This window comes from Dickeya sp. MK7, from assembly GCF_000406305.1.
Lineage (GTDB): Bacteria > Pseudomonadota > Gammaproteobacteria > Enterobacterales > Enterobacteriaceae > Dickeya > Dickeya fangzhongdai.
In genome coordinates this window covers 3,557,408-3,615,078 of sequence record NZ_CM001984.1, presented here as the reverse complement: position 1 = coordinate 3,615,078, position 57,671 = coordinate 3,557,408, and the positions used below count along the sequence as shown (strand labels likewise).

The following is a 57,671-nucleotide window of genomic DNA, read 5'->3' as shown; positions in this document are numbered from 1 at the left end:
GCAGAGCTGGATAGTTTTTTCATTCATCCTTTCTACTCTCCGGAAATGTGCCAACCCTGAAAATCCATACGAGGGGAGTTATTACCGGGATTTTTCGTCTTCAGTGATGCGATTTGTTCGATCAGGACCGTTCCGGGCCTGAGGAGAGTGTTATTGTGTATGAAATTATAATAACCCTATTAATAGTACTCTTAGGGATTTCTTCTGCAAGGAGCCGCAAATTCCAGGAAAAAGCTAACGCGGAACAAAAAAAGCAGGACTTCCTGAACATGGTGTTCTTTGCCGCCGAATACAGCCCATCATCCATTATGATCGCTAATGAAAGCTGTGAAATCGTGTACGTGAACCGGCAGTTCACCGTGATGTCGGGTTATGAAGCGGAAGAGGTGATTGGGCGCAAGACGAATATATTAAGTTCCGGCATGACCAACGCCAGCGTGTATGAGGAACTGTGGTCCACCCTGAATAAAGGCGAGATTTGGAACGGCGAGTTTATTAATCGTAAGAAAAACGGACAGTTATATTGGGAAAAAGCCAGCATTGTTAAAATATATAATAAAGCCAGCGATGCGGTTCAGTATGTCAGCATAAAAATGGATATCACTGAGCGCAAGACTCAGGAACACCATGACAACTCCTACAACCGCGCGCTGGAATTGCTGTCGAGCGGCGCGCCGCTGAAGGACATTCTGGATGCGATCATCTTCAGCGTAGAGGAGAAAAACCCCGGGAGAATTGTCTGCTCCGTTCTGCTGGTCGACAAGGAGAAGAAGTGCCTGACCCTTGGCTCGGCTCCCAGCCTGCCCGGTTTTTACAAGAACGCTATCCATAATGTAAAAATTGCCGATGGCGCCGCCTCGTTTGGTTCGGCCGCCTACTCCGGCAAGCGCGTGATTGCGGAAGATATTTCCACCCATCCCCATTGGGCGTTGTATAAAGGCCTGGCGTTGTATGCCGGCTTGCGTTCCTGCTGGTCTGAACCTATTTTCGGGCAGAATAAGGAAATTCTTGGGGTGCTGAGCGTGTATCACCGCAAGGTTTATTCTCCGACAGAGGACGAAATCGCTTCGATCGAGAAATCAGCGCAACTGGTGGCGGTGGCGATCGAGCGTTATCGGGCGATTGATATGCTGCGTCGCAGTGAAGAGCATTATCGACAACTGGCGCACTACGACTCCCTGACTTCGTTGGCCAACGGGCTGACTTTTGCCGAGCAAATGGAGCAGGCTATCCAGCTGTCTCGCCAGACCCATCGCAAGATCGCGTTAATGTTCCTCGATTTGGATAAGTTCAAGCAGATTAATGATACCTTCGGTCATGCGACCGGGGATTTGCTGTTGAAGGAAGCCGCGGCGCGTATGCGAGGCGCAGTGCGTGAAACAGACACGGTGTACCGCCGCAGCGGCGATGAATTTATTATCCTGCTGCAGGGGATCAAAGAGGTCGAGAACACGTTGTATGTCGCGGACAAGATACACCATGCCCTCAATGAACCGTTTTATATTGAGGGCAAGAAGCTGGATATTTCATGCAGCATCGGGATTGCGCTGTATCCGGAACACGGTACGGATTCGCTGACGCTGGCTATCAATGCCGACGCGGCGATGTATCAGGCGAAGGCTCTGGGACGAAGCCAGACCCAGATCTATCATGACTTGAACACCCACCAGTAAACGCCGATTCGCGTTATCTTTCCCGCAGCGCTTCCGCCCGAGCTTGCCGAATCGGTTTCAACAGATAGCTGAGCAACGTTTTCCTGCCGGTAATGATATTCACATTGGCGGCCATGCCGGGAAGAATCAGCAGCGGCTTGTCGATACTCCCCAGATAGTTTTTCTCCGTACGCAACCGAACAAGATAAAAGCTGTTACCGGCCTGATCGGTCACCATATCCTGGCTGATCTGATCGATATACCCCTTTAGCCCGCCAAATGTGGTGTCGTCATACGCAGTGAACGTCATCATTGCTTCCTGTCCAGGGCGCAAAAACGCCATATCCTGCAGCCTGACCCGCGCTTCGATCAGCAGCTTGTCATCCAGCGGCGTGATTTCCACCAGCGTACGGCCGGGAGAAATCTGCCCGGTAGTGGCATCGACCAGAATGTATCTGATAATGCCCCGCACGGGAGACACCACCAGCGACAGCTTATCCGCCTTGTTTTCACCGGCGTCAGACGTGTTCGTGTTGGAAGACTGGACATGCTCCAACCGCATCAGGGGCTCGCCGACATTGACGATCTGCCCTTCGCGGATATACATGTCGCTGAGTTCGCCCGTTTCCTGCGCCTGAACCCGATAGCGCTGCGACTGGCTGACCGTTTTCCCTGTCGCATGCACCACCTCATCAATTTCGGCAACCGCCGCCCAACCGACCAGAAAGACCGCAAAAGCCAGCATGATCCAGATCGATAGCCGGATGATGCGGGGCGTATCTTCCACCAGCGCCTGACCCACGTCCGGCAGCGCCTGAGGATCCTGCGGGTGATGGCTGGAGAAATACGCGTTAAGATGTTGCATGAACTTAGCGAGACGCATTGATCTGCCCCTTCTTTAATGCATCCAGCACAATGGCTTTGGGACCATCGGCGATAATGCGTCCTTTGTCCACGATCACCAGCCTATCGACCAGCGTCAACATGGAAACCCGGTGTGTCACCAGCAGCAGCGTCTTGTTGACGAGACAGGTTTGCAGAGCCTGTTTAAACCGGTCTTCGCTGCTGTTGTCCATGGCGCTGGTAGGTTCGTCCATCACCAGAATCGGCGGATCAAGCAGCAGCGCGCGTGCAATAGCTACCGCCTGCCGCTGGCCGCCTGACAGTTGCATACCCCGTTCGCCCACCTGCAGGTTATAACCGTCCGGGTGCAACCGGGCGAAATCATTCACGCCGGCGATATCCGCCACGCGCAGCATCGCGTCGTCTTCTACATAGCGGGCGCCGCAAATCAGGTTGTCCCGCAGCGTACCGCTGAACAGTTGGATATCCTGCGGCACATAGCCGATGTGGTGACGCACATCGGCGATATCGAGCTGACGGGCATCCACGCCGTCGATCAGCAGGTTGCCGTTGGTCGGTTGATAGAGGTTGGCGATCAGCTTTTCCAGCGAACTTTTACCAGAGCCGGTACGACCGATAATGCCGACTTTTTCGCCGGGTCGGATCGACAGATTGATATCAATCAGGGCGCGATTCTTCTGTTCCGGATAACGGAAGGTGACATCACGAAACTCGATGCTGCCCTGAATGCTTTCCCGTTTCAGAGGGTAGGGCTGTTCGCCTCGCTCCTGCGGTAATTCCATCAGACGTTGGGTTTCCTCCAGCGTCAGACGCGCCTGCTGATAACGGGTAAACAGTTCGGACAGCGGCCCCAGCGTCATCAGCGCCCGGCTGTTTAGCAGATAACAGGCGAACAGCGTGCCCAGGGTTAGTTGGTTGTCCAGCAGCAGATATACCCCTGAGACAATCACCACTATACCGGCGAGATGCTGACATGATTGCGTCAGATGAGTGGCGATGGCCGATAACGTTTTCACCCGCGAGTCCAGCCGGCTGATGTCGCCGCTGATTTGTTCCCACTGGCGCTGGCGTTCGCCTTCCGCATTATTAATTTTGACGGCATCCAGCCCTCCCAGCGTTTCGGTCAGCAGCGCTTGTCGTTCGTCTGTCAGACGCCGGGAATGAACCAGCGCCGCCGTGATCGGCTTTTGCAACAGTCCGTTGATCAGCAGGACCAGCGGCAGCGTCAGCAATGGTATCCAGACCAGCGGGCCACCCAGCATACCGAGCAGAATCAGCATCAGCAGCGTGAACGGAAAGTCGATCAGCGTTCCCAGCGTCAGCGACGATAACGTATCGCGCAAGGCCTGAAATTCCCGTACCCGGTGCGCCACCGCGCCGGTCCGGGCCGGAAAGGCCGACAGCATCATGCCGGTCAGGCGTTCAAACAAGGTGGCGGAAAGGATAAGGTCGGTCTTTTTCCCGGCGATATCGACGCAAATGCTGCGTAATACCCGCAGGATAAGGTCAAAGAGTAAGGCAATGCCGACGCCGGAGGCCAGCACCCACAAGGTGGTTGTGGTTTGATTGGGGATTACCCGATCGTAGACCTGCATGACGAACAGCGGGACAAACAGCGCGATGATATTAATCAGCAGGCTGGCGACCACGGCATCCAGATGCAGACTGCGCGATAGCTTCAGCGTGTCCCGAAACCAGGCTTTGCTTCGCGGCAGCAAGGCTGTCGGAGCGGCTTCGAAGCGATGAGCCGACTGGGCGAACATCACCAGCCCCAGATAGTTTTGCTGCAACGTATTGTGGTCGACCGTAATTTCGCCGCCTTCGGTTTCACCTGTCATCAGGCGGGCGTTGCCGTCTGCCGTCCAGCCCAACAGGATGGCGGCGCGCCCTTCGCGCAGTAACAGCATGGCGGGCAGCGACATCGCCGGAATGGCGTTCAGCGAGCGTTTGAGTATCCGGGCCCGTAAACCGGCGCGAGCCGCGGCGCGCGGCAACAAACTGGCGGGCAAACGCAGGTCTTCAAGCGGTAGCCCTGCGGTCAGCGTAGCGCGGCTGGTCGGCTTTCCCTGCAGCCGACACAGAACCAGCAGGCTGTCGAGCAAAGGGTCGTCGTGGCGGATGCGGGGATCCTGATGTTGCGGGGAATGATGATAATCCTCGCCGCCCGGTGGCTGCTCATGGTGTGTATTCATGTCGCTGCGCGTTCCTTAGCCATCGTGACCGCCTGCAGGCAATGCGATCACAGATAAAAAATAGAAAAAAGTGAGCAATATGGCCTGATTTTGTTGTTTTTTCAGGTTTTGACTGGCAAGCATTATTCATGGCGAACCTTGCCGGACGCAACCTTTCATTTCAAGGCCGCCTGTCGGAGTCATGCCGGGTTTGAGGCCGTCCCGTCGATCCGCTCTGGCTGGAAATCATTCATGGCGGTCAATATAACTGACATTTTGATACGACATAATACGTTTGGTAATCAGTAAGCGGATAATGCTCTGCACGCGATTCAACCGGTCGTAAAACGCGGAGCTCGGGCAGAGAATCACGTGGATAGCTTGCCCGGCGGTGGTGAAAATGCCATGCTGGTGGGTGGCCTGACGTGATGTGCCGATGAGGGATCGCGAGCTTGTTCAGGCCCCGTCGTGCGGTAGGTAGTATGCCCGTGCGGCGGCACTGATTCCACCCGACAGATGGCAGGCGGTGCGTCAACGTGTCATTCGGATCGGATGGAGAAGATGGGTTTCGATGCCGGCACTCCCTGGCAGAAGCGTGCGTGCGCGTTGAGACGTGCTAGCGTGGTCGTCCTCTGCTGGTAGCCGGACGTGCGATTATCGTGCGCGGTAACATCTGAAATCCTAATCAGGAGTAGAGAGCCGCCTTGCCGGGTGAGTTCTCTTTTGCAAATAAAAAAGGGCTTGGTATGTTTTATATTTTGCGTGACAGCAACGGCCATCTCATCAGGGTAGAGGAATCGCCGTTTCCCGAAATGAACGGCGAACTGCCGGATGGTTCTGTTGAAGCAATGGCGTGGCTGAATAATCAGCAGGCTATTCTGGCTAACATCGAGCGACTGCGCAGCAGCGATCTGGAAATGGTGCGTGTACTGGAAGATCTGATTCAGGTGTTGATCACCAAAGGTCAGATTAACATCACGGATTTCCCGGCGGCTGCACAGCTTAAACTCATCAACCGGGCACAGGCGCGTGAAGCGTTGGGTGATCTGGATTCGCTAATCCGCGAAGATGAGGACAAAATATTCTGATGTTGAGAAGTACTGACAAAACGGCTTGCCAGTTAACTTGCAAGCCGTTTTTTATTGGCTCGGCAGAGTGTTACCTATGAGCGCCGGTTGGCGGCGATCAACGCAGCTTGATGAGCAAGGCGACTGAATAATGATGAAAGACGAAAAAAGTATGGATTTCGGCGCGCTGGTGTCGGAAACACGTAATCCGGCGTCCATGAATCTGGATCAACTGTCTACGCTGGAGATGGTGTCATTGTTCAATCAGGAAGATCACCGGGTGCCGGAGGCGATCCGTGACGTTTTGCCGGCGATAGCTCAGGCGGTGGATGCCGCTGCTGGCTGCCTGAAGACCGGCGGACGAATTATTTACCAGGGGGCCGGCACCAGCGGCCGTCTTGGCGTACTGGATGCGTCGGAATGTCCGCCTACCTTTGGCGTGCCGCATGGCCTGGTAGTGGGATTGATTGCCGGCGGCCCCGGAGCCTTGCTGAAGGCGGTTGAAGGCGCTGAAGATGATCCGGCGTTAGGCGAAGCGGATTTGATCGCGCTGACGCTAACCGCTCAGGATATGGTTATCGGCCTTGCTGCGTCGGGGCGAACCCCCTATGTGATTGGCGGCTTGCGCTATGCGCGTGCGTTGGGCTGTCGTACCGCCGCCATTTCCTGCAACCCGCATTCGCCGATTGCGCAGGCTGCGGAGATAGCCATTTCTCCGTTGGTGGGACCGGAAGTGTTGACCGGCTCCACCCGGCTGAAATCCGGCACGGCGCAAAAACTGGTGCTGAACATGATTTCCACCGGCGCGATGGTGCGTTTGGGCAAGGTGTATCAAAACCTGATGGTGGATGTAAAAGCCACCAACGTGAAACTGGTGGATCGCGCCTGCCGTATCCTGATGGACGCCACCGGCGTTGATCGGGATACCGCGCAGCGCTGTCTGACGCAGACCGATTATGAGGTTAAACCGGCGATAGTGATGGTGGTGACCGGCTGCGACGCGCAACAGGCCAGACAGCGGCTGGCTGAGAAAGACGGCTATCTGCGCGATGCGCTGGGCGTGGAGAAGGCCTAATGCCATCGCCTCTGATTCGAACCACCGGAGCACGCGCATGTTGAATTCATCGCCGACGGCCATGCGCGTTGTGTTCTTCGATCTGGACGGCACATTGCATCGTCAGGATCTGTTCGGCAGTTTTCTGTGGTTCTTGATCCGCCATTTACCGTTGAATTTGTTGCTGGTTGTTCCTTTGTTGCCTTTGCTGGCGGCAGGATTGACCATCAATGGTCGCGCCGCTCGCTGGCCGGTTAGTCTGTTGCTGTGGGCGATCACGGCGGGACGGCGTGAAGCGCGGCTGCGACAGCTGGAGCAGGCGTTTGTGGTCTGGTTCCGCCGGCGGGTCACTGCTTTTCCTCTGGTTCACCAGCGTCTGGAAGGCTATCTGGCCGACAGCCGGTCGCAGGTCTGGCTGGTGACCGGTTCGCCGCAGCGGCTGGTCGAACAAGTCTACCGCGATGCGTCGTTTCTGCCTCAGGTCCAGTTGATCGGCAGCCAGATGACGCGGCGCTGGGGCGGTTGGGTGTTGAGCCTGCGTTGTCTGGGGCACGAAAAAGTCGTGCAGATGGAGCGCCGACTGGGGGCGCCGCTTGAGCTTTACAGCGGCTACAGCGACAGCCAACAGGATAATCCGCTACTCTTTTTCTGTGCGCATCGCTGGCGCGTGACGCCGGCCGGCCATCTGCAGCAACTGGAATGACTCGCCGCCGCTGGCATGTATAATGCGCGCCGCACGTGATGAGGGCGGAAGCCAAGAGGAATGATGAGTAATCCAATGGATGATGAATTCTGGATGCGTCATGCACTGACGCTGGCGCAACGGGCCTGGGACGAAGGCGAGGTGCCGGTCGGCGCCGTGCTGGTGCAGGGAGATAAGATCATCGGCGAAGGCTGGAATCGCCCGATTAGCCGGCACGATCCCACCGCCCATGCAGAGATCATGGCGTTACAGCAGGGCGGACAGGCGCTGCAAAACTACCGCCTGTTGGATACCACGCTGTACATCACGCTGGAGCCATGCGTGATGTGCGCCGGCGCCATGATTCACAGCCGCATCAACCGGCTGGTATATGGCGCGGCTGACGCCAAGACCGGCGCGGCCGGTTCACTGGTGGATATCCTGCGCCATCCGGGCATGAACCATCATATCGCCATTACCGACGGGGTCCTGGCGGATGAGTGTTCTGACCTACTGAGCCGTTTTTTCCGTATGCGCCGTCAGCAGCAGCGTGACGCGCGCTCCGCCGAACGGGACTCGTCCGACTGAGCGGCCGTGCGTCAGCGGGAAGGATTGGCGGTTAACTGTTCCGGCGGTACGGCGGGATAAGCGCTGGCGGCCAGTTGCTGTTGCAACGCCCGGCTTTCTTTCTCCGAAAGATACCCGACCAGACTAACCATGTAGCGCCGGATGTTTTCCACGTAGTTGTAAGCCTCCTGACCGCGGGCGTAACCGTTGGCGGTCTGGGCGTAGTAGCGTTTCTGGCTCAGCATCGGCAGGCGTATTTTGACGTCGGCCCAACTGTCAGGATTCCCTTTCTGTTTTTCCGTCAGTTTGCGGGCATCCATCATATGGGCGTAGCCCATGTTATAGGCGGCCAGCGCAAACCAGATGCGTTCATCCGTCGGGATGGTGGCCGGCACCTGCTGCATCATCTGATTCAGGTATCTGGCGCCGCCGCGAATACTTTCTTCCGGGTTGAGTCGATCCGCCACATCCAGGCTTTCTGCGGTATTGCGGGTCAGCATCATCAAACCGCGCACTCCGGTCGGCGAGGTTGCCAGCGGATTCCAGTGCGACTCCTGATACGAAATGGCCGCCAGCAGTTTCCAGTCGATTTCTCTGGCGTATTTCTCGAACAGCGGACGCAGGCCCGGCAGGGTATTGTCGATGGCGCTGAGGAAGGTGGTGGTATCCACATAGTCGAACTCGCCGACATGCCCGAGGTACTTCTCTTCCAGACGGGCGAGGGTGCCGTCTTCCATCATCTGGCTGAAGAAGTCGAGCAGCGCGGCGGAGAGGCTATCGTCATGGTTTTGCCGCATATACCAGGTGACCGGCTCTTCGTCGCTGAGGTCGAACGACACCGCTAGCTGTGGGTGAATACGCTGCATCAGGCCGATGTTTATTGAGTCGGCGATGGTGTAATCCAGTTTTCCTTCCGCCACCTGTTTTAGCAGGTCCAGCTCGGACAGGTCGGTGGCGACCTCCCAATTCAGCTGCGGGTATTTACCGGCTTTGAAATCGCGCAACGTAGCGGCGTGCGCCGAGCCGGACAACACGGTCAGCTTGCCCTGCAATTTGTCCAGCGCGCCGGGGCGAGCCGTACCCATGCGATAGACCAGTTGCTGCGACACCGAATAATAGGAAGGGCCGGCCCGGAAACGGCTCAGGCGCTCCCGGTTGTAAATCAGACCGGCGGCCAGCAGGTCGGCATTGTCGTTATCCAGATCGCTAAATAAGTCGTCGACGTTTTGGCGCACCGATACCACCAGCCGCACGCCGAGGTAGTCGGCGAACCGTTTGGCCAGTTCGTAGTCCAGTCCGGTGGGGGAACCGTTGCTGAGCGTATAGGTCAGCGGAGAGGTCACGGTGCTGATGCGCAGCTCGCCACGTGAAAGGATTTGCCTTAGCTGAACATCCTGGTGACTGCGCCAGGGAATATTTGGCCACAGTGCCAGCGTCAACAGCAAAGCGATCACCCCGATGAAAACATAATTTATCGTTAAACGCTTCAATGAGTTGTCTCTCGGCGGCCGGTTGGCCTGTCTGTCTGTAACGGCAGTTTCTTATGCATCTGTCCCAGAGTCGGGGGGCATTTTGCTTAACAAACCGCCAGTGTGCAACTTTTATTAGTTTGCCTACTGTTTGACCGCAAGGTGCTCTCAATGTTTAACAATCGCTACGCAAACGGTTTCGTCGCGCGCCACTATTCTCTATAATAGCGCGCGTTTCCCCCCTGTAGCGCCCTGACGCACTGTCTCCGGTGCCTCGAAGACGAGAGAAATTTAGATGATGGAAATACTGCGTGGTTCACCCGCCTTATCGGCTTTTCGTATCAATAAACTGTTGGCCCGGTGCAAGGAGTATCACCTGCCCGTCAGCGACATTTATGCCGAATACGTCCACTTCGCCGATGTGAACGCTCCGCTAAACCATGAAGAACAGTCACGACTGAGCCGACTGCTGAAATACGGCCCTTCTCTCGCAGAGCACGAGCCGACCGGGCGGCTGATTCTGGTGACCCCGCGTCCGGGCACCATTTCTCCCTGGTCTTCCAAGGCGACCGACATCGCGCACAATTGCGGTTTGCAGAAAATCCGTCGTCTGGAGCGCGGTCTGGCGTTTTACATCCACGCGCCGACGCTCAGCGATGCGCAGTGGCGGGAACTGGCCGCGCTGCTCCATGACCGCATGATGGAAAGCGTGTTTGACGACCTGCAACAGGCCAATCTGCTGTTTTCCCAGCATCAGCCGGCTCCGCTGAAACGGGTGGAAATTCTGCTGCAGGGCCGCCCCGCGCTGGAGGAGGCCAACCTGCGTCTGGGTCTGGCGCTGGCCGACGACGAAATGGATTATCTGCTGGATGCTTTTACCAAACTGGGACGCAATCCGACAGATATCGAACTCTACATGTTCGCGCAGGCGAATTCCGAGCACTGCCGTCACAAAATCTTTAATGCCGATTGGATCATCAATGGCGAGACGCAGCCGAAGTCACTGTTCAAGATGATCAAAAACACCTTTGAGCATACGCCGGACTATGTGCTGTCTGCTTATAAGGATAACGCGGCGGTGATGGAAGGGTCGGCTGTCGGCCGTTTCTTCCCTGATCCGCAGGGCGCTTACGGCTACCATCAGGAAGACGCGCATATCCTGATGAAAGTGGAAACGCACAACCACCCGACCGCCATTTCACCGTGGCCGGGCGCGGCGACCGGTTCCGGCGGCGAAATCCGCGATGAAGGCGCCACCGGGCGGGGGGCAAAACCGAAAGCCGGTCTGGTGGGATTCTCAGTATCCAACCTGCGCATTCCGGGCTTTATCCAGCCGTGGGAGCAGGATTTCGGCAAGCCAGACCGTATCGTCAGCGCGCTGGACATCATGACCGACGGTCCGCTGGGCGGCGCGGCGTTCAATAACGAATTCGGCCGTCCGGCGCTGACCGGTTATTTCCGTACTTATGAAGAAGCGGTGGACAGCCATAACGGCGTTGAAGTGCGTGGTTATCACAAGCCGATCATGCTGGCGGGCGGCATCGGCAACATTCGCGCCGATCATGTGAAGAAAGGCGAAATCAGCATCGGCGCCAAGCTGATCGTGCTGGGCGGCCCGGCGATGAACATCGGTCTGGGCGGCGGCGCGGCGTCTTCTATGACCTCCGGCCAGTCTGACGCGGATCTGGATTTCGCCTCGGTACAGCGCGATAACCCGGAAATGGAGCGTCGCTGCCAGGAAGTGATCGACCGCTGCTGGCAGCTCGGCGAACAAAACCCCATTCTGTTTATCCATGACGTCGGCGCCGGCGGTTTGTCCAACGCTATGCCGGAACTGGTTAGCGACGGTGGTCGCGGCGGCCGTTTTGAACTGCGCGATATCCTGAATGACGAACCGGGCATGAGCCCGCTGGAAGTCTGGTGTAACGAGTCGCAGGAGCGTTATGTGCTGGCGGTAGCGCCGGAACAACTGGCGCAGTTTGATGAAATCTGCCGTCGTGAGCGCGCGCCTTATGCGGTCATTGGCGAAGCCACGGAAGAACAGCATCTGACGCTCGGCGATCGCCATTTCAACAACAAGCCGATCGATATGCCGCTGGACGTGCTGCTGGGCAAAACGCCGAAAATGCTGCGTGATGTTGAGCGCAAAGACGTGGAAGGCACGCCGTTGAATCGCGAAGGTATTTATCTGGCGGACGCGGTTGAACGTGTGCTGCACTTGCCGACGGTGGCCGAGAAAACCTTCCTGATCACCATCGGCGACCGTACGGTAACCGGGATGGTGGCGCGCGACCAGATGGTCGGGCCGTGGCAGGTGCCGGTGGCGGACTGTGCCGTGACTACTGCCAGTCTGGATAGTTATTACGGTGAAGCCATGTCCATCGGCGAACGTGCGCCGGTGGCGCTGCGTAATTTCGCCGCTTCGGCGCGGCTGGCGGTCGGGGAAGCGTTAACCAACATTGCAGCGACGCATATCGGCGACCTGAAACGGGTGAAACTGTCCGCCAACTGGATGGCGGCGGCCGGGCATCCGGGCGAGGACGCTGGTCTGTATGAAGCCGTGAAGGCGGTAGGTGAAGAGCTGTGTCCGGCGTTGGGGCTGACCATTCCGGTGGGCAAAGACTCCATGTCGATGAAAACCCGCTGGCAGGAAAACGGCGAAGACAAATCGGTAACGGCGCCGCTGTCGCTGGTCATTTCCGCCTTTGCCCGTGTGGAAGACGTACGTCATACCGTCACGCCGCAGTTGCGTACCGACAAAGATAACGTACTGCTGATGATCGATCTGGGCGCCGGGCATCACGCGCTGGGCGCTACGGCGCTGGCGCAGGTTTATCGCCAACTGGGTCGTAAAACCGCGGATGTGCGTAATCCGGCCCAACTGGCGGGCTTCTTCAATGCGATGCAGGCGCTGGTGGCGAATCAGGCTCTGCTGGCTTACCACGACCGTTCAGACGGCGGCCTGCTGGTCACGCTGGCGGAGATGGCGTTTGCCGGGCATTGCGGCGTCAAAGCCGACATCGGTTCCATGGGCGAAGATGCGCTGGCGGTGCTGTTCAACGAAGAACTGGGCGCGGTTATCCAGATCGAAGCTTCCCGCCGTGCTGAAGTGGAACAGGTACTGGCTGAGCATGGTCTGGCGGATTGCGTGCATTATCTGGGACAGGCGGAAGTCGGCAACCACTTCATCATTCATAGCGGTAACGATGTGGTGTATCACGAAAGCCGCACTACGCTGCGCAACTGGTGGGCTGAAACTACCTGGCAAATGCAGCGTCTGCGTGATAACCCGCAGTGCGCCGATCAGGAACATCACGCCAAATCCGATGACAACGATCCGGGGCTGAACGTGGCGCTGACCTTCGATCTGCGCGAGGACATTGCCGCGCCGTTCATCAGTCGTCAGGCGCGCCCGAAGGTGGCGGTACTGCGCGAGCAGGGCGTCAACTCTCATGTGGAAATGGCCGCGGCGTTCCATCGCGCCGGGTTTGACGCCATTGATATTCATATGAGCGATCTGCTGGCCGGTCGCCGTGACCTGCAGGACTTCCAGGCGCTGGTCGCCTGTGGCGGTTTCTCTTACGGCGATGTGCTGGGCGCCGGTGAGGGCTGGGCGAAATCAATCCTGTTCAACGATCGGGTGCGTGATGAATTCGCCGCTTTCTTCCTGCGTCCGCAAACGCTGGCGCTGGGCGTATGTAACGGCTGTCAGATGATGTCCAACCTGCGTGAACTGATTCCGGGGGCGGAGCACTGGCCGCGTTTTGTGCGCAACAAGTCAGACCGTTTTGAAGCGCGTTTCAGCCTGGTGGAAGTGACCAGCAGCCCATCGCTGTTCCTGCAGGATATGGCCGGTTCCCGTATGCCGATCGCCGTATCTCACGGCGAAGGCCGCGTAGAAGTGCGTGACGACGGTCATCTGGCTGCGCTGGAACAGCATCAACTGGTGGCGTTGCGTTTCGTTAACAACTACGGTCAGGTTACGGAAGATTACCCGGTTAACCCGAACGGTTCGCCGAACGGCATCACCGCGGTAACCAGCGTCAGCGGCCGTGCTACGGTGATGATGCCGCATCCGGAGCGCGTGTTCCGTACGGTCAGCAACTCCTGGCACCCGGAAGAATGGGGCGAGGACAGCCCGTGGATGCGTATGTTCCGTAACGCACGCCGTCAGTTGGGGTGATGCGATAAAGTAATGCATTGATAATAAAGGGACTTCGGTCCCTTTATTTTTTGTCTCAAATCAGCGACAACGCCGTATTAGCCTGTCGCTAAAAGGTGACATTTATCTATTTGATTTTTAATGGTTGTTTTTGTTACCTATCAGGATGTCTTTTTTTAGCGACAAAAAGCTAAATTTCCGCCGGGTTGAAGGGCCTGCCGGATCGTTGCTGCGATAATTTTGAGTATGGTTATTTTATTTTTATTTGTATTTCAGTGTCTTGTTTTATTTTATTGATAATTGGCACGGTAAGTGCATAATAGCGTCGCTGCTCATTCAACTGGTTATGATGGCATGGTGAACGTCATATTCATGCTCATAACACCCGGAATGATGCCAAAAGATAAGGTGCCTATCGTCCAGCTTTATTGATAACTGCCTTCGGGCTTTATCGCACATCGGGCGACACGTTGAGTGAGGCACCGCCTATTCAGAGACCCGGTCAGACAGTTACTGTGTGACCGGGTTTCGCTTTTTGGGGCCGCCGCTTTTGATCTGTTCGACACTATTTTGCGAGCCGACTCATGCTTTGCGGCCGGATTTTGCATTGCTGCACGGCATGATTGCGTGCGATTTTCCGCGATCCTGACGGTCTGCTTTTGAGGTGATGCGGATAACGCGTACAATGACGCGTTATTGCGAGCGATATATCAGGCGGACTGTTCTGGCAGGTAACGATATGATTTCGTTGAAACGTTGGCGTTTTTTTCCACGCTCTTTGCGGCAGTTGGTCATTATGGCGTTCCTGCTGGTTTTGTTGCCGCTGTTGGTGCTGGCTTATCAAGCCTACGAGAGTCTGGATCACCTCAGCGAACAGGCCGCCGGAATCAATAACACCACACTGGCCGATGCCCGGCGTAGCGAAGCCATGACCAGCACCGCCGTCAGCATGGAGCGCAGCTACCGCCAGTTTTGCGTGCTGGGGGATCAAACCCTATCGCAACTGTATCAAAACCAGCGCAAGCAGTATTCCCAGATGCTTGACGCCCATGCGCCGATTCTGCCTGACCCTTCCTATTATCAAAATCTGCGGCAATACCTGACGCAACTGACGGATATCCGTTGTCAGAATAACGGTCCGGCGGCGGCATCCGCCACGGTGCTGGATAATTTCTCCCGCACGAATGCCCAGATGGTGCAGGCAACCCGCGAAGTGATTTTCTCGCGCGGGCAGCAGTTGCAACAAGACATTGCCGAGCGAGGCCGTTTTTTCGGCTGGCAGGCGCTGGTGTTGTTCCTGGTCAGCGTGCTGCTGGTGATGCTGTTTACCCGGATGATTATCGGGCCGGTGAAAGGCGTCGAGCGCATGATCAACCGGCTGGGAGAAGGCCGTCCGTTGGGCCGAATCGCCAGTTTCAGAGGGCCGACGGAAATTCGTTCTCTGGCGCAGCGAATCATCTGGCTGAGCGAGCGGCTGTCCTGGCTGGAAGCGCAACGTCACGAGTTTTTGCGCCACTTGTCCCATGAGTTGAAAACGCCGCTGGCGAGCCTGCGTGAAGGTGCCGCGTTGCTGGCGGACGAAGTGGTCGGCACGCTGACGGCTGACCAGAAAGAGGTGGTGGCGATTCTCGATAACAGCAGCCGCCATCTGCAGCAACTGATTGAACAACTGCTCGACTATAACCGAAAACTGGCGGATGCGCCGGCCGGGCTGGAGCAGGTGGATATCGACGATATCATCAATATGGTCGTATCTGCTCACAGCCTGCCGGCGCGTGGCAAACTGATGCAAACGCATATTGAACTGGATGCGAAGGCGTGCCGGGCGGAAACCACGCTGTTGATGCGGGTGGTGGATAATCTCTATTCCAATGCGGTGCACTACGGGCTGGAATCCGGTAACATTTGGATCCGCAGCCGTCAGGTCGAGGGCCGGGTTCAGATCGATGTCGCCAACAGCGGCACTCCGATTCCTGAATCGGATAAAAGCATGATATTCGAGCCTTTTTATCAGGGAACTCACCAGCGCAAGGGCGCAGTAAAAGGGAGTGGCCTGGGATTGAGTATTGCGCAGGATTGCATCCGCCGTATGCAAGGGGAGCTGAATCTGGTCACGGTGGATTACGCCGATGTCTGTTTCCGTATTGAATTACCATTGAACACTGAGAATTAACCATGATTGCACGGTTGTTAAGCCTCCTGTCGTTACGAGGTCCGGTGATGTTGTTGTCCGGCCCGGAGGCGGTTGCCGCGCTGAAAAAGCTGCTGATCCTGCCGTGGCTATTTTTGATGGCTGTTTTACTGGCTGGCTGCGCTCAGGATAACGACAATACCCCCGCCGAGCGGCGAGGGACAGAGATAGTCAGTCCGCCTAAAGAGCAGGTGGCGGATTACCGCACCATGTCCTGTGGGCGGTTGTGGCAACTCCATAACACCGATGCGATGAACAACGCGTTGTACTGGTTACGCGTGATGGATTGCGCTTCACGCATGACGCCGGCGCAGGCCCGGCAGCAGACGCTGTTGGTGGGAGAGAATGACTGGAGCGGTTTGTTCCGTCAGGCCATCTTGCTGGATAATGCCGAAACCACGGTGCAGGAGCGCCGCCAGATTATTGAACAACTGAACCGTCATCGGCTGAATGTGCCGCTGACGTTGCTGCCGCTGTTTCAGGTCTGGCTGGATAAACAGAACCTGATGTTGACCCTGGCCGATGAGCGCCAGCGCTTCCAGCGCACACAGGAAAACAGCGACAAACAGCTGGAAGTTATGCATGAACAGCAGAATCAGTTGCAATCCCAGTTGGAAGCCACGACGCGTAAACTGGAAAATTTGACCGATATCGAACGTCAGCTCTCATCGCGTAAGCCGGTTCAGGGCGATTTGCCGGATGGCGAAGGGCGTCGGGCGGTAAAAAGCGGTGAAAGCGAAACGCCGCCCGCTGTGGTGAAAAAAGGAATGAAAAGCGAATGACCACCCGAAAATCCGCCAGCCTGCTGTTAGTGGATGATGATCCCAGCCTATTGAAATTGCTGGGAATGCGCCTGACCAGCGAAGGGTTTACCGTCACCACGGCAACCAGCGGTCAGGACGCGTTGCGGTTGTTGCTGCGGGAAAAAATCGATCTGGTGATCAGTGACTTGCGCATGGATGAAATGGATGGGTTGGCCTTGTTTGCCGAAATCCAGAAAAATCAGCCGGGAATGCCGGTGATTATCCTGACTGCGCACGGTTCTATCCCTGAAGCGGTGGCGGCAACGCAGCAGGGCGTATTCAGCTTTTTGACCAAGCCGGTTGATCGCGACGCGTTATACAAAGCGATTGATGATGCGCTTAAGCTGTCGCCGCCGGCAAGCGATGAGAGCTGGCGCGCAGCGGTAGTGACGCGCAGTCCGATTATGTTGCGCCTGCTTGAACAGGCCAAAATGGTGGCGCAGTCGGATGTCAGCGTATTGATTAACGGTCAGAGCGGCACCGGGAAAGAGGTGCTGGCGCAGGCGATTCACGCCGCCAGCCCCCGGGCGGGAAGGCCGTTTATCGCCATCAACTGCGGCGCATTGCCGGAACCTTTGCTGGAATCCGAATTATTCGGTCATGCCCGCGGGGCCTTTACCGGCGCAGTCAGCCAGCGCGAGGGGTTATTCCAGGCGGCGGAAGGCGGTACGCTGTTTCTGGATGAAATCGGCGACATGCCGCTCGCGTTGCAGGTGAAGCTGTTGCGCGTATTGCAGGAGCGTAAGATCAGGCCGCTGGGCAGTAACCGGGATATAGACATCAATGTGCGGATTATTTCCGCCACCCATCGTGATTTACCCAAAGCGATGGAGAAAGGGGAGTTTCGTGAGGATCTTTACTATCGCCTCAATGTGGTGAATCTCAAACTGCCTGCGTTGAATGAGCGAGCTGAAGATATTCCGCTGTTGGCCAACCACTTGCTGCGCGAAGCGGCGGCACGACACAAACCCTTTGTACGCAGTTTTTCGACGGACGCCATGAAACGCCTGATGGCGGCCAGTTGGCCGGGCAACGTGCGGCAACTGGTCAATGTGATTGAGCAATGCGTCGCGCTGACCAGTGCGCCGGTAATTGGCGATGCGCTGGTGGAACAGGCGCTGGAAGGGGAAAATACGGCGCTGCCTACGTTTGCCGAAGCGCGTAATCAGTTTGAGCTCAATTACCTGCGCAAATTACTGCAGATCGCCAAAGGTAACGTGACGCAGGCGGCGCGCATGGCGGGGCGAAACCGTACGGAATTTTATAAATTGCTGGCGCGGCACGAACTGGACGCCAACGATTTTAAAGAATAGTGTTAAGTTATTGTGAATTGCATGGCCGATCATGATTTCGCCGTGCTGGCTCTGGCCGCTACATAGTGATGATTAGGATTTCACCATGAAAAAAATTGATGCGATTATTAAACCATTCAAACTGGATGATGTACGCGAAGCGTTAGCCGAGGTTGGCATCACCGGGATGACGGTCACGGAAGTAAAAGGATTCGGACGCCAGAAGGGCCATACGGAGCTGTATCGCGGCGCCGAATACATGGTGGATTTTCTGCCGAAAGTGAAAATTGAGATCGTGGTGTCCGACGATATCGTTGATACCTGTGTGGAAACCATCATGAGCACCGCGCAGACCGGCAAGATCGGCGACGGCAAGATCTTTGTCTTTGATGTGGCTCGTGTAATCCGTATCCGCACCGGCGAAGAGGACGAAGCCGCCATCTGACAGCGGTCATGTTTTTCGTGTTTCGGAAAGACAAACAGCCAGCCGCTAGCGGCTGGCTGTTTTGTTGTCAGCCTTAAACCACCTCCTGGGGGAGGTGGTGATTGTGGCATCAGACTGGCAATCCGTCAGGGGAGTGTCGGCGTCCAGTCGCCCAGTACTTTGCTCTGGGTGTACTCTTTCGCCTGTGCGTCGGTCAGTTGCCGACGGTCTTTGCTCACCGCCGCTCCCGCACCATAGGATTTGTACTCGAAGAAACGGGAATCTTCCGGATTGAACCAGATGGTATTGCCGTCCTTGTCCTTGCCGGACATCTTGTCCCAACCATAAATATGGTTATCCATACTGGTGTTCAGGAAAACGGTCTGACCAATAGCGTTCGGATCCGCGTAACGACCATCAGAGAACGTTGTTGTCGGATGCCAGGGGCGACCCAGCCCGTAGCTTTTTGCCGGTACCGAATCGCTTTCCCGAATCACGCGGCTGTTGGTGATCACCAGACCATACTTCTGATTGATGTTGGTGCTGGGCGCAGTCAGGTAACCGGAGATACCGCCGCTTTTCACATCAGCGCGATAACGGGAAACCAGATCGCAGTTGTCGAACAGCGCGGTGCCGTCGCCAAAGATAAAGTCAACTGTGCCGCTGATACGGCAATCGGAGAAGAAGCTGCGGCCGCCGGAAACATACAGCGTGTCCTGATAGCCGATCAGGCTGACGTCTTTGAAGTAGGCGCGGTCGCCGCTTTTGTTGACGTACAGCGCTACCGCCTGCGTATCCTTGATTTTACTGCTGTCGCTGTCGCTTTTGGCCTGATTGGCCGGGAAATCAAAGTCGTTGCGAATGGTCAGCGATTGGGCGCTGAAATCCTTGGCGCTGATGGTGATGGTGCTGCTGCCTGCCGTTCCCCATTTGCTGCCGTCCGACTTCAGGGTGCCCGCCGCCGTAGCGGCGGCAATGACGGCACCGCTACGGCTTTCGCCTTTCAGGTGCAGGTTACTGCGGGTAATCGTCAGGCGTTCGTTATAGACGCCGTTCTTGATCAGAATGACGAACGGCGTACTGCCCGCCGGGGCGCTGGCAATCGCGTCGGCAATGGTTTTGAACGTTTTGCCGTCGCTGGCGGATTTTGACACCACAGCGTTGTAGGTTGTCGCTGCCTGTGCCTGATGTACGCTGGCGGCGATAATCAGCGACAGCGCGAGGGTTCCTGAGATCGTTTTTAACATACACATATTCCTTTAGTGGTGGATGACAGAGGTCCAGGTGCTTCATGCACGAGTAACGTCCTATAAAACCTATTTCACAGCATTACCTACCAGTCGGTTGCAGCTTGCCCGCCAGTTCCCGCAGCGAAGGCGTGGCGCTGATCTGGTCGGCGACTATCGTCGCGACCGCCTGCGCGCCTTTCTGCTGGAAGTGGGTGGTGTCGGGCTGAGTCAGGCTGCCTGCCTGGTCGCGGTAATAGGGGTAACGTTCCGGGTCTACCGCTAGCCAGTATTGCTGCCATTGCTGGCCGTCGCCCTGATTGGCCAACGCCAGCGTCGCGGTTTCCACATCCAGCAACGGCACTTTGTTCTTGCTGGCCGTATCGCGGATGGTCTGCGTGTAATCGCCGATAAAGGCATAACCGCCGGCTTTGTTCTGTTTTGTCAGGTGGCTGTGGACCGCCGGTGTCCCGTTCTTTCCTTCGGCGTTTTTGACGCGCGCCGTCGGGGTCAGCAATACCGGTATCATCCGATGCGCCCGCGCGTAACGAATGTAGCGTTCCAGCGAGATCTGGAAAGACATATCCGGTTTGCCCTGCGGGTATTGCGGCCTGCCGTCGGCGCTGTTGGGGTAAGTACAGAGGTTGGCGACATCCGCCGCGCCGCGAACCGCTTTCTGGCTATCGCAGTTCTGATCGTTGTGCCCCATACCGATAAACAAATAATCGCCCGGCCGCATGAAAGGCTCCATCTGGCGGAACCAGCCTTCGTAGTAGAAATCGCGTGAGCTGCGTCCGGAGCGGGCGCCATTCACGACGGCGATCTGACTGCCGGGGCGGAACTGCTGTTCAAATACCTGTCCCCATCCCATCCGGGGGAAGCGTGCTTTTTCATAGGTTGCCGCGGTTGAATCGCTGACGATGAAAATTCGGGTACGCGCCCGCTCAAGCGCTTTGCGATGCTGACTGGCGCTGGTCAGGTCCAATGGCTCGTAACTGCCGGAGGCATTCAGCCCGATAATCGGACGAAACGCGATGTCAGTCAGCACGGTGTGGCCGGCCTGACCGCTGTCATTGTGGTAATTGCGGGCATGATTGATGACCTGCAAAACCTGGGTAAAAGCCGGGGTTTGCGTATCCGGATAGGTTAACGGGTCGAACTGGGCGGGAACGGCGATACCGGCCTGCTTCAGCGCATCGTCGAAACCGGCATGGAATTCGCGGTAGGCGGTTTCCCAGGATGCGGCCGACAATGCCGGCAAGGCAGTGGCATCGATCAGTTGCTGCGGGCCAATATAGCCCGCTGACGCGGCAACGTCAGACAGAATGCGGTCGGTCAGCGGATTGATATTAATGTGATTTTCATGACCATCACGTAATTGTGGAACCAGCGCGCTCAGGCAGACGGCGCGAAGCTGGTTGCTGGTAAGACAGTTTTGCCCGCCAGCTTCGATGGCGGACAGGCGCAGAGGCGTAACCAGCGAAGATACGTCGGCATAAAATCGCCCCTGAATGTCGGTTTTTACTTTGCGCTCTACGCCGCGCTGGTCTTTGATCAGCAGCGTGGCGGGAAACCGTATGTCGCGGTAGGCCACTCTGCCGCTAATCAGGGTGTTGGGCGCCAGGGTAGCGACATTGAGTGTCGGGTTCGAGGGGGTAACAGATGTTTCCGGAGCGGTGCTTTCAGCCTGCGCAAAAGAGATGGGCAGACAAAGCAGGGAACCGAGAAAAAGGGTACGTTTCCAGGTAATTATTAGCATGATGATGACCTCTTCTCCCTGCGATTGATGCAAAAAACGGCCACTTTTTCAAGTGGCCGCTGTTGCCGGCAGAGAAATTACAGTTTGCCGTAGCCTGCGTTGCTGTTGATGCTGCTAGCCAGGCTGCTCGTCATGGTCTGAGCCGAATATTTGTACGGCAGAGTCGGTTTGTAAGCGGTGAGGCCGCAGGTATCCAGGTTCGTGGTTGACGAACCGTTAACCAGCGAGCCTTTATCGGAGAATACCTTGCTGTTGAAGGCTTTCACGATGCTGCATTCCGGGTTTTTGCCATCGATGCTCTTCAGGTTGGAGAGCGTGAAGGAGTTGGCTTCAGACAGGATGCTGCCGCTGGTGCCGAGACCGAAGCTGTACAGATACGGGTAGACGCTGTGCTTCACGTCGCCCAGATACACGTTGTTGTAAGCGTGGATGCTACCAAAGCGGACACGCGGAGTACGCTCGGTAACGCGGTCGAACACGTTGTTGTGGAAGGTCACGCGCAGTTTGCCGGAGTCCTGTGAGCCATTGCTGTCGCTGTGGCCGATCAGGATGGTTTTGTCGTGCAGTTCGAAGCGGCTGTAAGAAATGGTGACGAAGTCGGACCCTTTCTTGATATCCAGCGCGCCGTCGTGCTGGACGTATTTCTCACCGTTTTTGGTGGTGTATTTGTCATCGGTGAAGCTGCCGTCGCTGATGGTGACATGGTCAACCCAGACGTGGTCTGAGTTATCAATCACCGCGGCGTCCCACTCGGCGTTCCAACCATCCCCTGTTTCGTAATGCGGCGCCACATCCACCGGCGTTTCGAGATACAGGTTACGCAGGATAACGTTGCTGACGCCTTTCACTACCAGCGAACCGTTGGTGAACTTGCCGTTGCTGCCGATACCGATGATGGTGGTATTGGACGGAATGCTGATCTGGCTGCGGGCCTTCTGATCGTCAAAGCTGGTGTAGGCTTTGCCGCCGCTGATATCAATCGCCCCTGTTACCTGGATGATCTTGGGATCGGTATCCGTACCGTTCAGCGCCGCTTTGAATTCGCTGATGCTTTTTACTGCATAGATTTTGGCTGAGGTTGCTTTGGCGCCGCCGGTGGTGCCGTTGCTCTGCGTTGCCCAGCCGGTTGAGGCCGCTTCTGTCGCTTTAGTGGTTTGCAGGCTGGCTGCGTGGGCTGCGGAAGTCATCATCGCGGTGGCGATAATGGCTGCCAGTAGGCTTTTGGTTCCTGCAGAAGACACACGAGTGTTGTTCATAGACCGTTTCCTTGCGCTGTAGGCGCTAATCCAATTGCATTGTTGAAAATTAAAAAGTGTTTGTGAAAAAAATGAAATGCCATTTTGTCCTTTGGCAAGGCGGATTTTTAAGCGTTTTTGATTGTTTGTTTTGTGATCAAAATCTCGTTTTTTTTATGAGGGTGATTAATTTTATCTAAAGTGTGATCGAGACCGGTAACTTTTCATAATGGATGTTGAATTAAATTTTCTTTTAAATTCAGTGATATGGTCCGGTGTTTTTATCTGGAATAACTAAAATAGTTAACAATTGATTCGATTTTTATTAAATAGAATTTTATTAATCTGAGGTTCTTACTAATGCCGGTTTATCCCTGTCTTTCATGGGAAACCCGGTCGGCTGCTGGATGGCGCGCCTGCGGCAAGGCTGGATTAGCCAGAACTGTATTGGGACGATCTTTGGAGAAAACAGCAGCGATATGAGTGATGGGGATGTGGGGAAAGTAAAAGGCCACTCTTGCAGTGGCCTTGTGCGATGGAGCGGAAAATTACAGTTTGCCGTAACCCGCGTTGCTGCTGATGCTGTTTGCCAGGCTGGTGGTAATGGTCTGGGCTGAATATTTGTACGGGATCTTGGCGGTATATGAACTGAAGCCAAAGCCGCAACCATTCAGATTGTACGAAGCGCCGTTGATGATCGAACCCTTATCAGAGAAGATCTTACCGTTAAACGCTTTGACCACGCTGCATTCCTTGTCGCGTCCGCTGATCTTCTTAAGGTTATCAATGGTAAACGCGTTGGACTCAGACAGCAGGCTACCGCTGGTGCCGATACCGAAGCTGTACTGATAGCGGTAGGCTTTGTGGTTGACGTCGCCAACGTAAACGTTGTTGTAAGCGTGGACGCTACCGAAGCGTACGCGCGGGGTACGTTCGCCGACCCGGTCAAACAGGTTGTTGTGGAAGGTCACGCGCAGTTTGCCGGAATCCTGCGAACCATTGTTGTCGCTGTGGCCGATCAGGATGGTTTTGTCGTGCAGTTCGAAGCGGCTGTTGGAAACGGTCACATAGTCGGAGCCGCGTTTGATATCCAGTGCGCCATCGTGCTGGACATATTTTTCGCCGTTTTTGGTGGTGTATTTGTCATCGGTGAAGCTGCCGTCGCTGATGGTAACATGGTCAACCCAGACGTGGTCTGTGCTGTCAATCACCACTGCGTCCCATTCTGCGTTCCAGCCATCCCCTTCTTCGTAATGCGGCGCTACGTCTACCGGCGTTTCGATATACAGGTTACGCAGGATAACGTTGCTGACGCCTTTCACCACCAGCGAGCCGTTGGTGAATTTGCCTTTGCTGTCGATACCGATGATGGTGGTATTGGACGGAATGCTGATCTGGCTGCGGGCTTTTTGATCGTCAAAGCTGGTGTAGGCTTTGCCGCCGCTGATATCAATTGCCCCTGTTACCTGGATGATCTTGGGCGACGAATCGGTTCCGTTCAGCGCCGCTTTGAATTCGCTGATGTTTTTCACCGCGTAGATTTTGGATGATGACGCTTTGGCGCCGCCGGTAGTGCCGCCGCTCTGCGTCGCCCAACCGGTTGAGGCCGTTTCTGTCGCCTTGGCGGTTTGCAGGCTGGCAGCGGAAGCCACGGAAACCATCATGGTGGTGGCGATAATCGCCGCCAGCGCGCTTTTGGTTCCCAGGGCTGAACGTCCTGTTGTTTTCTGTGTTGAACGTGAGTTGTTCATGACAATTTTCCTTTTCCTTGTGTGCTCAGGGAGCGATCCAATGGTGTCTATTTGTTACTCGTGTGTCTAAAAACGAAATACCATTTCACCTTTTGTCTTGGCGAATGTTTATGCGCTTTTGGTGTCTATTTTGTGAGCTACATCACGACGATGGTAATAGTATTTATTAATAAAAAATAACCTATTGACTGCATTTGTAACTTTGTGTTACGTGAGTTTGTTTTTGTTTTTAATTAAAATCAATGAATTATGTTTTTAATCTCAATGCTTTGGGTGATTATAGTTAATTTATATTGATGATTTGGTCGGCGGCGTGAGCACGAAATTGGCATGAAGAAAGGGCAGGCGGATGAAGCCAGGGGGGACAAGTAAAAACGGCCGCCCGTGGGGCAGCCGTGGTGAACAAAAGAACGGGAATTACAGCTTGCCTGAACCGGCGTTGTCCGTAATGGATTGCGCCAGTTCGGTGGTCATCGGCTGAACGGCGTAAACGTAAGGAATCGCGCTGGTGTAGGCGCTGAAACCGCAACCGGACAGATCGGCGGCGCTGCCATTCAGGACGGAACCATTGTCGGAGAAAATGGAGCCGTTGAATTTCTTCACAACCTTGCACGCTTTGCTGGCGCTCAGGTTGGCGATGGTGAAGCTGTTGCCTTCGGACAGCACGCTGCCGCTGGTGCCGATACCAAAGCTGTACAGGTAACGGTACACCGGATCTTTTACGTCGCCTTTGAAGACGTTGTTGAAGCTGTGGACGCTACCGTAGCGTACGCGCGGCGCGCGCTCGGTTACGCGGTTGAACACGTTGTTAAACAGCGTGACGTGCAGCTTGCCTTTATCCTGAGCGGAGTTGGTGTCGCTGTGACCAATCAGCATGGTCTTGTCGTGCTGATCGAACAGGCTGTTGGAGATGGTAACGTAGTCGGAACCGCGTTTGATATCCAGCGCGCCATCGTGCTGGACGTAAGTTTCGCCGTCTTTGGTGGTGTACATGTCATCAGTAAAGCTGCCGTCACTGATGGTGACGTGGTCGACCCACACGTGGTGAGCGCCGTTGGTGATGTTCATGCCATCCCATTCGGCATTCCAACCGTCGCCTTTTTCGTAATGCGGTTCTACGTCAATTGGCGTCTGGATGTAGACGTTACGGATGATGACGTTATTGGTGCCGTCGGTACCATCGATAATCAGAGAACCGTTGATGAATTTGGCGTCGGCGCCAATCCCGATCACGGTGGTGTTAGCCGGAATGTTGATCTGGCTGCGGGCTTTCTGGTCAGCAAAATCTTTGTAGGGCGTACCGCCGCTGATATCGACCGTGCCTTTGATCTGGATGATTTTTGCGACGGCGCCGGCGCTGAGTGCGCTGGTGAATTCGCTGATATTGGTAACGACGTAGATATTATCGCTGGTTGCGGCGGCGCCGCCGGTGGTGGAACCGTTTTGCGACGCCCAGCCAGCGGCGGGAGCGGATTCCAGCGCTTTGCTGTTAACCAGTTCGGCGGCGGAAACGCCAGAGGTCATCGCGCCGGCGATCAGTGCAGCCAGCAGACATGTTGAGGAGCGGGTAAAAGAACGTCCTGAAGCTTTGTTCATCGTATTTTCCTTGACTAGAATCCTGTGTTGATTGTTAAAAATAATTTCCATATACATCGATGGGTTATTTTTATTTATTGCCCCCCAATGGCAGCCTGTTAGGCGTCTCATCACCTATTAATAATATTTAATTATCAATGTTGAAGTGTCGGCGATGCTGCCACTTAAGGGCCGCCAATGAATACGATCTATTTATTTGTTTTTCAATATCTGTTGATAATGAAATGGTGTTTTAAATGTAACATTGTGTTTTTTATTTCTTATTTATAAAGACAGGCTTAACTATTTTTCCGTTCGGGAATAAAAAGCGAGCAGAGGGGCGGGAGCGTTGTTTTTCCTGGCCGGTTTTTATTTGTCAGCATGACGCGATGGTAAATGAAACGATTACGAAACAGCAGCGGTTAACCCGCCAGGTTATTTCTGCCCCGGTATTTGTTTTTGGGAAATAAATGGAAAATAGAACAGGCCGAATTACCGGCCTGCTGGTGTGAATGAATATAACCTTTTACCGGTTATATCACCTTGTGCGGACCAAAGCATTCGTAATGAATCTGCGATTCGGTAATCCCCAATTCCAGCAACTGCCGGGCGGCAAATTGCATAAAGGCGACCGGGCCGCATAAATAACAGTGCAGGTTTGTCACCGGCAGTGGTTCCGGAAGATCATTCAGCGCCATCAGTCCGTGAAAAACCTGCGCGGGAGGTGCTGCTTGCGATGATGCTTCCCGATACCAGACATAGGATTGCAACTGCGGCAGCGTCGCGGCAATGTCGGCGACTTCATCGGCAAAGGCATGTACCTCTGTATTTTCAGCCGCGTGCAACCAGAAGATATCCGCCTGATGCTGCTGATTTTTCAGACTATGCAACATGCTGAGCATCGGCGTTTGACCGACACCGGCGGAAATCAGCGCCACCGGCGTCTTTGGCGCGACCTCAAGATAGAAATCGCCGTGCGGGGTCGCCAGCTCAATCACATCGCCTTCACGGGCGACATCGTGCAAATAGCCCGATACGCTGCCCATCGTTTCTCGCTTGACCGCAATACGGTAATAGCGCCCGTTGGGTTCATTCGTTAGTGAGTACTGACGAATCTCCTGATATTCAAAACGTTTATCGCGGATGTATACCGCCAGATACTGGCCGGGACGGAATGCGGCGACCGGGCCGCCATCCACCGGTTCCAGCGTAAAGCTGGTGATCAGGCTGCTCTGCGGCTGTTTCGCCACGATACGAAACGGTCGTGTGCCATGCCAGCCGCCGTGTTGTCCGGCGCTGTGCTGATAAATGTCGCTTTCCCGCTGAATAAACACATCCGCCAGCACGCCGTAGGCCTTGCCCCAGGCATCCAGCACCGCCTGACCGGGCTGGAACATTTCTTCCAGCGTTGCCAACAAGTGAGCGCCCACTATCTGGTACTGTTCCGGCCGGATATTGAAGCTGGCATGCTTTTGGGCGATGCGCTCTACCGCAGGCAACAGCGCCGGCAGGTTTTCGATATGTGTCGCGTAGGCGCAAATGGCATTAAACAGTGCTTCACGCTGATCGCCATTGCGCTGATTACTCATATTGAAGATATCTTTCAGTTCCGGATTATGGCGGAACATCCGCTGGTAAAAGTGAGCGGTCAGCGCCGGGCCGGTTTCGGCCAGCAGGGGAATGGTGGATTTGATGGTGGCGATGGTTTGTTGATCCAGCATGGTGAACCTCATTGTTGTCTTTAAGTTGTATTTAAAATGAATCTTATTGAAAAGGGCGTTGCCTGTAAATCCCCTGTGGTGGTCAGGCGTTGGGTCGAGGTAACGAGCAAGGGCAAAGGCGCATGAAAAAAATGCAGGTTGCGGATGAGAAAAAGTCAGCCAGAATGGCGAATCCCGGAAAGACGGAAAGCCTTGCGTAGCCTGTAGCTAATCGTTTGCGTAAAAACCTCTGTCAAGCCCTATCATCGCCAGTCAAAAACGGTTTACACTATGTGCCCACGGCCCTTTGGGTGATTTTTAATAAAGAAGCAAGTTAGCTGAGTCAGGAGATGCGGATGTTAAAGCGTGAAATGAACATTGCCGATTACGATGCCGAGCTATGGCAAGCAATGCAGCAAGAAGTGGTGCGTCAGGAAGAGCACATTGAACTGATTGCGTCAGAAAACTATACCAGTCCACGCGTCATGCAGGCCCAGGGGTCTCAGCTGACCAACAAATACGCCGAAGGGTATCCGGGCAAACGCTACTACGGCGGTTGCGAATACGTTGACGTGGTTGAACAACTGGCGATCGACCGCGCCAAGGAACTGTTTGGCGCCGACTACGCCAACGTACAGCCGCACTCCGGCTCTCAGGCTAACTTCGCTGTCTACACCGCGCTGCTGCAGCCGGGCGACACCATTCTGGGCATGAACCTGGCGCACGGCGGCCACCTGACTCACGGTTCACCGGTCAACCTGTCCGGTAAACTGTATAAGGTCGTGCCTTACGGTATTGATGACAGCGGCAAGATCAACTATGACGAAATGGCCGAGCTGGCCCGCACTCACCAGCCGAAAATGATCGTGGGCGGCTTCTCCGCGTATTCCGGCATCGTTGACTGGGCGAAAATGCGTGAAATCGCCGACAGCATCGGCGCTTATCTGTTCGTCGACATGGCGCACGTCGCTGGTCTGGTCGCCGCGGGCGTTTATCCGAACCCGGTTCCGCACGCTCACATCGTGACCACCACCACCCACAAAACCCTGGCGGGTCCGCGCGGCGGCCTGATCCTGGCGAAAGGCGGCGACGAAGATCTGTACAAGAAACTGAACTCCGCCGTATTCCCGGGCGGCCAGGGCGGCCCGTTGATGCACGTCATCGCCGGTAAAGCCGTGGCGCTGAAAGAAGCGATGGAGCCGGAGTTCAAAACCTACCAGCAGCAGGTAGCGAAAAACGCCAAAGCGATGGTAGAAGTGTTCCTGTCCCGCGGGTTCAACGTGGTGTCCGGCGGTACCGATAACCACCTGTTCCTGCTGGATCTGGTCAGCAAAAACCTGACCGGTAAAGACGCTGACGCGGCGTTGGGCCGCGCCAACATCACCGTAAACAAAAACAGCGTGCCGAACGATCCGAAGAGCCCGTTCGTGACCTCCGGTATCCGTATCGGTACGCCGGCGGCAACCCGTCGCGGTTTCAAAGAAGCGGAAGTGCGCGAACTGGCCGGCTGGATCTGCGATGTGCTGGACAACATCAGCGATGAAGCGGTTATTGAGCGCGTCAAACAGAAAGTGCTGGATATCTGCGCCCGTTTCCCGGTTTACGCCTGATAGCCTGCCTGATGCGTCCGAGTTGCTCGGGCGCGCCGCCAACGCCAGCCTTCGGGCTGGCGTTTGTTTTTCTGCTTCCCGTTGCTTCCGCTCCGGCTCTCTGACAGAGTAACCGACCGTAGAGGAGAGGCAATATGGTTCTGCAATCAACGTACTGGCTGGCGCTCGGCTATTTCACCTATTTCTTCAGCTATGGCATTTTTCTGCCATTCTGGGGCGGCTGGCTCAAAGGCGAGGGACTATCCGCCGAGGCGATCGGCATTCTGCTCGGCGCCGGGCTGGTGGCGCGGTTTGCCGGCAGCCTGTTCATTACCCCGCTGGTGAAAGACCCCGCCCGGCTGATTACCGTACTGCGGTTGCTGGCGTTGTTGTCAGTGCTGACCTCCATCGGATTCTGGCTGGGCAGCGCCTGGTTGTGGCTGATGCTGGTGATGCTCGGCTTCAACCTGTTCTTCGCGCCATTGATTCCGCTTACGGATGCGCTGGCGGCGACCTGGCAAAAACAGATCCCGCTGGATTACGGCCGGGTGCGGGTGTGGGGCTCGGTTGCGTTTGTGATTGGCTCCGCCGTGACCGGGCAACTGGTGGCGGTTTGGGGGCATCAGGCGATTCTGGCGACACTGGCGGCGGGGCTGCTGTCGATGCTGCTGGGTATGGCGTTGCGGCCGCATGTGATGCCCGCCTCAGTCAAACGACACCAGACGCAGACGGCCGCCACGCCGTGGCTCGTCTTGCTGCGCGAACCGGCGGTCTGGCGCTTTCTGCTGAGCGTGTCCTTGTTACAGGGCGCTCATGCTGCCTACTACGGCTTTAGCGTCATTTACTGGCAGCAGGCGGGGTATTCGGCGGCGGTTATCGGTTATCTGTGGTCGCTGGGCGTGGTGGCGGAAATTGTCATTTTTGCGCTGAGCAAGCGTCTGTTCGGGCACTGGAGCGCGTCCGGATTGCTGATGCTGTCCGCGCTGTGCGGCGTGGTGCGCTGGAGCCTGATGGGCGCGACGGTGTCGCTGCCGTGGCTTATCGTGATGCAGATTTTACATTGCGGCACCTTTACGGTTTGCCACCTGGCCGCCATGCGGTTTATCTCCTCACGCGACGATGCGGACGTGCTGCGCTTGCAGGCGGCCTATTCGGCGCTGGGCACCGGGGGCGCGGTCGCCGTGATGACGGTGGTGTCCGGCTTTCTGTTTGAGTACCTTCAGGGCGGAACCTTCTGGGTGATGGCGTTGCTGGTGCTGCCGGCGTTCATGCTGCGCCCGCAGGTAAGCACTCGCTCGCGCTGAGTAAGACGGCGCATCAGTGACAGGCGAAAACGGTCAGGATAGAAAATGTTACATTATAACAATTTAGGCTTTTCATTCCGTTGGGTAAGCTGCCTGCTGTTGACCACGGTGGCGGTATCCGGCCCGGCGCTGGCCCATCCGCACAGTTTTATCGATATGAAAACCACCGTGGAAGAGAAAGACGATCAGATAACCGGATTGCGCATGAACTGGACTATGGATCCCATTACTTCCGCCGATTTGTTGTACGACGCCGGCAATGCCGCCAAAGACTCGGAGGTGTGGAAAAAACTGGCCGCCGAGGTGATGGCGAATGTGCTGGGGCAGCACTACTTCACGGATATTTATCGGGATGGAAAGCCGGTGAAATACCAGCCGTTGCCAACGGAATACCACCTCTCCCGCGCAGGCAACAAAGCGGTGCTGGAGTTTGTGTTGCCGCTGGCGCATCCGCAACCGCTGGCGGGCGCGCCGTTACTGATTTCCACCTATGATCCCACCTATTTCGTGGATATGTCCTATAAGGACGATAGCGCGATTCAGGTAGCCTCTGCGCTGGCCGCGCGTTGTAAAACCACGCTCATGACGCCCAAACCGGATGCGTCGCTCCAGTCCTACGCGCTGTCGCTGGACAAGAACGCCAAACCGACTAAAGACGTGGAATTGGGAAAACAGTTTGCTCAACAGGTCACGTTGCAATGCCGGTAAATCATGCGCGCGTGACCCGACATTATCTGCGCTGGTGGCCGCTGGCGCTGTTTTTACTGCTGACAGGCGCGGCGGCATGGCAGGCAATGGTCTGGTGGCCGTCGATTCTGATGCAAAGCATTGAATGGCAGAGGTCGCTGCATCAGCAAATGTCGGATTTGATGGAGCAAGTGCGGGCGCAACCTCATCAGGCCGGCTGGACGCTGGTGATGTTCAGCCTGGCGTATGGCGTGCTGCATGCGGTTGGCCCTGGTCATGGCAAAGTGGTGATCGCCACCTATCTGGCGACCCACCCGTCCCGGCTGAAAAGCAGTTTGCAACTGACCTTTGCCTCCGCCTTGTTGCAAGGGACGGTAGCGATCGTACTGGTGACGCTGGTGCTGGCGGTGTTGCAGCTTTCCAGCCGTGCTTTGCACATCGGCAGTTTCTGGATGGAGAAAAGCAGCTTTGTGCTGGTGGCCGGGCTCGGCGGCTGGCTGTGCCTGCGCGCATTCAGACGTCTGCGGGCGTTGCTGTTTTCCCGCGCCAAACCGCGTATCCGCTCGTTAACGCCGCTTGATGCGTCGGCGTCCGGCGTCCGGCTGGCACCTGCCGTAGGCCATCAGCACGATGAACACTGCGGTTGCGGTCATCAGCACGTGCCGACGGCAGAGACGCTCAATCACGGCGATGGCTGGCGTACCCGTATGATGGTGGTGTTGGCGATGGGATTGCGCCCGTGTTCCGGCGCGATACTGGTGTTGCTGTTCGCCAAAGTGCTGGACGTGTTTGTCTGGGGCGTGATCTCGGCCCTGACCATGGCGCTGGGGACCGCGCTTACCGTCTCGCTGCTGGGCGTGGCGGTGCTGTTCTGCCGCCGGCAACTAGAGCGTTTAAGCCGCGCCGGCGCGTTTTCCTCTCCACGCTGGCAAGCGCTTGTCTGGTCGGCCTTGTCGCTGGCGGGCGGTATGGCGCTGACCTTTGCCGGCATTGTGCTTTACCTCTCCACGCAACCGGATGTGATGGGCGGGATTCGGCCACTGATGGGGTAGCGCCCCGCCGCGAATCAAGCCTGTTTCGTTGCTCTGCGGCGGTCATGTTTCCGCCGTTCGATCACCATCACGTATCGATAAATATCCTGTCTTTTCATGTAAAAAAGATTGCCCGAATGTAACCGTAACTTTATTATTTACATTGAATGATAATGACTCTCATTATCCGTAAAACAGGCAGGGAATAACAGAATGAAAAAGTGGTTGTGTGCCGTTGGCATGGCGTTGGGGCTGGTTTCGGCAGTCCGGGCTGCCCCCATTGTGGTGGAAGACGTTAGCGGCAGAAAAGTCGAGATTAAGTCTGAAGTTAAGCGCGTGATTTTGGGGGAAGGGCGGCAGATTTATCTGCTGGCGGCGTTTGATACCGATGCGCCGTTCCAGCGCGTGGTCGGCTGGCGTGACGACTTGCCGAAAGCCGACTATGACGGCTATCTGGCTTATGAACATAAATATCCGCAGATTAAACAACTGCCGACCTTCGGCGGCGCCAAAGACGGCACCTTCAACGTTGAGCAGGCGGTGAACCTGAAGCCGGATCTGGTGTTGATGAACCTGGAAGCGAAAGCCGCTACCGATGAAGCCAAACTGATTGAAAAACTCAGTGGTCTGGGCATTCCGGTGGTGTTTATCGACTTCCGCGAAAAACCGTTTGAAAACGCCGAGAAAAGCATTCGCATTATGGGCCAGCTGCTGGGCAAACCGGCGCGCGCCGAAGAGATCGTTCAGTTCCGCCGTCAGCAGATTGATATCGTGACCGATCGCCTGAAGAACTATCAGGGGCCGCGTCCGAAGGTGATGATCGACCGCGCCGGTGGCTATGACGAAGAGTGCTGCATGTCATTCGGTAATGAAAACTTCGGGAAAATGGTGGAAGTCGCGGGCGGCATCAATATCGCCAAGGGCATTATCCCCGGTACTTTCGGCACCCTGAACCCGGAGCAGATTATCAGCGCGCGTCCGGACGTGGTGATCGTCACCGGCGCCAACTGGAAGAACTACAACACCGCCAACGGCTGGGTTGGCGTAGGGCCGGGGGCCGACCAGCAACAGGCGCTGCAGCGCTTGCAGAAGCTGATGGAACGCTCCGCATTCAAAACGCTGCCGGTCGCCACCAACGGCAAGGCGCATGCCATCTGGCATCAGTTCTATGACAGCCCGTATCAGTTTGTGGCGATTCAGGCGATGGCGAAGTGGCTGCACCCGGACTTGTTCAAAGATATCGATCCGGATGCCACCTTCCGTACCTTCCATGAGAAATTCCTGCCGTTGCCGTACCAGCCGGGTTACTGGGTGACGCTGCCGGCGAAATCCTGACCAGCGATGATGCCGCCTTTATCGGGCGGCTGATCGCAACAGAGCGGCAATAACCAAACGTGAAGAAAAAACGTGAATAACAAAACGCCCCGATCATCTGCATGGTCGGGGCGTTTTTTATGCGCTGCGTGGTTTACAGGGTTGGTTCGGCAACCAGCCCGTCAATCATCACCTGCGGAATACCGCGAGAGCAGCGCTCAATGCGGCCGCGAACGCCGTACACCTGCGCCAGGCTCTCTTCACTGATTACCTCGGCCGGCTCGCCATCGGCGATCAGCTTGCCGTCTTTGAGCATCAGCACGTGGTCGCCATGACGCAGCGCGATATTGATGTCATGCACCACCACTACCGTCACGATATTGCGCTTGCGGGTTTCCTGACGTACCAGATCCATCACGTGGAACTGGTAGTTGAGGTCGAGCGCGCTGAGCGGCTCATCCAGTAACAGCAGCGAAGGCTGACGGATAAGCGACTGCGCCAACCCGACCAGCTGTTTCTGACCGCCGGAAAGCTGGTCCAGATAGCTCATCGCCAGATGCGAAATGCCCAACTGCCTGAGCAGCGTCAGCACCTCGTCTTCGTTGCTGCTGTGATGCAACCCGCCGGACGCGCGCTGGGCGACGATAATCGATTCCAGTACGTGCAGATGCACGCCAGCAGGCAATGACTGCGGCAGATACACCACTTTTTCCGCCCGTTTGGCGAACGGCAACTGCATCAGGTTGACATCATCCAACAGCAGATCGCCTTGCGCTTGCCCCAGCCCGGCCAGTGCGCGCAGCAGCGTCGACTTGCCGCTGCCGTTCGGCCCCAGCAGTACGGTGATCCTGCCGCGCGGCAGCAGCGGAACCGACAGATCGTTAATGACCGTTCGTCTGGGGTAGCCCGCTGAAAAACGAGAAATCGCCAGTCCGTTGTGACTCATACGTTCCCCCGGTTACGCAGAATGATGCTGAGGAAGAAAGGAACCCCTACCAGCGACGTGACAATCCCTACCGGAATGATGACGCCCGGCAGCAGGTTTTTGGATACAACGGATGCCAGCGACAGCACCAGCGCGCCGGTCAGGGCGCTGGCCGGCAAATAGAAGCGGTGATCCTCGCCGAAAATCATGCGGGCAATATGCGGCGCCACCAGACCGATGAAGCCAATCGGCCCGACGAACGCTACCGACAGCGCCGACAGGAAACTGATGCGCAGCAGCGTGGCCAGACGCAGGCGGCGCACGTTGATGCCGAAACTGATGGCGCGATCTTCGCCCAAGCGCAATGCGGTCAGCTTCCATGAGCTCATCATGGATAGCGGCATCACGATAGCCAACACCGCCAGCAGAATGCCGAGTTTTTCCCAGGATGAGCGCGCCAGGCTGCCCATGGTCCAGAACACCAGCCCCTGCAACGTATCTTCGTTGGCGATGAATTGCAGGATGGACACCAGCGCGTTAAAGGTGAACACCAGCGCGATCCCGAACAACACCACGCCGGATGTCGCTACCTTGGTCCAGCGGGTAATGCCGTCGAGCAGCAGCGCCGCCAGCAGCGCGAACAGGAAGGCGTTGGCTGAAATGAACCATTGCGCCGGAATACCCGGAATACCGATCCCCAATACGATTGCCAGCGCCGCGCCGAATGCCGCCGCGGAGGACACGCCCAGTGTGAATGGGCTGGCCAGCGGGTTGTTCAGGATGGTTTGCATCTCTGCGCCCGCCAGCCCCAACGCCAGACCGACCACCACCGCCATCAGCGCATACGGCAGGCGGATGTCCCAGACGATGACGCGGCTACCGGCGTCTGCATTGGCGGGGTCGGTTAGCGTTTGCCACAGCACATTCAGCGGCAGGCCGGAAGGACCGAGCACAAAGTCCAGCAGCAGGGAGGCGACAATCGCTACGACCAGCACCGCCATCACCATCAGCCGATGGCGAATGATATGCCGATAATGGGTTAGCGCGCTGTTTTCAGCCGTGCTGACACGGCTGATAGGGGATTCGGTGGTTACACTCATGAATTACTCGGCCAGTTTGCGGGCAAACACAAAGTTGTTGTCAGGCAGGGTGGTGAAATGGCGAACGATATAGTGATAGGTATCGTCCGGGTTCAGCGTGCTGAACTGCTTCGGATACACCGCTTTGGCCAGATACTCCATACCGACGATGTTGTACGGATGGTTATAGAAGTGGTGGTATACCCCGTAAACCTGACCGGCTTTAATCGCAGGAACCTGGTCGATGCCGGTACGGCTCAGCAGCGCTTTGGCTTTGTCCTGAATGTCGCTGTTGCTGGCGTCATAGCCGAACGGCAGAATCTTGCTGGTGCCGTTGCCGCGTTTGGAACCGGTCATGATGTAGGTATCGGGTTTTTCGCTGATCACTTTTTCCAGTGAGACAAAGCCGGACGCGCCCGGCAACAGTCCGGAACCGATGTTCTTCGCGCCGATGCCTTCCAGCAAGCCGCCCCAGCCGCTGTGGGAATGGGTGAAGCAGCAGGCATCGGTGTTGCCAGCGATAGGCTCAATGAACACGTTAGGTTTGGTGGCGATGCCTGCAGTCACCTTCTGGATGTTGTCAAAGTGCTGGCGGTAAAAGTCGGTATACGCTTTGGCGTTTTCTTCACGGTTTAGCACCTTGCCAAGCAGATCGACGCTGGGCGCGGTATTTTTGGCCGGATTGATTTCATAATCCACAAACACCAGCGGAATGTGCAGCGCGTTCAGTTTGCCGATCACGCCGTTTTCCATCAGAGCCGGTTTGGCACGCAGTTGGGCGATCATCAGGTCAGGTTTTTTGGCCAGAATACTTTCCAGTTCCACTTCACCCTTGTCGCTGAAACCCATGTCCAGAATGCTTTCAGACTGCGGCCATTTGCCTTTCAGCAGATCCCAGGTGGCGGTGTCCTGTTTTTTCGGCAAATTGTTCCAGGCGACCAGACGGTTAAACGGGTTATCGCGGTCCAGCAGCGCCATCGCCATGATATCGCGGCCGTCCTGCAGCACAATGCGCTGTGGTTCCTGTTTGATGGTGACGCTTTGTCCGTCGATATCAGTAACGGTGAGGGGATATTGGGTGGCGAAGCTGGTGAAGGAGGTGGTCAGTGTGGTAGCCAGCAAAAGGTGACGCCATGATTTCTTTAACATGATTCTTCCTGTCATGAACTGCTGATAGACGGGGATAATCCCCGACGCAAATGAATGAGTTTAATAATTATTATCATATAAAATTAAACTTTCACTCAACAGGGCTGAGTTGTAAAGAAAAATAATAGCAGGGGCATGCCTGACGACATGCCCACAGAAGGTGTTAACGCTTCAGCGCGTCGCTCAGTTGCTCGCGGATGGTCGACAGCAGGGATTTCACCACGCGCGGGTTACCGGCGACGATGTTGCCGGAAGCGAGGTAGTTGTGGCCGCCGATGAAGTCGGTAATGATGCCGCCGGCTTCACGCACCAGCAGTTCGCCGCCAGCGAAGTCCCACGGTTTCAGACCGATTTCAAAGAACCCGTCCACACGGCCGGCCGCTACATAAGCCAGATCGAGCGCGGCGGAACCGGTGCGGCGGAAGTCGGCGCACTGGCCGAACAGCGCTTCCAGTACGCGCAGATAGCTGGCGCTGTGCTGTTTGTGCTTAAACGGGAAACCGGTCGCGAGAATAGTGCCGTCCAGATCGCGGGCGTTGCTGCCGCGCAGACGGTAGCCGTTCAACTGGGTGCCCTGACCGCGGGTGGCGGTGAACAGCTCATTACGCATCGGATCGTAGACCACGGCCACTTCGGTGCGGCCTTTGACGCGAACGGCGATGGAAACGGCAAAATGGGGAAGACGTTTGATGAAGTTGGTGGTGCCATCCAGGGGATCGATAATCCATTGTACGTCCTGATCTTCGCCAACCAGTTCACCACATTCTTCACCAATAATGGTGTGCTGCGGATAGGCTTTGCGGATGACCTCAATAATCAGGCGTTCTGCATCACGGTCAACGTTGGTGACAAAATCGTTACTGCCTTTCTGGCTGGCCTCAACGGCGTCAGGCGTTTCATAGTTTTTAGCTATCAGGTTGCCGCCTTTGCGCGCTGCGCGCACGGCGATGTTAAGCATCGGATGCATGGTATCGTCCACAAGAATGTTAAAGAACAGAAAACGGCGCGGAGTATAGCAGATAGCGGGAGAAAGAGAAAACAGAGAAGTTTGTGTTAATATACGCCGGTTTTCGTTTCATATGACAGAGTCCGCATGTTACAGAATATACGCATTGTGCTGGTGGAAACTTCACATACCGGCAATATGGGGTCAACGGCCAGGGCGATGAAAACCATGGGGTTGACCAATCTCTGGCTGGTCAATCCGCTGGTCAAACCCGATTCGCAGGCCATTTCGTTGTCTGCCGGCGCCAGTGATGTTATTGGCAACGCCACCATCGTTGATTCTCTCGATCAGGCGCTGGAAGGCTGTGGTCTGGTGGTGGGCACCAGCGCCCGTTCCCGTACCTTGCCCTGGCCGATGTTGGAGCCGCGCGAGTGCGGCGTGCGCAGTATTCAGGAAGCGCAGCGCGCGCCGGTGGCGATTGTGTTCGGTCGCGAGCGCGTGGGGCTGACGAATGAGGAACTGCAGAAATGCCACTACCATGTGGCGATCCCCGCTAATCCGGAGTACAGCTCGCTCAATCTGGCGATGGCGGTACAGATCCTGTCCTATGAGGTGCGCGTCGCCTGGCTGGATCGCCAGCAGCAGGGCGAGCCGGCGCATGAGGAGAGTCCATACCCGCTGGCGGATGATCTGGAGCGTTTTTACCAGCATCTGGAAGAGACGCTGCTGCACACCGGTTTCATTCGCCAGGCGCATCAGGGGCAGGTGATGAACAAGCTGCGCCGGTTGTTTACCCGCGCCCGTCCGGAAAACCAGGAGCTCAATATTCTGCGCGGCATCCTGAGCGCGATCACCAAGACCGCCTCGTCGACGGACAAGCCGCAGGACAATAGTTGAGTTATTTACTCGGTTAAATAGTTGACTGAAACACTCGGGAATGTCAGACTCATGACTGTGCTATGTATGATTGACTCATAATACTTGTCTTAATAATACATGTTTATCTTACGGATACCATTAACATGAGACTGACATCTAAAGGCCGCTACGCCGTTACCGCCATGCTCGATGTGGCGCTGCATTCAAAAGAAGGCCCGGTTCCACTGGCTGACATCTCTGAACGTCAGGGTATTTCGCTTTCTTATCTGGAACAGCTGTTTTCTCGCCTGCGCAAGCATGGGTTGGTTGCCAGCGTGCGTGGCCCGGGCGGCGGCTATTTGTTGGGTAAAGATGCCGCCGAAATCGCTGTCGGTTCGGTCATCTCCGCCGTGGATGAATCCGTGGACGCCACCCGCTGCCAGGGGAAAGAAGGGTGTCAGGGCGGCGATCGCTGTCTGACCCATACGCTGTGGCGCGATCTGAGCGACCGCATCAGCGAGTTCCTCAACAACATCACCCTGGATGAACTGGTTAATAACAAAGAGATTCTGGACGTCGCGGATCGTCAGGATGCTGACGTGCGTCGTACCGCCAACGGACGCATACAAGAAACCATTAACGTCAACTTGCGTGCCTGAAAAAAAAAGAACAAAACGCCTTGAACGTTTTGAAGTGATGTACGGAGTTTAAGAGCAATGAAGTTACCGATTTATCTGGATTATTCCGCCACGACGCCGGTCGATCCGCGCGTGGCTGAAAAAATGATGCAGTTTCTGACCCTGGACGGCACGTTCGGCAACCCCGCTTCCCGCTCCCACCGTTTTGGCTGGCAGGCGGAAGAGGCGGTGGATATCGCTCGTAACCAGATTGCCGAACTGGTCGGCGCGGATCCGCGCGAGATCGTTTTTACTTCCGGCGCCACCGAGTCCGACAACCTGGCTATCAAGGGCGCGGCGAACTTCTACCAGAAGAAAGGCAAGCACATCATCACCAGCAAGACGGAACACAAAGCCGTGCTGGATACCTGCCGCCAGTTGGAGCGCGAAGGGTTTGAAGTGACTTACCTGGCGCCGCAGCGTAACGGCATCATCGACCTGAAAGAGCTGGAAGCCGCCATGCGCGATGACACCATCGTGGTGTCCATTATGCATGTGAACAACGAAATCGGCGTGGTGCAGGATATCGCTGCCATCGGCGAAATGTGCCGTAGCCGCGGCATCATTTTCCATGTCGACGCGACCCAGAGCGTGGGTAAACTGCCGATTGACCTCAGCCAGTTGAAGGTCGACCTGATGTCCTTCTCCGGCCACAAGATTTACGGCCCGAAAGGGATTGGCGCGCTGTATGTGCGTCGCAAGCCGCGTGTGCGCATCGAAGCGCAGATGCACGGCGGCGGCCACGAGCGCGGCATGCGTTCCGGCACCCTGCCGGTGCATCAGATCGTGGGCATGGGCGAAGCCTACCGCATCGCCAAAGAAGAAATGGCGGAAGAAGCGGCACGCCTGCGTAGCCTGCGCGATCGCCTGTGGAACGGTATCAACGATATTGAGGAAGTATACCTGAACGGCGACCTGGAACAGGGCGCGCCGAATATCCTGAACGTCAGCTTCAACTACGTGGAAGGCGAATCGCTGATCATGGCGTTGAAAGATCTGGCGGTGTCTTCCGGCTCGGCCTGTACTTCCGCCAGCCTGGAGCCTTCCTATGTGCTGCGCGCGCTGGGGATGAACGATGAACTGGCGCACAGTTCCATCCGTTTCTCACTGGGCCGCTTCACTACTGAAGAAGAAATTGACTACACCATCGATCTGGTTCGCAAATCCATCGGCCGCCTGCGCGACTTGTCTCCACTGTGGGAAATGTTCAAGCAGGGCGTGGATATCGGCAGCATCGAATGGGCGCATCATTAATTCGCAGGAATCAGGACGTATATTATGGCTTACAGCGAAAAAGTAATTGATCACTATGAAAACCCGCGCAACGTCGGCTCGTTTGATTCGTCGGATCCGAGCATCGGCAGCGGTATGGTAGGCGCACCGGCCTGCGGCGACGTCATGAAGCTGCAGATTAAGGTTAACGAGCAGGGAATCATCGAAGACGCCCGCTTCAAAACCTACGGTTGCGGTTCCGCTATCGCCTCCAGCTCGCTGGTGACCGAGTGGGTGAAGGGCAAGAGCCTGAACGAAGCCGAATCCATTAAAAACACCCAGATCGCCGAAGAACTGGAACTGCCGCCGGTGAAAATCCACTGCTCGATTTTGGCTGAAGACGCCATCAAGGCCGCCATCGCCGATTACAAGAGCAAACGCGACAAATAACGGGCAGATGAATTAGAGGTTTGCTATGTCGATTTCCCTGAGCGACAGCGCTGCGCAACGCGTCAATGCCTTTATGGTCAATCGCGGCAAAGGCATCGGCCTGCGTCTGGGTGTGAGAACATCCGGTTGTTCCGGTATGGCGTATGTGCTGGAATTTGTTGATGAACTGAACACCGATGATGTGGTGTTTGAAGACAAGGGCGTGAAGGTCATTATTGATGGCAAAAGCCTGGTCTACCTTGACGGCACCGAACTGGATTTCGTCAAGGAAGGGCTGAACGAAGGCTTCAAATTCAATAACCCTAACGTTTCCAGCGAGTGCGGTTGCGGCGAAAGCTTTAACGTCTGACCGCCGGTCGGCCTGTTGACCGACTCCCGCCGCTTTGTGTGCTCCGGCATGTAAAGCGGCGGGCGCGCATTGATTGTCTGCGAACTCAGAGCACACTATGGATTACTTTACTTTATTCGGGCTGCCGATTCGCTATAACGTGGATGGCAGCCTGCTTGCTTCCCGGTTTCAGGAACTGCAGCGCCAGTTTCATCCCGACCGCTTCGCCGCCAGCCCGGAACGTGAACGCATGATGGCGTTACAACAGGCTGCGACCATCAATAATGCCTATCAGGCGCTGAAACATCCGCTGAAACGCGCGGAGTATATGTTATCTTTGCACGGTTTTGATTTAAGCAACGAGCAGCATACGCTTCATGACACCGCATTCCTGATGGAGCAGATGGAACTGCGCGAAGAACTGGACGAGATTGAACGTCGTCCGGATGCGGAAACCGCGTTGGCGGCATTTGCACTGCGTCTGAATGGGATGATCCGTCAGCGCAGCGAGCAAATGCAGCGCGAGCTGGATGAGGAATCCTGGCCGGATGCGGCGGATACGGTACGTAAACTGCGCTTTTTTGATCGACTCCGGCAGCAGGTTGAACAACTCGAAGAACAATTGCTGGAACGATAAGTAAAATTCAATCCGGCGGGACCGTCGTTGGCCATATGGCCGTATCGTCGCCCGCCCGCCAATTGATGGAAGCTCAATATGGCCTTATTACAAATCAGTGAGCCGGGGCTGAGTGCGGCGCCGCATCAGCGTCGTCTGGCCGTCGGGATTGATCTGGGGACCACCCATTCCCTGGTCGCCACCGTCCGCAGCGGCGAGACGCAAACGCTGCCCGATCATGACGGGCGCGATCTGTTGCCGTCTGTCGTCCACTACCATGCCGACGGGCTGACCGTTGGTTGGGAAGCGCGCCAGCAGGCGGCGGCCGACCCGGTAAACACCGTCAGTTCCGTCAAGCGGCTGATGGGACGCTCGCTCTCCGATATCCGTCAGCGTTATCCCCATTTGCCTTATCGGTTTGAAGCCAGTGAAAATGGCCTGCCGGTGTTGCAGACCGCCGCCGGCCCGCGCAACCCGATTCAGGTGTCGGCCGATATCCTGACGGCGCTGACCCGGCGTGCCGAAGAGGCGCTGAATGGGCTGCCTGACGGGGTGGTGATTACCGTGCCGGCCTATTTTGACGACGCCCAGCGTCAGGGCACCAAAGACGCGGCCCGGCTGGCCGGTCTGCATGTGTTGCGCTTGCTTAACGAACCTACCGCGGCGGCGATTGCCTACGGGCTGGATTCCGGCCAGGAAGGCGTGATCGCCGTGTATGATCTGGGCGGCGGCACTTTCGACATCTCTATTCTGCGTCTTAGCCGCGGCGTGTTTGAAGTGCTGGCCACCGGCGGCGACTCCGCGCTGGGCGGCGATGATTTCGACCACTTGCTGGTCGAGTGGATTCGCGAGCAGGCCGGGATCACGGCCCGAGACGATCATCAATTGCAGCAGGTGCTGCTCAATACCGCCATACAGACCAAGATTGCCTTGAGCGACGCACAAACCGTGCCGGTATCGGTGGCGGGCTGGCAAGGCGACATCACCCGCGAGCAGTTCAACACGCTGATTGCGCCGCTGGTGAAACGTACGCTGTTGTCCTGCCGTCGCACGTTGAAAGACGCCGGCGTTGACGCGGATGAGGTGAAAGAGGTGGTAATGGTCGGCGGCTCCACCCGTGTGCCGCTGGTGCGTGAGCAGGTAGGCGAATTCTTCGGCCGCACGCCGCTGACGTCTATCGATCCGGACAAGGTGGTGGCTATCGGCGCCGCGATTCAGGCCGATATTCTGGTGGGCAACAAGCCCGACAGCGAAATGCTGCTGCTGGACGTGATTCCGCTGTCGCTGGGGTTGGAAACCATGGGCGGGCTGGTCGAGAAAGTGATTCCGCGCAATACCACCATCCCGGCGGCGCGCGCGCAGGAATTCACCACCTTCAAGGACGGCCAGACCGCGATGATGATCCATGTGTTGCAGGGCGAGCGTGAGCTGGTGCAGGATTGCCGTTCGCTGGGGCGTTTCACGCTGCGCGGCATCCCGCCGATGCCTGCCGGCGGCGCGCATATCCGGGTGACGTTCCAGGTGGACGCCGACGGGTTGCTGAGCGTGACCGCGATGGAAAAATCCACCGGGGTGGAAGCCTCCATCCAGGTGAAGCCGTCCTACGGTTTGAGCGACGACGAGATCGCCGCCATGATTACCGATTCCATGCAGAACGCGCAGAGCGACATCGGCGCGCGTCTGCTGGCCGAGCAGCGCGTGGAAGCGGCGCGCGTGCTGGAAAGCCTCAATAGCGCGCTGGCGACGGATGCTGCCTTGTTGAACGACGAAGAGCGAGCCGCGATCGACGTCGCCAGCCTTCAACTGCAACAGGCCGCGCAGGAAACCGACGCCTCAGCCATTGAGGCCGCGATTAAAACATTAGATCAACAAACCCAGGAATTCGCTGCCCGCCGTATGGATGAGTCTATCCGCCGCGCGCTGGCGGGGCATTCCGTGGACGAGGTATAACATGCCCAAGATTGTTTTTCTGCCTCATCAGGACTTGTGTCCGGAAGGGGCAGTTCTGGAAGCGAGCAGTGGTGAAACTATTCTGAACGTGGCGTTGCGCAATGGCATCGAGATTGAGCACGCTTGCGAAAAGTCCTGTGCCTGCACCACCTGTCACTGTATCGTCCGTGAAGGATTTGATTCGTTGGCGGAAAGCACCGAAGACGAAGACGACATGCTGGATAAAGCTTGGGGGCTGGAACCGGAAAGCCGTCTGGGTTGCCAGGCGCGCGTCGCTGATGAAGATCTGGTGGTGGAAATTCCGCGTTATACCATTAACCACGCACGCGAGCATTGATAGGGGGAGTCATGGGACTGAAGTGGACCGATAGCCGTGAAATCGGCGAAGCGCTGTACGATCTCTATCCTGATGTCGATCCGAAGACCGTGCGTTTCACCGATTTGCACCGCTGGATTTGCGAACTGGATGAGTTTGACGACGAGCCGGAAGCCTCTAACGAAAAAATCCTGGAAGCGATCCTGCTGGTGTGGCTGGACGAAGCCGAATAATCGAACTGGTCAACGGGCCGCCTTGAGGCGGCCCGTTTTCTCTTTTTTATCATGGCGATAATGGGCTAATGATAACCAGGCCCAATCTGGAGTAGATGTATGACAACTGAAGCGATGCTGATTACGCTTTCCCATCAGCCAGCGGACGCCCGCTGGGGTGAGAAAGCCTCGTTAACCGCCAATGAGCAGGGATTTACCATTCATCTGTCCGGCGACAAACCGTTGACCGTCATCCAGCGCGCGGCCCGCAAAATCGACGGGCAGGGCATTAAACACGTCAAACTGGCCGGTGAAGGCTGGGATCTGGAAAGCAGCTGGGCGTTCTGGCAGGGATACCGCGGTCCGAAAGGCAAACGCGCGGTGGAGTGGGCGACACTGGCGGACGCGCAGCGGCAGGAGCTGGATCGTCGTCTGAAGATCGTTGACTGGGTGCGCGACACCATCAACCTGCCGGCGGAAGATCTGGGGCCGGAACAGCTGGCGACCCGCGCTATCGACCTGCTGTGCAGCGTGGCGGGCGAGGCGATTTCTTACCGCATTACCAAAGGCGAGGATCTGCGTGAGCAGAACTATGCCGGCCTGCACACGGTAGGGCGTGGTTCCGAACGTTCGCCGGTATTGCTGGCGCTGGATTATAACCCGAGCGGCAAGGCGGATGCGCCGGTGCTGGCCTGTCTGGTCGGTAAAGGCATCACCTTTGATACCGGCGGCTACAGCCTGAAAGGCAGCAGCTTCATGGATTCCATGAAGTCCGATATGGGCGGTGCGGCGACGGTGACCGGCGCACTGGCGCTGGCGGCGGCCCGCGGCCTGCAGCAACGCGTGAAACTGTACCTGTGCTGCGCCGACAACATGGTGAGCGGCAATGCGTTCCGTCTGGGCGATATCATCCGCTATCGCAACGGTAAAACCGTCGAAGTGATGAATACCGATGCCGAAGGGCGTCTGGTGCTGGCTGACGGCCTGATTGACGCGTCTGAACAGAACCCGCAGTGGATTGTTGACTGCGCGACCCTGACCGGCGCCGCCAAAACCGCGCTGGGCAATGATTATCACGCGCTGTTCAGTTTCGACGACGCGATGATCGATTCACTGATGGACAGCGCCCGCCGCGAAGGCGAACCGTTCTGGCGCCTGCCGCTGGAAGAATTCCACCGCCAGCATTTGCCGTCCAACTTCGCCGAGCTGAATAACGTGGCCGGCGCGGCGCATACCGCGGGCGCCAGTACGGCGGCGGCGTTTCTGTCTCACTTTGTGAAAAACTATCAGCAAGGCTGGCTGCATATTGACTGTTCCGCCACCTACCGCAAGTCGGCGGTAGAACAGTGGTCTGCCGGCGCAACCGGTCTGGGCGTGCGCACGCTGGCCGACTTCCTGCTAAGCAAAGCGGGTTGAGCTGTTAACAAACAGCAGTGTTGTCTTATGAACAATGATGTTTGTTTGAGCAGTGAATGGTTTCGTGCGGGATAAACGGCGTAGTTTCTTTGTTATTACATCGCACGCACGACAAGGAGAGGCTCAGACGCCGCCTCTCCTTGACCACTGGCTGGTGGCTAAACTGTGCCGCTGACGCGGTTCCTTCGGCGTTCGCCTTCGCTGTTCGGACCGCCCGTGACGCGTTGACTCGCCACATGCTGTGGCTCGCCCTGCGGGCCAGCGTAAACGCTGTTCAAAAACGCTTTTCGCGTTTTTGTCAGACGCGGCACGGGCTTGCGCGGCGTCCCTGCCGCGCATCCGGCGAAGTCGCTCGCCTCAGCACAGTTTTGGACGCCAGAAAGCCCTTTCATCCTGCACTTACAAGGCGTGTCAGCAAGCTGCAACAAGGACAATGCTTTCCCCCTGGTGTTGTGCTTACTGCTAGCGTTAAGCGTTGAGGAGAGTTATGGAGTTTTCACCCCACAATCGGCTGGAAGAGGTGTTAAAGCTGGCCGCATCGGAACCGGCGCACCGGCCCGAGTTTTTCAGCGAACTGCTGGAGGCCACGGTGTATGTGCTGGGCCACAGCGAAGAAGACCAAACGTTTGGCGAAGGCAGCCTGCAGGCAGGCAGCGGGCTGCAGTTGCAGCACTGGGAAAAACCGGACGGCCATTCCGCGATTCCGTTCTTCTCGTCGCTGGAGGCGCTGCAACTGGCGGTGACCGACGAGCAGGCGTTTCTGGCGCTGCCGGTCAGAACGCTGTTTGATATCACCCGTGGCGCAACGCTGTTTCTGAACCCCAAGCTGCCGTATGGCAAAGAATTTCTGCCGCAGGAGATCGAACACTTGTTGTCCGGCGAGGGCAGTAGTCTGGTGCAGCAGCACATTCTGGATGGCGGCACCGAACTGAAAATCGGTATTCCGGCCGAGATGCCGGCGCAGATGATCGATTCTCTGACCCAACTGTTCAGCAAACACCGTAACGTAAAACGGGCGTTTTTGGCGCAGATTCAGGAGCCGGATGAAGAGCAGCCGCACCTGCTGATCGGTCTGGATGCTGATGGCGACGACTTAGACGAGTTGATTCAGGCGGCCGGATCGGTGGCGACCGATACCCAGCCGGACGATCGTCCGATCGATCTCTGTCTGGTGAGCAATGAGCAACCCGGCATCAGCCACTTCCTGATTCGCCATACCACGCCGTTTTACGAGCGGAAATGGGGCAGTTTCCTGCGCGAGTTCAAGAATAGCGGCCAGGCATAGCTCACGGCTAAAGGCGGAACGAAACGAATAAAAAAACGGCACGGGCGGATTTGCCCTGTGCCGTTTTTTTACCGGCGAATCACCCGGTGACGACGGGCACGTCGTCCCGTGCGCCCCATTCGCTCCACGAACCGTCATAGAGCGAAACCTGCGGCGCGTTGAGCACAAACAGCGCCAGCATCACCACCGATGCCGTCACGCCGGAGCCGCAGCTGGCGATAATCGGGCGGCGGATGTCGACGCCGGCCTGATGAAAGATAGCGGCCAGCTCGTCTGTCGGCTTCAGCGCGCCGCTCTCAACCAGCAAGTTCCACGGAACGTTGAAACTCCCCGGAATATGACCTCGGCGCAGCCCCGGCCGCGGTTCGTCCACCTCGCCGAGAAAACGGGGAGCGGGGCGGGCATCGACAATCTGCTCGTCGCCGGTTTGACACAGGGTCAGCACGTCATCCAGCGAACGAATGGCGCCGGCGGCGGGCGTCCGGGCGTGAAACACCTGGGCGGTCGGCGAGACGTCGCCCTGTTCCAGCGGCAGCCCTTGCTGCTTCCAGCCCGCCAGACCGCCGCTCAGGATCGAGATGCGGGCAGCGCCTGCCAGCCGCAGCATCCACCAGGCGCGCGGCGCGGAAAACAGGTTGCCTTCATCGTAAATCACCAGATGCTGCTGCTCGTTCAGCCCCAGTTTGCCCAGCGCGTCGGCAAAGGCGGCGATGTCCGGCATCATGTGCGGCAGCGGGGTTTGATGGTCGGAAAGGGATTCGATATCGAAAAAGACGGCGCCCGGCAGATGCTCCGCCCGGTATTCGGCGGCGATATCGCGCGTATCATTGCCCGGCGGCAACATGCGGGCGTCAATCAGGGCGATATCAGCATCGTGGCGATGGTCGTTCAGCCAGGACGCGCTAACAAACAGTCCGGCGGCGGATGTGGACATAAAACCTCCCCGTGTGGGCCGGTTCTTCGGCCCCGAATGAGACAAGATATTGCATTGTCTGGAATTTTTTTGACCCGGGCAAGACGTCTGACGTTAACGCCGCGTCTGGATCAATCCTGTTATATACGTATGGGTAATCAGGATAAATTTTTTTTACGAAAATGTTATTTTCCCGATGGGAAAGTCATGGCGGTGCCTCTATAATCTGCGCCACTTTACACTGGCTGGTATTATAATTTTATCAAACCGGCTGTTACTGAATGTTGTTGGATGAGGCCAATATGACGGTAGAACGTACCTTCTCTATTATCAAACCGAACGCAGTTGCCAAAAACGCAATCGGCGCGATTTACGCCCGTTTTGAAAGCGCGGGTTTCACTATTATTGCTTCTAAAATGCTGCACCTGAGCCGTGAGCAGGCGGAAGGTTTCTACGCCGAGCATCAGGGCAAACCGTTCTTTGACGGTCTGGTGGATTTCATGACCTCCGGTCCGATCATGGTTCAGGTACTGCAGGCCGAAAACGCGGTGCAGCGTAACCGCGATATCATGGGCGCCACCAACCCGGCCAACGCACTGGCTGGCACGCTGCGTGCGGATTACGCCGACAGCTTCACCGAAAACGCGGTGCACGGTTCTGATTCCGTAGAGTCCGCCGAGCGTGAAATCGCTTATTTCTTCAGCGCGGACGAAGTTTTCCCGCGTACCCGCTAATTCTGGCGAAACACCGCCTTCCCCGGTAAAAAATGCGGCTGAGGTAGCGCGGGTGTTATAAAATTTGTACAATGCCGCGCCCCGGATGAGCACGTGCTCAGCCGGGGCGTTTCTTTATTATCCGTTTCCCTTTCGCGCCATAACGTGTAACAACGAGGCCATGAGTCAATTTATGTCTGAGCAAACCGTATCTCCCGTCGTCGCTGTGGCTGACGCCATCGCCGTTGCCGCTAACAGCAATGAAAAAATCAACCTGCTGGATTTCAACCGTCAGCAAATGCGCGCTTTTTTCGCCGAACTGGGTGAAAAGCCGTTCCGCGCCGATCAGGTCATGAAATGGATCTATCACTACTGCTGTGATGATTTTAACCAGATGACCGACATTAATAAGGTGCTGCGCGGCAAGCTGCAGGCGATTGCGGAAATTCGGGCGCCCGAGGTGGTGGACGAACAACGCTCTTCCGATGGCACCATCAAGTGGGCGATTCTGGTTGACGGTCAGCGCGTGGAAACGGTGTACATTCCGGAAGAGGATCGCGCCACGCTGTGCGTCTCCTCGCAGGTTGGTTGCGCGCTGGAGTGCAAATTCTGTTCTACGGCGCAGCAGGGCTTCAACCGCAACCTGCGCGTATCCGAAATTATCGGGCAGGTATGGCGCGCGGCGAAAATTATCGGCGCCGCTAAAGTGACCGGTCAGCGCCCGATCACCAACGTGGTGATGATGGGGATGGGCGAACCGCTGCTGAACCTGACCAATGTGGTGCCGGCGATGGAAATCATGCTGGATGATTTTGGTTTCGGCCTGTCCAAACGCCGCGTTACGCTGTCGACTTCCGGCGTGGTGCCGGCGCTGGATAAGCTCGGCGACATGATCGACGTGGCGCTGGCGATTTCCCTGCATGCGCCGACCGATGAAATCCGTAACGAAATCATGCCGATCAACAAAAAGTATGATATCGAAACCTTCCTGTCCGCCGTGCGTCGCTATCTGGAGAAATCCAACGCCAATCAGGGGCGTGTGACCGTGGAATACGTGATGCTGGATCACATCAACGACGGTACCGAGCATGCCCACCAACTGGCCGAGTGCCTGAAAGATACGCCGTGCAAGATCAACCTGATTCCCTGGAACCCGTTCCCCGGCGCACCTTACGGCCGCAGTTCCAACAGCCGTGTCGATCGTTTTTCCAAGGTGCTGATGGAGCACGGCTTCACCACCATCGTGCGTAAAACCCGCGGTGATGATATTGATGCCGCCTGCGGTCAGTTGGCGGGAGAAGTGGTGGATCGCACCAAACGTACGCTGAAGAAAAAGATGCAACACGACACGATTGCGGTAAAAACCGTCTGAAATTGACGTCAAATCAACCTGCCTTCTCAGGAAAGCAGGTGATAAATGCGTTTTCGGGGCTTATCATACGGTGTGGTCATTGATGACCTACAACTGCACCGGGTAGGCCGCCATCGGTGGCGGGCTGTCACGGGTGGCAGATTGCGGTAACATGTCACGGATTCGACGAGCCAGGATGGCTCGCGAGAGGAGTGTCAGGGATGAAACGGATGTTACTGGGTAAAGCCGTGGCGTTGGCCGCAGGCATGGGGTTGCTGGCTGGATGCGCGCAAACGCCATCGCAACAGGTGAGTCCCGCGGCGGCGCAGACGCGGTTGCAACTTGGGCTGGAGTATCTGGCCCGTAATAATCTTGATGCCGCGCGCGACAATCTGCAAAAAGCGGAACAACTCGCGCCGGATGATTACCGGACCCAGTTGGGAATGGCGCTGTACGAGCAGCGCATCGGCGAGAATCAGGCCGCTGAGACACGTTATCGTCGCCTGCTGCGGCAGGCGCCCGCCAACGGCGGCGTAATGAATAATTACGGTGCGTTTCTCTGTGGTTTAGGGCAGTATGTAGCGGCGCAACGGCAGTTCGCAGCTGCGGCGCAACTCCCTGATTACCATCAGGTTGCCGATGCACTTGAGAACGCGGGATATTGTTTCCTCAATGCCGGTAAGCCGGATGAGGCGAGTCAGTGGCTCAGCCGTGCGCTGAGATACGATCCCGCCAGGGGAAACCGGCTTCTGGCGGAAGCGAACAGCCGCTTTGCCGCCGGGCGCTATGATCAGGCGCGATTGCTCCTGAATATTTACCAGCCATTGCTTACGGCAAACGCCGAAAGCCTGTGGCTACAGATTCGTTTCGCCGCGCTGGCGGGGCATCATGACGAGGTTAAACGTTATGGCGGATTGCTGGCGCGAAGTTTTCCACAATCCAAACAGTACCAGCAGTTCTTAGCTAATGAATACTGAAGCCACCCAAGATAATACTGCAGCAACGATAATGACCCCTGGCGAACGTTTGCGTGAAGCGCGCGAGCGGTTGGGACTGACGCAACAGGTTGTTGCAGAACGGTTGTGCCTGAAAGTGTCGACCGTTCGCGAAATAGAAGACAACAATACGCCCGCTGGCCTTGCTCCTACCTTTTTGCGCGGTTATATCCGCTCTTATGCCCGACTGGTTCACCTCCCTGAAGACGAATTGCTGCCGATGCTGGAAAAACAGGTCGTGCCGAGTCGCGTCTCCAATGTGGCGCCGATGCAGAGCCTGGCGTTGGGCAAAAGCCGCAAGAAGCGCGATGGCTGGCTGATGCTGTTCACCTGGTTGATTCTGCTTGGCGTACTGGGCCTGACGGTGGCCTGGTGGTGGCAGAACCATCAGGCGCAGCAGCAGGAAATCAATTCGATGGTGGATCACGCCAACGCGTCCCAGAACCGTAAAGACGGGCAGGCCGCTGATGCGAACAGCGATCCGGAACCGGTGGATAACGATGAAAGCGTGGCGGGCGCGCCGTCCGGCAACGGGCAGCCTATCGTACTTAACTCGCCTGCCGCCGCGCCTTCACAGCCTGCCGTTGCTACGCCAGTCGCTCCGACGACTAACGCGCCTGCCAGCGCGGCGCCTCAGGCTTCGACATCGGTTTCAGATCAGCCGTTGCTGAATCAGTCTGCCACCGCGCCGGCCAGTACTGCGCCAGCGGCTGATGCTTCCGGCGCGCCGGGTGCCATCGTGATGCGCTTTACCGCGGATTGCTGGCTGGAAGTGGTCGATGCGGCCGGCAAGAAACTGTTCAGCGGCGTACAGCGTAACGGCAATGTGCTGAACCTGACCGGCCAGGCGCCGTACCGGTTAAAAATCGGCGCGCCGGGCGCGGTGCAGGTCGAGTTTCAGGGCAAACCGGTGGATTTGAGCCGTTTTGTCAAAAGCCATCAGGTGGCTCGTATTACGCTGACGGCTCAGTAATCGTGCCGTCGCACTGGCAATTGTGGAGAAGAAGTGATGCATAACCCCGCACCCATCAACCGCCGCAAATCAACCCGGATTTACGTCGGCAAGGTGCCTGTCGGTGATGGCGCGCCGATTGCAGTGCAGTCGATGACCAATACCCGCACTACCGACGTTGACGCCACGGTCAGGCAGATCAAGTCGCTGGAAAGGGTTGGCGTGGACATCGTGCGCGTCTCGGTACCGACTATGGACGCCGCCGAAGCATTTCGTCTGATTAAACAACAGGTGGATGTGCCGCTGGTGGCGGATATCCATTTTGACTACCGTATCGCGCTGAAAGTGGCGGAATACGGGGTCGATTGCCTGCGCATCAATCCCGGCAATATCGGTAGCGAAGAGCGTATCCGTTCGGTAGTGGATTGCGCGCGCGACAAAAATATTCCGATCCGCATTGGCGTGAACGCCGGTTCGCTGGAAAAGGATCTGCAGGAAAAATACGGCGAACCGACGCCGGAAGCGCTGCTGGAATCCGCCATGCGCCATGTGGATATTCTCGATCGCCTCAATTTCCATACCTTCAAGGTCAGCGTCAAAGCGTCGGACGTGTTCCTGGCGGTGCAGTCCTACCGCTTGCTGGCGTCCCGTATCGATCAGCCGTTGCATCTGGGGATCACCGAAGCAGGCGGCGCGCGCAGCGGCGCGGTGAAATCCGCTATCGGCCTTGGATTGCTGCTTTCTGAAGGTATCGGCGATACGCTGCGCGTCTCGCTGGCGGCCGATCCGGTGGAAGAGGTCAAGGTCGGTTTCGATATTCTCAAGTCTCTGCGTATCCGTTCCCGCGGCATCAATTTCATTGCCTGCCCGACCTGCTCTCGTCAGGAATTCGACGTGATCGGCACGGTGAACGCGTTGGAACAGCGGCTGGAAGACATCGTCACGCCGATGGATGTATCGATTATCGGTTGCGTGGTCAACGGTCCAGGCGAAGCGCTGGTATCGACGCTGGGCGTAACCGGCGGCAACAAGAAGAGCGGTTTTTACGAAGACGGCGTCCGGCAGAAAGAACGTTTTGACAACGACGATATGATCGACCAACTGGAAGCCAAAATCCGCGCCAAGGCGTCTATGCTGGATGAAAAACAGCGTATCGCCGTCAATATGGTGGATAAGTGATCCGGTCTGCACGAATGCGATCCGGCACCAATTCCTGAATTGAAGCGCCCGATGATAGCGGCAGCGACATTGAAGACATTGCGTCGTTGCTCCTATAATCGGGTCTATTTTTTAAAAGCGCATTAATTTCTGAAAACGCATAGAGAACTGACGTGGCAAAGAATATTCAAGCCATCCGTGGCATGAACGACTACCTGCCAGCCGAAACGGCACTGTGGCAGCGTATTGAAGACAGCCTGAAACAGGTACTCCGCGGGTACGGCTATAGCGAAATCCGTATGCCGATCGTCGAGCAGACCTCGCTGTTCAAACGTGCGATCGGCGAAGTAACCGATGTGGTTGAAAAGGAAATGTACACTTTTGAGGACCGCAACGGCGACAGCCTGACTTTGCGTCCCGAAGGCACGGCAGGGTGTGTCCGCGCCGGAATCGAGCACGGCATTCTGTACAATCAAGAGCAGCGGCTGTGGTATATCGGCCCGATGTTCCGCCACGAGCGTCCGCAGAAAGGGCGTTATCGCCAGTTCCATCAGTTGGGATGTGAAGTGTTTGGTCTGAAAGGACCGGATGTGGATGCGGAACTGATTCTGATGACCGCCCGCTGGTGGCGCGTGCTGGGTATCGATCGGCACGTCAATCTGGAACTGAACTCGATCGGCTCTTTGGACGCCCGCGCCCGCTACCGCGAAGCGCTGATTGCCTTCCTGGAAGAGCACAAAGATCAGCTGGATGAAGACTGCCTGCGTCGTATGTATACCAATCCGCTGCGTGTGCTCGACTCCAAGAATGCTCAGGTGCAGGCGTTGCTGGATAACGCACCGGTGCTGACCGATTATCTGGATGACGACTCTCGCGCGCATTTCGATGAATTGTGTGAACTTTTAACCCAGTCCGGCATCCCATATAAGGTTAATCCGCGGCTGGTTCGCGGACTGGACTATTACAACCGTACCGTTTTCGAATGGGTTACCAGCAGTCTGGGGTCTCAGGGGACGGTGTGCGGCGGCGGTCGTTATGACGGCATGGTCGAACAGCTTGGCGGCTCCAGTACGCCGGCGGTGGGGTTTGCCATGGGGCTGGAACGTCTGGTGCTGCTGGTGCAGACCGTCAATCCGGCGTTCGCGGCGCAGCCTGGCGTAGACGCGTACCTGATTTCATCCGGTGCCGGCACGCAGCATGCGGCGATTCAGCTGGCGGAAAAAGTGCGCGACGCGCTGCCGCAGTTGAAGCTGATGACCAACTACGGCGGCGGTAATTTCAAGAAACAGTTTGCCCGCGCGGACAAGAGCGGGGCGCGGGTTGCGCTGGTGCTGGGCGAAACCGAAGTGGCTGCCGGGCAGGTGGTGGTGAAAAACCTGACCAGCGGCGAGCAGGAAACCCTGGCTCAGGCGGATGTGGCGGCGCGTCTGGCGGCGTTACTGAATTAAGGAGAAAGGCAGCGTGGAAGTCTATAGCACTGAAAACGAGCAGGTTGAGGCGATTCGCCGCTTCTTTATCGAGAATGGCAAGGCGTTGGCTATCGGCGTGGTGCTGGGTATCGGCGCCCTGGTAGGCTGGCGTTTCTGGCAAAACCATCAGGAAAGCAACGCGATGGCGGCTTCCGCTGCCTATCAGCAAGTGACCGAATCTCTGTCTGCCGGTACGCCGGAAGGCGTTGCCGGCGCTGAAAAGTTTGTCACCGGCGATCATGGCAATTACGGCGCGCTGGCTTCGCTGGCGCTGGCGCACCAGTTCGTTGAAAAAAATGATATCGCTAAAGCCGAGCAGCAGCTCCGTCAGGCATTGAGCCAGACCAAAGATGGCGATTTGCAGGCGCTGATCAATCTGCGCCTGGCTCGCGTACTGTTGCAGCAGAAGAAGCCGGATGATGCGTTGAAAACGCTCGATGCCATCAAGCTGGAAGGCTGGACGGCGATGGTGGCCGATGTTCGCGGCGACGTACTGGCGAGCAAAGGCGACAATCAGGGCGCGCGTGATGCCTACAACAAAGGCATGGCGGCGAAACCTTCTCAGGGGCTGCAATCCCTGTTACGTATCAAACTGAACAATCTGCCCAGCTAAGAGGGACTTCATGCAACTGCGTAAAACACTTTTGGTCGGACTGGTTTCCGTCACCCTGCTGAGCGGCTGTTCGCTGTTCGATCGCGAGGAAGACGTGGTCAAAATGTCTCCGCTGCCGCAGGTGACCAACCAGTTTACCCCCACCAAAGTCTGGAGTCGCTCCGTTGGAGACGGTACCGGTGAGTTCTACTCCAACCTGCATCCGACCTGGCAGGACAGCCGCGTGTATGCGGCCGATCGTCACGGCACGGTAAAAGCGCTGGATCTTAATAGCGGCGAAGAGAAATGGCGCGCCGATCTGGCGGAGAAAACCGGTCTGCTGTCCAGCAACCGTCCGGCGCTGCTGTCGGGCGGCGTGGCTGTGTCGGGCAACCATGTTTATGTCGGGAGCGAACGCGCGCAGCTGTTCGCCCTGAACGCTGACGACGGTACTGTGCAGTGGCAGACCAAAGTGGCGGGTGAAGTATTATCCAGCCCGGTGGTCAGCGATGGCGTGGTGATCATTCATACCAGCAACGGCATGCTGCAGGCGCTCAGCGAGTCTGACGGCACCATCAAATGGACCGTGAATCTGGATATGCCGTCGCTGTCGCTGCGCGGCGAGTCTGCGCCGGTGACGGCGTTTGGCGCGGCGATTGTCGGTGGCGACAACGGGCGCGTCAGCGCGGTAATGATCAATCAGGGGCAGTTGATTTGGCAGCAACGTATCTCCCAGCCGGGCGGCGCGACTGAAATCGCTCGTCTGAACGACGTCGACACCACGCCGGTCGTGGCAGGCAACGTGGTGTATGCACTGGGATATAATGGCAACCTGACCGCACTGGATCTGCGTTCCGGGCAGATTACCTGGAAGCGTGAAATTGGTTCGGTGAATGATTTCATCGTCGATGGCGATCGTATTTATCTGGTCGATCAGGACGATCGCATTACGGCGCTGAACACCAACGGCGGCGTGGTGATCTGGCGGCAGGGCGATCTGCTGCACCGTAACCTGACGGCGCCGGCGTTGTATAATGGATATCTGGTGGTCGGCGATGCCGAAGGCTATCTGCACTGGGTCAACACGACTGACGGCCGCTTTGTGGTCCAGCAGAAAGTGGATAGCTCCGGCCTGCTGAGCAAGCCGGTGGTCGCCAGCGACAAGCTGCTGGTGCAGGCTAAAGGCGGCGAGGTTTACGCCTTTACCCGTTAACCGCTTCGCATGACCGGGACGGGCGGTGTATCCGCCATCCCCATAACGGCTCCTGATACTGTCAGGGGCCGTTTCGTCTTTTATCATCAGCAGTCCTTTCTGCTGTAACGAATTGAAATATAAGCAATGAGGTTGTAACAATGATACCTGTCGTCGCGCTGGTCGGGCGCCCGAATGTGGGGAAGTCCACGCTGTTTAACCGTTTAACGCGTACCCGTGACGCATTGGTGGCGGATTTCCCTGGGCTGACGCGTGACCGCAAGTATGGTCGTGCTGAGGTGGAGGGAAATGAATTCATTATTATCGATACCGGCGGTATCGACGGTAATGAAGATGGCGTGGAAACGCGCATGGCCGAGCAGTCGCTGCTGGCGATTGAAGAAGCGGATATCGTGCTGTTTCTGGTGGATGCCCGCGATGGCCTGATGCCGGCGGATCACGCCATTGCTCAGCATTTGCGTACGCGTGAAAAAGACACGTTTCTGGTTGCCAACAAAGTCGATGGCATCGATATCGATACCGGTATTGCCGATTTCTATTCGCTCGGGCTGGGCGAGGTGTATCCGATTGCAGCGTCGCATGGTCGTGGCGTCACTTCTCTGCTGGAAAAGGTGCTGTTGCCGTTTGCCGTCGATCCGGTGCAGGAAACGCGTGAACTGACCGAAGAAGAAGCGAACGCGGCTTACTGGGCGGAACAGCTCGGTGAAGGCGACGGCGATGGCGAAGAAGGTGAAGACGATGCGCTGAATCTGGAAGGGCTGCCGATTAAACTGGCTATCGTCGGCCGTCCGAATGTCGGTAAGTCAACATTGACCAACCGTATTCTCGGGGAAGAGCGGGTGGTGGTGTACGACATGCCGGGCACCACGCGCGACAGTATCTACATCCCGATGGAGCGCGATGGTCGCGACTACGTGCTGATCGATACCGCCGGGGTACGTAAACGCGGCAAGATTACCGATGCCGTTGAGAAGTTCTCGGTGATCAAGACATTGCAGGCGATCGAAGACGCTAACGTGGTGTTGTTGGTGATTGACGCCCGCGAAGGGATTTCCGATCAGGATCTGTCGCTGCTGGGCTTTATCCTCAATTCCGGCCGTTCGCTGGTCATTGTGGTGAACAAGTGGGATGGACTGTCGCAGGAGGTCAAGGAGCAGGTGAAGGAAACCCTCGACCTGCGCCTCGGTTTCATTGATTTTGCCCGCATTCACTTTATTTCGGCGCTGCATGGTAGCGGTGTGGGCAACCTGTTTGAATCCGTCAACGAAGCCTACGAGTGTTCCACCCGCCGTGTGGGAACCGCGATGCTGACCCGCATCATGCAGAT

Annotated in this window: 49 protein-coding genes (1 of these 49 cut by a window edge); 35 read left to right on the top strand and 14 right to left on the bottom strand. The window is 56.7% G+C overall.

Features of this window, described 5'->3' with window-relative positions; translation table 11 throughout:
• Window positions 1-155 precede the first annotated feature (155 nt).
• Window positions 156-1,673 carry a bifunctional diguanylate cyclase/phosphodiesterase gene (locus DXXMK7_RS15555; RefSeq protein ID WP_038666731.1) on the top strand — a complete coding sequence of 506 codons (1,518 nt, stop codon included), beginning with the start codon at window positions 156-158 and terminating at the stop codon, window positions 1,671-1,673.
• A 13-nt stretch (window positions 1,674-1,686) separates the two neighbouring features.
• Here the strand turns inward: DXXMK7_RS15555 and DXXMK7_RS15550 are convergent, their stop codons facing one another.
• On the bottom strand, window positions 1,687-2,535 hold the full coding sequence (locus DXXMK7_RS15550) for an HlyD family efflux transporter periplasmic adaptor subunit (RefSeq protein ID WP_038919882.1): 849 nt from the start codon (window positions 2,533-2,535) through the stop codon (window positions 1,687-1,689).
• Window positions 2,522-4,708, bottom strand: a complete 2,187-nt coding sequence (locus DXXMK7_RS15545; RefSeq protein WP_038919881.1) for a type I secretion system permease/ATPase — start codon at window positions 4,706-4,708, stop codon at window positions 2,522-2,524. The genes DXXMK7_RS15550 and DXXMK7_RS15545 overlap by 14 nt, the downstream gene beginning before the upstream one ends.
• A 725-nt stretch (window positions 4,709-5,433) precedes the next feature.
• Between DXXMK7_RS15545 and DXXMK7_RS15540 the strand changes: the two genes are divergently transcribed.
• The 4 genes from DXXMK7_RS15540 (at window position 5,434) to tadA (ending at window position 8,078) form a co-directional block, all read left to right on the top strand.
• Window positions 5,434-5,775, top strand: a complete 342-nt coding sequence (locus tag DXXMK7_RS15540; RefSeq protein ID WP_038921083.1) for a tryptophan synthase subunit beta — start codon at window positions 5,434-5,436, stop codon at window positions 5,773-5,775.
• Between the two features lie 130 nt (window positions 5,776-5,905).
• Entirely contained in the window at window positions 5,906-6,829 is a 924-nt protein-coding gene (gene murQ, locus DXXMK7_RS15535) for an N-acetylmuramic acid 6-phosphate etherase (RefSeq protein WP_256379661.1), read from the top strand.
• A 37-nt stretch (window positions 6,830-6,866) separates the two neighbouring features.
• Complete coding sequence (gene yfhb / locus DXXMK7_RS15530) at window positions 6,867-7,511, top strand: phosphatidylglycerophosphatase C (RefSeq protein WP_038919880.1); 645 nt, start codon at window positions 6,867-6,869, stop codon at window positions 7,509-7,511.
• A 63-nt stretch (window positions 7,512-7,574) separates the two neighbouring features.
• Entirely contained in the window at window positions 7,575-8,078 is a 504-nt protein-coding gene (gene tadA, locus DXXMK7_RS15525) for a tRNA adenosine(34) deaminase TadA (protein ID WP_038919879.1), read from the top strand.
• Window positions 8,079-8,089: 11 nt separating this feature from the next.
• On the opposite strand, the gene mltF is transcribed toward tadA, so the two are convergent.
• Entirely contained in the window at window positions 8,090-9,547 is a 1,458-nt protein-coding gene (gene mltF, locus DXXMK7_RS15520) for a membrane-bound lytic murein transglycosylase MltF (RefSeq protein ID WP_038919878.1), read from the bottom strand.
• A 277-nt stretch (window positions 9,548-9,824) separates the two neighbouring features.
• On the opposite strand from mltF, the gene purL reads away from it, so the two are divergent.
• The 5 genes from purL (at window position 9,825) to glnB (ending at window position 18,419) form a co-directional block, all read left to right on the top strand.
• Window positions 9,825-13,709: a phosphoribosylformylglycinamidine synthase gene (purL, locus tag DXXMK7_RS15515; RefSeq protein WP_038921080.1), complete on the top strand. Its 3,885-nt coding sequence runs from the start codon at window positions 9,825-9,827 to the stop codon at window positions 13,707-13,709.
• 718 nt (window positions 13,710-14,427) lie between these two features.
• Window positions 14,428-15,861 carry a sensor histidine kinase KdpD gene (locus DXXMK7_RS15510; RefSeq protein ID WP_038919877.1) on the top strand — a complete coding sequence of 478 codons (1,434 nt, stop codon included), beginning with the start codon at window positions 14,428-14,430 and terminating at the stop codon, window positions 15,859-15,861.
• Between the two features lie 2 nt (window positions 15,862-15,863).
• Window positions 15,864-16,661, top strand: a complete 798-nt coding sequence (gene qseG, locus DXXMK7_RS15505) for a two-component system QseEF-associated lipoprotein QseG (RefSeq protein WP_038919876.1) — start codon at window positions 15,864-15,866, stop codon at window positions 16,659-16,661.
• Window positions 16,658-17,995, top strand: coding sequence for a two-component system response regulator GlrR (glrR, locus tag DXXMK7_RS15500; RefSeq protein ID WP_038666757.1), 1,338 nt, complete (start codon window positions 16,658-16,660; stop codon window positions 17,993-17,995). Before qseG ends, glrR begins: the two co-directional genes overlap by 4 nt.
• A gap of 85 nt (window positions 17,996-18,080) precedes the next feature.
• Window positions 18,081-18,419 carry a nitrogen regulatory protein P-II gene (gene glnB, locus DXXMK7_RS15495; protein WP_013318986.1) on the top strand — a complete coding sequence of 113 codons (339 nt, stop codon included), beginning with the start codon at window positions 18,081-18,083 and terminating at the stop codon, window positions 18,417-18,419.
• A gap of 125 nt (window positions 18,420-18,544) precedes the next feature.
• Here glnB and pemA read toward each other — a convergent pair whose 3' ends face one another.
• The 6 genes from pemA to hmpA all read right to left on the bottom strand — a co-directional run bounded on the left by pemA (window position 18,545) and on the right by hmpA (window position 27,665).
• Window positions 18,545-19,645: a pectinesterase PemA gene (gene pemA, locus DXXMK7_RS15490; RefSeq protein WP_038919875.1), complete on the bottom strand. Its 1,101-nt coding sequence runs from the start codon at window positions 19,643-19,645 to the stop codon at window positions 18,545-18,547.
• 82 nt (window positions 19,646-19,727) lie between these two features.
• Window positions 19,728-21,383: a pectin acetylesterase PaeY gene (gene paeY / locus DXXMK7_RS15485; protein ID WP_038919874.1), complete on the bottom strand. Its 1,656-nt coding sequence runs from the start codon at window positions 21,381-21,383 to the stop codon at window positions 19,728-19,730.
• 77 nt (window positions 21,384-21,460) lie between these two features.
• The gene (locus DXXMK7_RS15480; protein ID WP_038919873.1) at window positions 21,461-22,639 is read right to left on the bottom strand and encodes a polysaccharide lyase; all 1,179 of its coding nucleotides are present in this window, start codon (window positions 22,637-22,639) and stop codon (window positions 21,461-21,463) included.
• Between the two features lie 527 nt (window positions 22,640-23,166).
• Complete coding sequence (gene pelE2, locus DXXMK7_RS15475; protein WP_038919872.1) at window positions 23,167-24,369, bottom strand: pectate lyase PelE2; 1,203 nt, start codon at window positions 24,367-24,369, stop codon at window positions 23,167-23,169.
• A 417-nt stretch (window positions 24,370-24,786) separates the two neighbouring features.
• Window positions 24,787-25,965: a pectate lyase PelA gene (gene pelA, locus DXXMK7_RS15470; protein ID WP_038919871.1), complete on the bottom strand. Its 1,179-nt coding sequence runs from the start codon at window positions 25,963-25,965 to the stop codon at window positions 24,787-24,789.
• Window positions 25,966-26,477: 512 nt separating this feature from the next.
• Entirely contained in the window at window positions 26,478-27,665 is a 1,188-nt protein-coding gene (gene hmpA, locus DXXMK7_RS15465; RefSeq protein WP_038919870.1) for an NO-inducible flavohemoprotein, read from the bottom strand.
• Window positions 27,666-28,000: 335 nt separating this feature from the next.
• Between hmpA and glyA the strand changes: the two genes are divergently transcribed.
• The 5 genes from glyA (at window position 28,001) to DXXMK7_RS15440 (ending at window position 33,590) form a co-directional block, all read left to right on the top strand.
• Window positions 28,001-29,254: a serine hydroxymethyltransferase gene (gene glyA, locus DXXMK7_RS15460; protein ID WP_038919869.1), complete on the top strand. Its 1,254-nt coding sequence runs from the start codon at window positions 28,001-28,003 to the stop codon at window positions 29,252-29,254.
• 134 nt (window positions 29,255-29,388) lie between these two features.
• A complete protein-coding gene (locus tag DXXMK7_RS15455) occupies window positions 29,389-30,537 on the top strand; it encodes a 3-phenylpropionate MFS transporter (protein ID WP_038919868.1) in 1,149 nt (382 codons plus the stop codon).
• A gap of 45 nt (window positions 30,538-30,582) precedes the next feature.
• Window positions 30,583-31,245 (top strand): DUF1007 family protein, encoded by a 663-nt coding sequence (locus DXXMK7_RS15450; RefSeq protein WP_038919867.1) that lies wholly within the window; start codon window positions 30,583-30,585, stop codon window positions 31,243-31,245.
• Window positions 31,236-32,276: a nickel/cobalt transporter gene (locus DXXMK7_RS15445; protein WP_038919866.1), complete on the top strand. Its 1,041-nt coding sequence runs from the start codon at window positions 31,236-31,238 to the stop codon at window positions 32,274-32,276. The genes DXXMK7_RS15450 and DXXMK7_RS15445 overlap by 10 nt, the downstream gene beginning before the upstream one ends.
• A gap of 192 nt (window positions 32,277-32,468) precedes the next feature.
• Window positions 32,469-33,590 carry an ABC transporter substrate-binding protein gene (locus DXXMK7_RS15440; RefSeq protein ID WP_038919865.1) on the top strand — a complete coding sequence of 374 codons (1,122 nt, stop codon included), beginning with the start codon at window positions 32,469-32,471 and terminating at the stop codon, window positions 33,588-33,590.
• Between the two features lie 133 nt (window positions 33,591-33,723).
• Here the strand turns inward: DXXMK7_RS15440 and DXXMK7_RS15435 are convergent, their stop codons facing one another.
• From DXXMK7_RS15435 to suhB, 4 genes are all read right to left on the bottom strand, one after another.
• Complete coding sequence (locus DXXMK7_RS15435) at window positions 33,724-34,515, bottom strand: ABC transporter ATP-binding protein (protein WP_038666793.1); 792 nt, start codon at window positions 34,513-34,515, stop codon at window positions 33,724-33,726.
• Complete coding sequence (locus DXXMK7_RS15430) at window positions 34,512-35,501, bottom strand: iron ABC transporter permease (protein WP_231348879.1); 990 nt, start codon at window positions 35,499-35,501, stop codon at window positions 34,512-34,514. Before DXXMK7_RS15430 ends, DXXMK7_RS15435 begins: the two co-directional genes overlap by 4 nt.
• A gap of 96 nt (window positions 35,502-35,597) precedes the next feature.
• A complete protein-coding gene (locus DXXMK7_RS15425; RefSeq protein ID WP_038919862.1) occupies window positions 35,598-36,722 on the bottom strand; it encodes an ABC transporter substrate-binding protein in 1,125 nt (374 codons plus the stop codon).
• Between the two features lie 163 nt (window positions 36,723-36,885).
• On the bottom strand, window positions 36,886-37,689 hold the full coding sequence (gene suhB / locus DXXMK7_RS15420) for an inositol-1-monophosphatase (protein ID WP_038666804.1): 804 nt from the start codon (window positions 37,687-37,689) through the stop codon (window positions 36,886-36,888).
• 126 nt (window positions 37,690-37,815) lie between these two features.
• Here suhB and trmJ point away from each other — a divergent pair, with 126 nt between their 5' ends.
• The 11 genes from trmJ to sseB all read left to right on the top strand — a co-directional run bounded on the left by trmJ (window position 37,816) and on the right by sseB (window position 46,988).
• On the top strand, window positions 37,816-38,565 hold the full coding sequence (gene trmJ / locus DXXMK7_RS15415) for a tRNA (cytosine(32)/uridine(32)-2'-O)-methyltransferase TrmJ (protein ID WP_038666807.1): 750 nt from the start codon (window positions 37,816-37,818) through the stop codon (window positions 38,563-38,565).
• A 125-nt stretch (window positions 38,566-38,690) separates the two neighbouring features.
• Window positions 38,691-39,185, top strand: coding sequence for a Fe-S cluster assembly transcriptional regulator IscR (iscR, locus tag DXXMK7_RS15410; protein ID WP_013318968.1), 495 nt, complete (start codon window positions 38,691-38,693; stop codon window positions 39,183-39,185).
• Between the two features lie 57 nt (window positions 39,186-39,242).
• The gene (gene iscS / locus DXXMK7_RS15405; RefSeq protein WP_033569585.1) at window positions 39,243-40,457 is read left to right on the top strand and encodes a cysteine desulfurase; all 1,215 of its coding nucleotides are present in this window, start codon (window positions 39,243-39,245) and stop codon (window positions 40,455-40,457) included.
• Between the two features lie 24 nt (window positions 40,458-40,481).
• Entirely contained in the window at window positions 40,482-40,865 is a 384-nt protein-coding gene (gene iscU, locus DXXMK7_RS15400) for a Fe-S cluster assembly scaffold IscU (RefSeq protein WP_013318966.1), read from the top strand.
• A 25-nt stretch (window positions 40,866-40,890) separates the two neighbouring features.
• Window positions 40,891-41,214, top strand: coding sequence for an iron-sulfur cluster assembly protein IscA (gene iscA, locus DXXMK7_RS15395; RefSeq protein WP_033569586.1), 324 nt, complete (start codon window positions 40,891-40,893; stop codon window positions 41,212-41,214).
• 97 nt (window positions 41,215-41,311) lie between these two features.
• The gene (gene hscB / locus DXXMK7_RS15390; protein WP_038919861.1) at window positions 41,312-41,830 is read left to right on the top strand and encodes a co-chaperone HscB; all 519 of its coding nucleotides are present in this window, start codon (window positions 41,312-41,314) and stop codon (window positions 41,828-41,830) included.
• Window positions 41,831-41,908: 78 nt separating this feature from the next.
• Window positions 41,909-43,759, top strand: a complete 1,851-nt coding sequence (gene hscA / locus DXXMK7_RS15385) for a Fe-S protein assembly chaperone HscA (RefSeq protein ID WP_038919860.1) — start codon at window positions 41,909-41,911, stop codon at window positions 43,757-43,759.
• A 1-nt stretch (window position 43,760) separates the two neighbouring features.
• A complete protein-coding gene (fdx, locus tag DXXMK7_RS15380; protein WP_013318962.1) occupies window positions 43,761-44,096 on the top strand; it encodes an ISC system 2Fe-2S type ferredoxin in 336 nt (111 codons plus the stop codon).
• An 11-nt stretch (window positions 44,097-44,107) separates the two neighbouring features.
• Window positions 44,108-44,308, top strand: a complete 201-nt coding sequence (gene iscX / locus DXXMK7_RS15375; protein ID WP_013318961.1) for a Fe-S cluster assembly protein IscX — start codon at window positions 44,108-44,110, stop codon at window positions 44,306-44,308.
• A gap of 99 nt (window positions 44,309-44,407) precedes the next feature.
• Complete coding sequence (gene pepB, locus DXXMK7_RS15370) at window positions 44,408-45,703, top strand: aminopeptidase PepB (protein WP_038919859.1); 1,296 nt, start codon at window positions 44,408-44,410, stop codon at window positions 45,701-45,703.
• 487 nt (window positions 45,704-46,190) lie between these two features.
• Complete coding sequence (sseB, locus tag DXXMK7_RS15365; protein ID WP_038666825.1) at window positions 46,191-46,988, top strand: enhanced serine sensitivity protein SseB; 798 nt, start codon at window positions 46,191-46,193, stop codon at window positions 46,986-46,988.
• Window positions 46,989-47,067: 79 nt separating this feature from the next.
• On the opposite strand, the gene sseA is transcribed toward sseB, so the two are convergent.
• Complete coding sequence (gene sseA, locus DXXMK7_RS15360; RefSeq protein ID WP_038919857.1) at window positions 47,068-47,922, bottom strand: 3-mercaptopyruvate sulfurtransferase; 855 nt, start codon at window positions 47,920-47,922, stop codon at window positions 47,068-47,070.
• A 281-nt stretch (window positions 47,923-48,203) separates the two neighbouring features.
• Between sseA and ndk the strand changes: the two genes are divergently transcribed.
• The 9 genes from ndk to der form a co-directional block, all read left to right on the top strand.
• Window positions 48,204-48,635, top strand: coding sequence for a nucleoside-diphosphate kinase (ndk, locus tag DXXMK7_RS15355; protein ID WP_038669379.1), 432 nt, complete (start codon window positions 48,204-48,206; stop codon window positions 48,633-48,635).
• A gap of 172 nt (window positions 48,636-48,807) precedes the next feature.
• Window positions 48,808-49,986, top strand: coding sequence for a bifunctional tRNA (adenosine(37)-C2)-methyltransferase TrmG/ribosomal RNA large subunit methyltransferase RlmN (locus tag DXXMK7_RS15350; protein WP_038919856.1), 1,179 nt, complete (start codon window positions 48,808-48,810; stop codon window positions 49,984-49,986).
• A 200-nt stretch (window positions 49,987-50,186) separates the two neighbouring features.
• Window positions 50,187-50,942, top strand: a complete 756-nt coding sequence (gene pilW, locus DXXMK7_RS15345; RefSeq protein WP_100849966.1) for a type IV pilus biogenesis/stability protein PilW — start codon at window positions 50,187-50,189, stop codon at window positions 50,940-50,942.
• Window positions 50,932-51,933: a cytoskeleton protein RodZ gene (rodZ, locus tag DXXMK7_RS15340; RefSeq protein ID WP_038919855.1), complete on the top strand. Its 1,002-nt coding sequence runs from the start codon at window positions 50,932-50,934 to the stop codon at window positions 51,931-51,933. The genes pilW and rodZ overlap by 11 nt, the downstream gene beginning before the upstream one ends.
• A gap of 36 nt (window positions 51,934-51,969) precedes the next feature.
• Window positions 51,970-53,091, top strand: coding sequence for a flavodoxin-dependent (E)-4-hydroxy-3-methylbut-2-enyl-diphosphate synthase (gene ispG, locus DXXMK7_RS15335; protein WP_038919854.1), 1,122 nt, complete (start codon window positions 51,970-51,972; stop codon window positions 53,089-53,091).
• Between the two features lie 152 nt (window positions 53,092-53,243).
• Window positions 53,244-54,518, top strand: coding sequence for a histidine--tRNA ligase (hisS, locus tag DXXMK7_RS15330; protein ID WP_038919853.1), 1,275 nt, complete (start codon window positions 53,244-53,246; stop codon window positions 54,516-54,518).
• Window positions 54,519-54,531: 13 nt separating this feature from the next.
• Window positions 54,532-55,152, top strand: coding sequence for a YfgM family protein (locus DXXMK7_RS15325; RefSeq protein ID WP_038666844.1), 621 nt, complete (start codon window positions 54,532-54,534; stop codon window positions 55,150-55,152).
• 10 nt (window positions 55,153-55,162) lie between these two features.
• Entirely contained in the window at window positions 55,163-56,344 is a 1,182-nt protein-coding gene (gene bamB, locus DXXMK7_RS15320; RefSeq protein WP_038919851.1) for an outer membrane protein assembly factor BamB, read from the top strand.
• A 140-nt stretch (window positions 56,345-56,484) separates the two neighbouring features.
• A protein-coding gene (der, locus tag DXXMK7_RS15315) for a ribosome biogenesis GTPase Der (RefSeq protein WP_038919850.1) crosses the window boundary here: on the top strand, window positions 56,485-57,671 show its 5' portion. It continues 304 nt past the right edge of the window; 1,187 of the gene's 1,491 nt are visible here — the first part of the coding sequence; it begins with the start codon at window positions 56,485-56,487; the stop codon falls past the right edge of the window.

Excerpts from the sequence above, each read along its gene's own strand:
- DXXMK7_RS15550 (WP_038919882.1), bottom strand. The coding sequence starts at position 2,535 with ATGCGTCTCGCTAAGTTCATGCAACATCTTAACGCGTATTTCTCCAGC.
- DXXMK7_RS15545 (WP_038919881.1), bottom strand. The coding sequence starts at position 4,708 with ATGAATACACACCATGAGCAGCCACCGGGCGGCGAGGATTATCATCAT.
- DXXMK7_RS15540 (WP_038921083.1), top strand. The coding sequence starts at position 5,434 with ATGTTTTATATTTTGCGTGACAGCAACGGCCATCTCATCAGGGTAGAG.
- murQ (WP_256379661.1), top strand. The coding sequence starts at position 5,906 with ATGATGAAAGACGAAAAAAGTATGGATTTCGGCGCGCTGGTGTCGGAA.
- yfhb (WP_038919880.1), top strand. The coding sequence starts at position 6,867 with ATGTTGAATTCATCGCCGACGGCCATGCGCGTTGTGTTCTTCGATCTG.
- tadA (WP_038919879.1), top strand. The coding sequence starts at position 7,575 with ATGAGTAATCCAATGGATGATGAATTCTGGATGCGTCATGCACTGACG.
- purL (WP_038921080.1), top strand. The coding sequence starts at position 9,825 with ATGGAAATACTGCGTGGTTCACCCGCCTTATCGGCTTTTCGTATCAAT.
- DXXMK7_RS15510 (WP_038919877.1), top strand. The coding sequence starts at position 14,428 with ATGATTTCGTTGAAACGTTGGCGTTTTTTTCCACGCTCTTTGCGGCAG.
- qseG (WP_038919876.1), top strand. The coding sequence starts at position 15,864 with ATGATTGCACGGTTGTTAAGCCTCCTGTCGTTACGAGGTCCGGTGATG.
- glrR (WP_038666757.1), top strand. The coding sequence starts at position 16,658 with ATGACCACCCGAAAATCCGCCAGCCTGCTGTTAGTGGATGATGATCCC.
- glnB (WP_013318986.1), top strand. The coding sequence starts at position 18,081 with ATGAAAAAAATTGATGCGATTATTAAACCATTCAAACTGGATGATGTA.
- pemA (WP_038919875.1), bottom strand. The coding sequence starts at position 19,645 with ATGTTAAAAACGATCTCAGGAACCCTCGCGCTGTCGCTGATTATCGCC.
- paeY (WP_038919874.1), bottom strand. The coding sequence starts at position 21,383 with ATGCTAATAATTACCTGGAAACGTACCCTTTTTCTCGGTTCCCTGCTT.
- DXXMK7_RS15480 (WP_038919873.1), bottom strand. The coding sequence starts at position 22,639 with ATGAACAACACTCGTGTGTCTTCTGCAGGAACCAAAAGCCTACTGGCA.
- pelE2 (WP_038919872.1), bottom strand. The coding sequence starts at position 24,369 with ATGAACAACTCACGTTCAACACAGAAAACAACAGGACGTTCAGCCCTG.
- pelA (WP_038919871.1), bottom strand. The coding sequence starts at position 25,965 with ATGAACAAAGCTTCAGGACGTTCTTTTACCCGCTCCTCAACATGTCTG.
- hmpA (WP_038919870.1), bottom strand. The coding sequence starts at position 27,665 with ATGCTGGATCAACAAACCATCGCCACCATCAAATCCACCATTCCCCTG.
- glyA (WP_038919869.1), top strand. The coding sequence starts at position 28,001 with ATGTTAAAGCGTGAAATGAACATTGCCGATTACGATGCCGAGCTATGG.
- DXXMK7_RS15455 (WP_038919868.1), top strand. The coding sequence starts at position 29,389 with ATGGTTCTGCAATCAACGTACTGGCTGGCGCTCGGCTATTTCACCTAT.
- DXXMK7_RS15450 (WP_038919867.1), top strand. The coding sequence starts at position 30,583 with ATGTTACATTATAACAATTTAGGCTTTTCATTCCGTTGGGTAAGCTGC.
- DXXMK7_RS15445 (WP_038919866.1), top strand. The coding sequence starts at position 31,236 with ATGCCGGTAAATCATGCGCGCGTGACCCGACATTATCTGCGCTGGTGG.
- DXXMK7_RS15440 (WP_038919865.1), top strand. The coding sequence starts at position 32,469 with ATGAAAAAGTGGTTGTGTGCCGTTGGCATGGCGTTGGGGCTGGTTTCG.
- DXXMK7_RS15435 (WP_038666793.1), bottom strand. The coding sequence starts at position 34,515 with ATGAGTCACAACGGACTGGCGATTTCTCGTTTTTCAGCGGGCTACCCC.
- DXXMK7_RS15430 (WP_231348879.1), bottom strand. The coding sequence starts at position 35,501 with ATGGTGATGGCGGTGCTGGTCGTAGCGATTGTCGCCTCCCTGCTGCTG.
- DXXMK7_RS15425 (WP_038919862.1), bottom strand. The coding sequence starts at position 36,722 with ATGTTAAAGAAATCATGGCGTCACCTTTTGCTGGCTACCACACTGACC.
- suhB (WP_038666804.1), bottom strand. The coding sequence starts at position 37,689 with ATGCATCCGATGCTTAACATCGCCGTGCGCGCAGCGCGCAAAGGCGGC.
- trmJ (WP_038666807.1), top strand. The coding sequence starts at position 37,816 with ATGTTACAGAATATACGCATTGTGCTGGTGGAAACTTCACATACCGGC.
- iscR (WP_013318968.1), top strand. The coding sequence starts at position 38,691 with ATGAGACTGACATCTAAAGGCCGCTACGCCGTTACCGCCATGCTCGAT.
- iscS (WP_033569585.1), top strand. The coding sequence starts at position 39,243 with ATGAAGTTACCGATTTATCTGGATTATTCCGCCACGACGCCGGTCGAT.
- iscU (WP_013318966.1), top strand. The coding sequence starts at position 40,482 with ATGGCTTACAGCGAAAAAGTAATTGATCACTATGAAAACCCGCGCAAC.
- iscA (WP_033569586.1), top strand. The coding sequence starts at position 40,891 with ATGTCGATTTCCCTGAGCGACAGCGCTGCGCAACGCGTCAATGCCTTT.
- hscB (WP_038919861.1), top strand. The coding sequence starts at position 41,312 with ATGGATTACTTTACTTTATTCGGGCTGCCGATTCGCTATAACGTGGAT.
- hscA (WP_038919860.1), top strand. The coding sequence starts at position 41,909 with ATGGCCTTATTACAAATCAGTGAGCCGGGGCTGAGTGCGGCGCCGCAT.
- fdx (WP_013318962.1), top strand. The coding sequence starts at position 43,761 with ATGCCCAAGATTGTTTTTCTGCCTCATCAGGACTTGTGTCCGGAAGGG.
- iscX (WP_013318961.1), top strand. The coding sequence starts at position 44,108 with ATGGGACTGAAGTGGACCGATAGCCGTGAAATCGGCGAAGCGCTGTAC.
- pepB (WP_038919859.1), top strand. The coding sequence starts at position 44,408 with ATGACAACTGAAGCGATGCTGATTACGCTTTCCCATCAGCCAGCGGAC.
- sseB (WP_038666825.1), top strand. The coding sequence starts at position 46,191 with ATGGAGTTTTCACCCCACAATCGGCTGGAAGAGGTGTTAAAGCTGGCC.
- sseA (WP_038919857.1), bottom strand. The coding sequence starts at position 47,922 with ATGTCCACATCCGCCGCCGGACTGTTTGTTAGCGCGTCCTGGCTGAAC.
- ndk (WP_038669379.1), top strand. The coding sequence starts at position 48,204 with ATGACGGTAGAACGTACCTTCTCTATTATCAAACCGAACGCAGTTGCC.
- DXXMK7_RS15350 (WP_038919856.1), top strand. The coding sequence starts at position 48,808 with ATGTCTGAGCAAACCGTATCTCCCGTCGTCGCTGTGGCTGACGCCATC.
- pilW (WP_100849966.1), top strand. The coding sequence starts at position 50,187 with ATGAAACGGATGTTACTGGGTAAAGCCGTGGCGTTGGCCGCAGGCATG.
- rodZ (WP_038919855.1), top strand. The coding sequence starts at position 50,932 with ATGAATACTGAAGCCACCCAAGATAATACTGCAGCAACGATAATGACC.
- ispG (WP_038919854.1), top strand. The coding sequence starts at position 51,970 with ATGCATAACCCCGCACCCATCAACCGCCGCAAATCAACCCGGATTTAC.
- bamB (WP_038919851.1), top strand. The coding sequence starts at position 55,163 with ATGCAACTGCGTAAAACACTTTTGGTCGGACTGGTTTCCGTCACCCTG.